Below are 54312 nucleotides of genomic sequence, written 5' to 3' on the forward strand. Positions count from 1 at the left end.
TGAGAGCAGCCGATCATAGGCCGCCAGCAAATCGCGCAGGTTGTCTTCACGGGTGACGCGGGACAAGGGAATGCCGGTGCCGGCGTGGCCGCGCAGGTCGAAGGTCAGGCACACGCAGCCTAAGCCCGCGATGCCTTTGGCGCGCTCCAGGTCGCGTTCCTGGCTGCCGCCCCAGCCGTGCACAAACAAAACGCCGGGGACTTTGGATTTTGGGCTCAGGAAGGTGCCGCTCATCTGTTCGTCGTCAATATCGATCGCAATGCTTTCGCTTCTAGCCGTCATAAGATTTAACCGTCACATACTTGAGAAGAAAGTCGCTGTTTTCGGCCGGGCCGCGATACACCTCAATAGCGTGCGCCGGCAGCGGTTGGTCCACATAGGTCTCTACCGAGGACACATGAATCGCCCGCAGGCCGGGGTTATTGATTAAGCTTTGCAGCGCCGCGACTTCCGCGCTGCTGGCCCCACCCATGCGCCAGGATTGTTCGAGCACGCCACTACGGCGTTGGCCGTCACTGTCCAGGCCTTGGGCAATGTCGTAATTGCGCCGCGAGGCATAGAAACCAGGGTAGGCCTCATCGGCGGCACTGTCGAAGACCTGGGCTTGTTGGATGGCTTCGCGCACATCGTCGGGCAAATCGAGCTCAAGCAGGTCTTCATAACCACCGGGCACCACCAGCAAGGTCGAGCCGCCGTAAACCTCTTCACCGTGCCCGTCCTGGGTGAGGTATTGCTCGCCGCAGTAGCTGATCACGTGATCGCCGATAAAGCTCTGGCCTACGCTATGGGTGGTGACGTCGTGCAGATCCTGCTCCAGCACTACGCCGTCGTTGAACAGCTGCGCCGCTTCGGGTCGCGCCAGTAAAGCCTCGAATGCGTCGAGGCTGTGGATAACATCCTGGCCGCGTCCGGCACAGGCATGCACCGGTTTCATGCGAATCGGCCCGCTGTAGAGCAAGCGCGTGGCGGCAGGCAATGCGTCTTCAAGGGCAAACACGCTGAGCCCGTCGAGAACAACCGTGCGCACACGCTCACAGAACGCTGGCGACCAGCCTTCAGGCGCCGTGGCGTCAGGACTTAGCAGGCCGTGGGTGATCGCTTTGGTACAGATGAATGCGTGATCGACATAACCGCCCCACAGGTCTTCCGGCCCTTTGATATTAAGCGGTCGCGCTTGAGCGGGGCCGACCAGGGTTTGGGTGGGTAACACATACAAGTCGAGACCGGCGTGTAACTGCGGGTCATAGCTGCCGCCGAATTTAAGCCCAAGGATCTGCGCCAGCCAGCGCGCGAGGGCGCGATTGGTTTCGACTTCATGCTGCGGCGCCCCTTCTCTTGTGGAGTGGGCGACTACGCGTTTTTTGCGTTGAATCGGGGTCATGCGTCCCCCTTGGCGATCCTGCCATGTGTGTGCAAGGACGGTTGCATGGATCACGCCAAGGCATAGCTGGGGAGGATGGCCGTTAAATCAAACAGTTACTGACACAGCGATGGCACAAAGCCTGTTTTATTCTGCACGACAGGGGTTTAAACGGACGGTGTTCTGCACGACGCCTCCATCAAAGCAGCTGCGTGGATGGCGACGGGCCAGCTAAGATGCAAGGCACTGCCAACCATCATAAGGACACCCATGGCCAAGCAAGCGCTCATCCTCATCGATATCCAGAACGATTACTTCCCCGAGGGCAAGTGGCCGCTCGATGGCGTGGAAGCCGCGGCGGACAAGGCCGCGCAGGTGCTGCAGGCGTTTCGCCAGGCGGGCAACGCCGTTGTCCATGTGCGCCATGAGTTCACCAGCGAAGACGCACCCTTCTTCACGCCAGGCTCCGAGGGCGCGCACCTGCATGCCAAGGTACTCAACGAGGGTAATGAGCCGGTGGTGCTCAAACACTTTGTGAACGCGTTTCGCGGGACAAACCTGCGCACCGTGCTGGAACAACGCGCCATCACTGACGTGGTGGTGGTCGGCAACATGAGCCATATGTGCATCGACGCCGTGGTGCGGGCTGCGGCAGACCTGGGCTACCAGGTCACGCTGATTCATGACGCCTGCGCGACCCGCGACCAGGTATTCAATGGCCAGGTGATTGCGGCGGCGCAGGTGCATGGCGCTTATATGGCATCGCTGGCCTTTGGGTACGCCAGCGTGGTGTCGACGGATGAATACTTGAAGGCGCAAGCGGCGGCGCAATGACCACCGCTTGTTTGCGGCCCTCAGCGGGTTGCGATGATGAACAGACGCGGAAAAGGCAGTAATACAGTGCCGTCAGCCAGGGCCGGGTAAGCCTGGGTAATACGCGCCTGGTATTGCTGTAGGAATGCGGCTTTTTCGCTATCGGTCAACGGTGCAAGAAACGGCCGCAACGCAGAAGCCTTGAACCACTCCACCACCGCCCCGTGATCGGCCAGCGGGTGTTGATAGGTGGTGCGCCACACGTCGACGGTGCTGCAATGTTTGCTCAGCAGCTCGTAGTAGTAACTCGCGGTGTGCCGCTCATTGTGTTTGACCGCACCAATCTTGGCCGCCCACGGGCCATCTGCCGCCACTTCGCGGGCCAGCCGGTGGGCAGGTTCGTCGAGGTTGTCCGGGGTTTGTACGGCGAGGGTGCCGCCAGGTGTCAGCTGGTCGAGCAGATGCGGATAAAGCGTGGCGTGGTCAGGTAGCCATTGCAGGGACGCGTTGGCGAGGATCACATCGAACTTCTGGCCTGGGTTCCAGGCGGCGATGTCTGCCAGCTCGAAATTCAGTTGCGGCAGGCGCTTGCGGGCGTCGACCAGCATGTCGTCGGAGCTGTCCATGCCCGTAACGTGCGCCTGCGGGAAACGCTCGGCCAACACTTCAGTGGAATTGCCAGGGCCGCACCCCAGGTCGACGGCGCTACGCACATCGGTATTGGGAATGGCCGCGACCAAGTCACGGACCGGGCGGGTGCGTTGCTGTTCAAACATCGTGTATTGCTTGGCAGACCAGGTCATCGCGGCTTTCCTTCTTTGTTAGCGGTGACCACAGCCTAAGTCTTGTGAGCCATGAGAACAAATGCCAGGATTGGCAAACTCCCATACCTTGAAAGTATCCTTATGTTGGAGCTTCGCCAGCTTAAAGCCTTCGTGGCTATTGCCGAGGAAGGCTACATCACTCGCGCTGCGGAACGCCTGGGCATGCAACAACCACCCTTGACGCGCTTGCTGCAGAGTCTTGAAACGCAATTGGGTGTGGTGTTGATGGAGCGCCTGCCCCGCGGCGTGCGCCCAACCACTGCCGGCCTCGCGTTGCTGGACGAGGCGCGTGACATCCTGGCGCGGGCCGAGGGTGTGGCCGACGTGGTGCGCCGTGCCGCCCGGGGTGAACGGGGCCGACTCGCTATCGGCTTTACCAGCTCGGCGGCGTTGCACCCGTTTGTGCCCAGCGTGCTGCGGCGGTTTCGCGAGGCCTTTGTGGGGGGCTCGGTGGTACTGGAAGAAGCGGGAACCGGCGAACTGCTGGACGCGCTGGTGCAGGAAAAACTGGATGCCGCGTTTATCCGCTCACCGCTCAGTGGCACGCAACAGTTGCAGGACGAACCGATCCTGGTGGAGCCGATGCTGCTGGCGCTGCCGACCGATCATCCCTTGGCACTCGATGCGGGGCAGCCGTTACCCTTGGCAGCATTGGCTGATGAGGCTTTTGTGCTCTATCGCCGGCGCGTGGGGCTGGGTTTGTATGACGCCATTCTGGTGGCCTGCCGTGAAGCGGGGTTCAGCCCGCAAGTGGTGCAGGAGGCGCCACGCATGACGGCGACCTTGAGTCTTGTGGCTGCGGGGCTTGGCGTCTCCATCGTGCCCGCCTCCATGCAGCGGCTGCGCGGCGATGGCATTATTTATCGCGAGCTGATCGAGTGCCAGAGCCTGGTGGCGCCGTTGCATTTGGCCACGCGTATTGGCGACAGCTCAGCGGTATTGCGCAGGTTCAAGGAGATGGTGGTCACAGCGGCCGCGACAGAGGCTTGATCACAGGCATTAAAAAACCCCCGAGACTTTCGCCTGCGGGGGTTTTGCACGTTCCGGGCCTGGGACCTTAGAATGGGGGTACCGATAAAAGCTTTTAACAGATTGATCAGCAAAGACTTTTCCTGAACTTATCGCGTTTTAGACCCAATTTTGTAAAGAAAACCTAGGAGAAATCAAGATGATAGATCGGCGTGAGAAACTGTAAACCTACCATTTTCTCCCTCTGTAAAGATTGAGACTTAGACGCCAAACACGAAAATTGCCTGAAAAAGGCACTGATAAAACTTACTCGTAAAGCTTCGTGTAAAGCAGCAGTACGGCCATATGGCGGCAAAATGAGGGCCATTGAGGAGACAGCCAAACGGTGTCATCATCTGGCCATCAATCGGACAGGGATTTCTACGATGACGCCTTTCGGATCAACCGACTTTCAAGCCATTAGCGATGCGCGCTTCAATGGCTGAGCCTGCTCTTCTCTGCCGCCATACCGGGCAGCAGATACCCTATCAAATTAACCAGGGGTTGGTTCCCACCTATGTGCTCCAGTTACAGGAGCAGTGGGAGGCCGAGAAAACCAAGATCGTGCGGCAGCTCTTGGCTGACTTCCCAGCGGCTGCTGCCGACCGGGATTTATTCTTTCAGCAGCTACCAAGCTATGGCCTATCGGATATCGGATGGCGGTGGCTCGACAAAGCCATGGTTTTAAACACCGACGAGTATCACTGGTTTTTTCTCAGTGCCCAAGGACGCATCCAAGCGACTTGTGTGATCTACCATCCGAAGGAAAGCCGGATGGATGGTGAACGAATTTTCTATGTCGATTACGTAGCATCAGCGTACTGGAATCGAGATCGTCCGAATTATGTGAAGCAGTTTGGGAGCGTCAGCCGGATCCTGATAGCCCACGCTGCGCGCTTTGCAATGAATTCCCTAGGCTACCGACCAGGGTTCTGTCTGCATTCGCTTCCGACAGCCGAAGGCTACTACCGATTCCTCGGAATGGTTGAGTACGAAGCGGACGCCGACAAGGAAAACCTTCGCTACTTTGAGGCTCCCGCTCACGTTGCTGGGAAATTAGCTGGGGAGGCGCATCATGTCTGATGTCCCAAATGGCATCCCAGAAGATTTCGAGGTCTACCCATCCTCGCGGGCCGCTGCGGAGGACTTCACGGCAGCGCTCACAAGTCTGCGGCAAGCGTTGAAGCCAGCCGATGCTAAATCGCATGCACGACCTGGCGAAGCGTATGAAGACTTCATCATCCGGCTTGCCCTCAACGCGACCAGCAGTAATGCCGTGCTCTATCGAAAGAATGACTCCGCTGAAGAAACCAAGATCCAAGCTTGGTTGTCGCTGATCAGCGAGAAATCTAAGATCGCCGTCTTGAGCCGAGTCATCCCTCGGTTCCAAGGTTTGAGCTTAGAGCAGCTTCGTGAAATCGCGCTTATCAGTATGGAACCTGACCGCATCACCACTCTTATCGATCACTTAGCCAGCGTTTATGGGGTTCTCTTGGTGGTGGAGCCTGGTTTCAAGTCTATGAAGATGGACGGTTGTACATTCAAACTCTCGGGAGGTACACCGGTTGTGGGAATAGCGATTCGATACAATCGCTATGACAATTTCTGGTTCACGCTTATGCATGAGTTGGCCCATGTTCATAAGCACTATGACTACCTAGATAGTCCTATCCTGGATGACCTGGAAGAGGATGCCGACTCTGATCGGGAGGTCGAGGCAAACATCATTGCTAAAGACAGCCTGATTTCCAGGCAGTATTGGCGGATGGCTTGGAATGTTAGGGCTGAAAAAAGACAGTTACTGGATCTCTGTGGTAAAGCAGAAATTCACCCGGCTATCATGGCGGGTATGATTCGCCATCAGTCCAGAAACTATAAACTTTACCCTGAGCTGCATCACAGCATGGACGTTAAACGTGCTTTCGGGTTCGCCAATGATTAAGTATGTTCCATTTCTGAAGTTCAAGCAGAACGAAATTCAAGGCGTAGGAGTGCTCGATGATGCGATTCGTAATCAGATCGCACCAATGTACGACATTCCTCGCTCTCAGAAAGTAATGACTGAGACGGAGATTCTTGAACGTCTTAGAATTGCGGATAAGACTCTAAAGGCCACGCAGAAGGAAACGGTAGCCTACAAGTTTTTTGTCGACAATTTTGATGTCGATGACAGCATCGATTTGGGCGGTGTTCCCCAATATCGCACTATCCTGAATAAACTTTCACATTACCCAATCATGCCTGTTCTCGCTTTTGATCGTCATGCGGATCATAACCTAGCTGCCCTCGATTTCATTAAGTCACGGCCAAATTCTGAGGTTGGGATTCGGCTACAGATGGTGGACATTGATAGCTATAACCTTACGAAAAGCAACCTGCAGGCCCTGTGGGTTGACTTGTCCGCTGCCAAGCCTCAGTCAGTGATTTTGCTAATTGATTTGCGCATCATCGATGACCCTATTCATGCCAAGAAAAAAGTAGAAAAGTTCCTAGCTGGGTTCCAAAAAGATTTTCAGGTGACTGCTGTTGTCGTGAGTGGCTCAGTCGTTCCGGCCTCAATTGCGGGATTGGTCAAAACCAACGCTGAAGCTCATATAGATCGTGAGGAGTACAAGCTCTGGCGAGCTCTTAATTCGACCCCTGAATTCGACAAGGTTTTGTTTGGAGATTACGGAATAATTAGTCCGGAATATTCTGATCTGGATATCGAACCAGAACTGATAAGCGGCATGGCGGCCCCTAAGGTGTTCTATACCTACCACGAAAAATTCTTTATTGTTCGGGGAAGGCGGTTCAAAACTCACAAATACAGCCAATACTTTGATATCTCGGATAACATTGTTAGACAGGCTTTCTTCAGGCTTCCAGGGGACTCGTATGGGGAGCAATACATACATGACCGTAGCTTCAAGGCTGCGGTACGAGCGCCCAAAACGGGCAACCCTGGTACGTGGATCAAATGCTCAACGGCTGCTCACATCACATTCGTTGTCAATAATATTTGAACGCCTTTCCACGAGGGCGCTTTGGATTCCTGCCAAGGCGTCGTCGCGGCTCAGCTGAAAACTGATCTGCTCTGCAATCGTATCTCGGTTGAACGACTTTTTGAAAATAACCCTTGGATGTGCAGTTGCCAGGGCTGTCAGTTCTGCCTTCCAAAGCATAAGAAGTGCATCTTTCTTAGAGAACATGGGGTTGCTACCCGCTTTGCGGAGATAGCGTAAGGTTGTTCGGTCTTTTCCAGGTGCGGCGAGAATCACCCCCCAGTAGGTTGGAATTCTCTCCATCGCAAATCTAATATGATTTTCAGTGGTTACTAAGGTCAACTTAGGGAACGACCGAGAGTAAAATTCCGATTGCAATAAAACGCGTCGAACGTTGTCAGTTTCGCCTTTTATCTCGTAGCAATGCATTTGGCGGTAGCACGCAACCACATCAGCAATAGCATTACCATTATCTATGGTGAGCTCTTCGAGCACCCGAGCAGGTCTTGGCGACCGCTTCATCAGATGGTCAACTAAAGCGCTTCGAATTTCTTTATCTCTGAGCACTCTGAGCTCCAGGCGGATGCAAACGCAAGATTTTAGCCTATGAGCTCCTCGGTTGGGAGTGTGATCAGTCTCGGTATTGCCCATTCCGACTGGCGACACCATGCGGATTGCAGGACGCTCTAGCAGTGTCGCCTGGATAAAGGACTTATCCAAATGAGTGAATCTCTAGGTCGTGCACGGTGGCCCGGGGTACGTGGTTACTCATTATGCGGGTTGGTGAGATGCCATGGTTTGGGCGTGCCCCTACCGGGGGCGGCTGTCGTAAACCAAGCCCACACGCAAGCGTTGGTCTTGGCGGTTGAAGGCTTACATCCGCACGTCACGCGCTCCGCTTATAGGCACTCGCGCAACAGGCCAAGCAAGCCCGACACGCGTCTGCCTACCCTCCACAGAGACCTGAATGAAGATCAGGGTTAGGGTCGCATCACCCACGCGTTTTCTTGCGATCTCGATACATTGCCAACCCTAAAAGCTCCTCGGAAAACTGTTTATGCACCCTCTCACGAATCGAGTCCTTACGGGTTTGCATTGCACTCGAAAGATGCTCGACCGTAAATTCATACTCCCCATAGCCTTGCGAGAGTTTTTGCATGGCATCCGAGATGGCAACAATCGAGCATGCCAACTGCCGACAACCTTCAGGGGATGCTGCATTCCACGCAAAACGCGGCGAATAGCGGAGCATGGTATGGCATGACACCAGCTTTTCTATCGCAGGCCGTAACGTCAATCTATCCTGCGAAAGCTCCAGTATCGGCTCTGGCGAGTACCAAAGCCATTCGTCCACAGTTTCACCCACCAGAGGATTGATGAGCGCCTGAAAAGACTCGTGAGGGCGCTTGAAAAGGATTTCAGAGGCGGTGTCTGAATCTGTGAAAATCCGCATCCCTTTGCCCATCGTCTCGTAGGTAGCAGCCCGTGTCACAGCATCGCCAACAATGAAGGCACCAATAGAATGATCGATTTTGTTAGGCTCGTGGACATCTCCAAATGCAAGCCCCCCGCGACATAATAAACCCGCCTCAATTGCTTCGTGCATCAAGAAGCGTCCCGCATCCGTTACCGCGCATATATCTTCTGACCAAAGAAATGCACAATCAGATAGTTGCGCCAGCTTCACCGCCTTAAACCGTCGGCCTGTTCGCATCAATGCCTTTCGAAAGGCCAACAAAATCTGCGCAGCGAGCAGTTGATGTGGAAATTTTCCTCCAGGCTTAATTTTCCATGGCATGTATTCTGACTCGGTCAGCTTGAGCCTCCCTCGAGTAAGGGCGCTGAATCCGAGCATATCTACAAACAGCACCGCTCCCTGAAAACTACGCATACATTCTTTCCTGCATTCTTGTGTTTTTGATAATTTGAGCGACCGATCTGGCGCAACATCACGCTCCAAGGCGGGCCTCAAATACTCTGGTTGGTCAAAACCCCAATGCTAGCCACTCCTCGAGCTAGACGTCTTCTGAAGTAGCCTAGGATTAACGTCAACCAACAGTTTTTTTGGATGTCATCTCCTATTTCCCTCCGCCGAATACAGGAACACGATGGACTCTTATTTGAATGCGACGCTGGGCACGTTCTTCACCCCACGTATGGAAATCAGGCTATTCGACAAAGCAGAGAAATTTGCTGGGGACACTGCCACGAACGGCAGCGTGCTCACGTATTTTCATGAACACGTCCACTACTTCCAAACGCTATTCACTGGCTATGGACACATCCAGTGGAGCAGCTATCGACAAGCCACGGGATTCACTCACAGGATGTGGGAAAAGCTGCGCCAAGCCATGGGTGCACCAAGAATGCCCTTGTCTAACTGCAACACCCGACCGGACATCCACCAGTACGCCCAGTTTCTTGGACAGGTCTTTGCAGAGCAGAATAAGCTCAGCCAAGCTCGTTTCGTTAGCATCCCTGGCATCAAGACTTTAGATGCTCTCAAGCTGGTACTCATCAAAGAGCCATGGCAAATCAATCCTGTAATTGAATCAGCGAACGGCCAGCGAGAGCTCTGCACGAAGGATATTTTGGAAGGTCACGCGTTTTTTCTAGAACGTTCCTTCGCGGAAAATCTGCTCTCATTTCCTGAAGCCGCCGCTTGGGTCAGAGAAGGGATACCTGACGTCTACACTGCTGCTTACGACTGGTTCATTACGGAGTGCGGGCAGAACACCAGGAGTCTTTTCCCAGTCATCTGCGATCTATCACTGCAGATCAGCTGGAAACCCGTGAGTCCAACCACAGCTCATGAATGGCAAGCATCTAACCCTTCGTGGCGATTTTATCTGCTTACCAAGGCACTAGCTGCTGCGCCGGAAATCGCCGCCGAAATGAACAGCGATTGGAGTAAAAGCTACCTAGCAATCTGTGATCGGCTGCTGCACGCATGTAATTTCATAGGTCTCAGCCAAATTCTGGCAGAACGGCTTCAAGCGCTCTTGGATCTCGAGCAGTCCCCTGGATTATCCCCAATGCAGCACATCATGAAGAGGGCAATGGAGCAGAGGGTTCAGCAGCCCTGGATATCGGTGAACCCGATACAAAACACTGCAGAGCTCGAGATGCTATTTAATGAGTTCCGCATACCCGCAGTATTGGTCGAAGGGCGGTACCAATCTCAATCAACCCTTGACGACGCTGTCGTTACCGAATTGATAGGCGAGCTCCACTTCCAAGCGTTCATGGATCAATTGCTCGGCAACCCATCTTCATTCGCACGCAACACTAACAGCCTTGAATGTGGATTCGCGAAGTATGGGGTACACAATGGCTGTCCTCACCAGGTTAGTGGCGAATGCATCGGACGCTTTGATCCGAAAGAAGGGCTACCTATGCCCATGCTCATCGATGAACATGGAAATATCGATGGGTGTACTTTTGGTGCGTTCTTCAAATTCTCTGGCATGAACGTAGAGGATCTGGTCGTTGATTACGATGCAAAATTCTTGAAATGATTTCCTCCATCTCCAATGGCAGATAACCATCATCTGCACGCCCCTCGGTGACACATGAAATCAACATCTGCTTGTGAACATTGAGTATCTGCAAGGACTTTTGCCACCAGGTCACCGTCCGGCCAAGTCACATTTCGGCGCCAGAGGTCAACGACACGCATAGGGGGCAGGATAAAACCGCAAAAGACAGACAGCAGCGCGGGTCAGAACAGGACGGAGCAGGGTGCACCGTCCCATAGCCCTCCTCTCCGGATATGCGAAACACTGACCCAAGTGCCAGTGATCCGCATCGCCTTCACACCCAGATGACCCTGCCCTCTCGCAGCCAAAAATGCGACTTACAGCCATTTTTTAGCCACACTGATGGGTGCAGCGTTGGCCGTCCTAAGAAATCGGTACTGCATGTCCACCTTGGCGTCACATCTTGCGGCAGTGATAGCTCTATCGTCCGACCACAACCGCATGGACATCTGAACCCAACGCACCAATCCTCCGAGCCATCCTGAACTAGAGTTAGGGTGCGAAAAGGCAACCGGCTAGGCAGGACATCGCCCTGAACCACCTGTAATTTCCTAGCGGGCAGCAGGCCGTCGATCCAGCGATACAGAGTTCTTTTTACGGCTTTGAGCATCACACACCACCTGCCAAGTCAGCGATCCCGAGCAGCGGCTCAGCGGCGCCAAGCGCAAGCCCTGGATCTGAGGTCTTCGGAAAGTCATTTTCAGCGGTGAACTCCTGCTCCGCTTCTCTGAACTTAATCAAGGTTCGCGCGTAGTTGCAGTTTGGCTCTTCACGCATTGGAAATGCTCTGGCCAAAAACTCCATCACGCATGAAGATGCCGCGAGCATGTTCAGGGAAATCACAGCGGGAGCTTCCTCATGGAACCCTCGAATGTACCCATGCTGAAGCTGCTGCTGATAGGCGTCAGGATTCGCAGCCAGAAGACTCTCGGCGCGAAGCGATTCACCGGTGTAGACCTCACGATCAGAGAGAGATGATCCACCAGGCTGCACGTAATCTATACGGCCATAAACTCCTGCGATCATCACTCCCAACTCATCTTTCATCGTAGGAATGAGCACGCCAACATCAAGGAGCGGGATGAGAAAACGGCTAGCGATTCGATCAGCGATCATCCTGGCGTATCGCGTGTCCACACAGCAGAAGAGAATGTCCGCATCAGCAGCCGCTAATACTGCCTCACGAGTCCCAATCGATTTTGCAATCGGGCGGGCCACTCCTTTACCCCGCACACGTTCGATGGAGCTCGCGAACATCTCCACCTTGAATACCGAGGAGGCCGCATCCTCCAGGGTGCTGTTGAGTATCCGGTTGAGATTGCGCTCCTCAACGCGATCATGGTCAATCAAGATGATCTCGCCAAAGCCCAAACGGGTAACTTGCTCGGCCACAACTGAGCCCGTGCCAGAGACCCCGATGACGGCCACACTCAGCTTCGCCAACGCCTGAGTCATTTCAGAAGTGAATGCCATCGGCGCTCCAGATCTATCGTCCAGGACTGCATGGCCTTCGACTCCGTCGAAATACAACCGTATGTCGTCACCGATTACTGAGACCAGCCGTACATTGGTAGGGCGTTGCGAATCATCGTACGTACGAGCCACCACCCTGCCGTCTGGGATCATGACACCTGAGCCATGGATGACCTCCACTCCAGCGTACAGCGATCGCATGGTGATTTGATCGCTTTCATCATCCAGTTCTGAAAAGCCCAAGAAGCCGCCTGGGTGAGAATGGACGAGCATGATTGAAGATTGAGTTTCCTCACTCTGCGCTATAGCAAGTTCAAGGTACTCGCCAGGCCAATTCAGAAAATCCTTCTCCCTGACGCACGCTCCATGGGGTACCGGGATCACAGATTTAGCGAGCAACTTGGTGCGTTCACCTTCGTGTCGCGTGCAGATGAGGATGGCCGCTGCTTCCAAACCGTCCCCCGGGAACAGATGTTCCCGGAGTACGGAGTGCAGGGCTTCGGTCATTACGAGCGTCGCCCCAGTTTTCATTGACCAACCTCCTTGTGAAGGCAGCCTTCGACCAGAGCCAGTTGCGAAATGATGTTATCGGCATGCGGATTCCACGGGACAGTTGTCCGGTGACGTGACCACCCCTGGAAGCCCAAACCATCGATCTGAGCCGTCAGTTGCACGTTGGGAGGGAGCACACCTGTGGCCAGCGACACATGGGGGTACAAGTAGAAGCTGTCCAACGGCTCGACCGGGTAACCTGCCAGGACTTGAATTGCCAGCTGGACATATTGGTGGTTGTAGCCCGTCGGCAGTTCATAGTCGTGGATCACCAAATAACGCAGACCATCTGTGCCGATGCAGGTTTCCCAGCGCAAGCCAAGCTGGTCAAGGTACACCGTGTCAGCTGGCAGCAAGTTGAAAACACGACGGGCCGCTGTTGCGACTTCACCGTTCCCAACATCCTTAGGAGTGAACCGCAGCTTCTCAATGCCCGGAGTGCTGAGGTCAACAATCGCGTCCATGCTAGTCAGTTCGGAATGATGCCCTGCAGCCGTGAGGGTAATCTTCCAATGCTGGGAGACATCCAGCCCAGCGCGCAAAGCAGCTTCACGAACACTGATCTGTGGCTTGTCGAACTCCAAGGTACGACCTTGGATCTTGAGCTTCCAGATTGCCTTACGGATGACAAAGCGCTCAATGCCCTCCTCACCCAGGTTGATAACGTCAGCGTCTGCGATTTCACGATCAGCTTCTTCTAGCTGCTGCACTAAGCGCATGTTCTCAGCAATCTGTGCCAGCTTCCGCACTGTGTGGCCATTGATGATCTTGCACGGCCATTCGTAACGCTGACCATCGACCGCGAAGAAGTAAGAGCGATCGGATTCGACCACGATGAAGCGGCGCGACGTTGCAGCCAAATCCACAAGCTCGTCCGGGCGAACATCTTCGAAAGCCCCGGATGGAAGTGCCTGAAGAATCGTAGGCATCTGATCGGGGAGAAACCCTCCTGCACGGGCAATCTGTGTACCGATCGGCGTCTCGTCGTTGAGGGGAACTGGTTTGAATTCGAGATCCAAACCAGCGATGAAAATATGATTCTGAGTAAATTCGTTCATACGTATCTCCACACGCCTTTTCTCAGGCGTGAACAGGTGCCCTGACGGGCGTCATGAGTGCGTCAGAGCATCGAGTAGCCTTGACTACCCGACGGCGCATGAAGATACTGAATTTGTGCTTGCATTCTTCATGCACTCGCTGGGGCGCAATTGCAGTTGCGTTTCCCAGCACCTCCGACTCGGTTATCGGTTAGGTTCTTTCTTCGCTAGTCCATTCGTTCCCCCCTTGTTCCCCCTTCCGTCGTAGCGTCTCCGCTCATCCGGGCGTTAAGCCTATTCTCATTGTCATACGGTCAAGCTGACCGATTACACGCTTTGGCTTGCCTAAACATAGAGCTCAATCCAACAATATTGCTAAGCTCTACATCCCTTCCCACCGAACGCTGGCATATCAGGCCACCGAACGACGACCTCACTGTGCGCCTGATCAAGACACCCTGTCAACAGGGTTTTTTTCGTTCGGTACAGTGGTACACTCACCGAACGACTTAGGAGGTGATTACGGTGGCATCAAGCCTTGGAATGAAAATCGGCGCCAGGAGGCGAGAGCTCGGCATATCATTGGAGCGACTTGCGGAGCTATCGGACTCCAGTAAAAGCTACCTGTGGGAGCTCGAGAACCGAGACAAACCTAATCCGTCAATGGACAAGGTGAACAAGATTGCACTCGCGTTGAATCTCGCGCCTGAAACACTGCTCGGAAGCGCAACAGAAACTTCCCAAGATGTGGAAACCGACAGCGCTTTCTTTAGGAAATATCAAGCGCTTGACGAAGGTGACAAGAAGCGCCTTCGAAAAATCGTGGACGATTGGTGGGAAGACTGACGATGCAAAAGAACCCGAAGAATGAAGCAAACAAAATCACGAAGGTTCTACGTACTGCTGGATTCGACCAGTTCCCGATCAAGGTTAGGGAGGTTGCACTCGAGTACTCGAAAGCTGTGTGCCCTGAAGCACCTATTTCGGCTATCAAGCCGGTACCTATCCCTAGCTTTGAAGGCATGCTCAAAAAAAACCCCAAGGGGGACAAATGGATCATTGGCGTCAACGAAGATGTGGCGTCATCGGGGCGGATTAACTTCACGATCGCTCATGAGTTCGCTCACTACATTCTTCATCGCGATTTGCAGCAGGATTTCCAATGCGCCCCCAAGGACATGCACACCTGGGATGCACTTGGGAAGAAAATTGAAGCAGAGGCAGACGTATTCGCCTCCTATCTCCTCATGCCCGCTGACGACTTCCGTAGCCAAGTGTCCGGTCATGAGCTTTCCATAGATTTGCTCAGACATTGTGCGGATCGATATGACGTATCTCTCACCGCTGCAGCCCTCAAGTGGCGGGAGATTGCTCCTGGGCGAGTAGTCGTACTTGCCGCCAAGGATGGGTTCCTTGATTGGTCATCTTCGAATGATCGGGCATTCAAAAGCGGAGCCTACTTAGCTACCTCGAAGCACCTCATCGAAGTGCCAGCGGCATCGGTGCTCAAACGCTCAATTCGATCAGCATCGGGAGATAAGGCGCGAATTGATGCGCGAGCTTGGTTCCCGAAAGAGCCCGAAGGGATGGAAATCATAGAACACGCATTTGTGATAGAGGGGGATGGGTACAACTACACCTTGGGAATCTTGACTCTACCCGTGCGGGATCGCGAGGCGGATGACGAAGAAGATTTACTGGCCCCTCTGAGCGGAGAACCTACATTTCGCTGATACTGGCATGCCATTTCCTAGACACAGAGCATGGCCGTGCTAACCTGAAAAATCGATTACCTGAATCGAGCGGTCGGTTCGCAAAGGCGAAAGCCTCAGGTTGCTTCACCTCCTCCTCGCACGCATTTCGACGATAGTCAGCGGGCAGCCGACACCCTGACGCTTTGGAGAAGTGCTATGCGCGTTCCAATTCATCCAGACGATCTAAACCCGAAGTACGGCTTCAAACGCATCGCTAAAAAACTGCAGCGAGAGTGGCCTGGATTCAGCCCTATCCAACTTTCCTTCGCTCGTGAGATTCTTTCCAAAGGATTGGGCTACCGTGATTACTACGATGTAGTGCAGTCATCAAAAAAATGGCAACCCCAAGCTGTCCCCTCCTTCAAAGAAGAGGTGAACGTTGCCCTCATGTCGGCGATTTCAGCTGCGATTCGGGTAGATAACACGTTCGTGACGCCCCACTCAAATCTCCTGGCTCTCGTGCGGTCTCTACCTCTGCATACGTTAGTAGCTCTGAGAGGTGATCAATCGGACAAAGCTGGTGATTATCCACTTCTCGAAACATCAAATCCTTACTTCAATATTTCATTGAGCGTTGCTTTCGTTGCTACCAACATTGGTTTTTGCAGTCATACTTTCCATGGCGAACCTGATGAAAATCATTGGAGCTGCGGCATTTGCCCAAACTACATCGTGCCGCCTAGTGGGCCTCACATGGATAGACCCACTTCCCCCTGATTGCCGGATTCGCTGCGTGCCCTTCCCTGCTCGCCGGTCTGCAGCACTTCAATGTCAGAAAGTGGCACAAAGGCCTATACGACGATCAGCCGAAAAGTTTTAAGCAAACAGTAGAGTCGTTGGGCTTAGTTTGGCAGGGTACCTATCACCGAGGGATAGTCGATGCTAGGAATGTCGCGTCCATCATTAAGGAGATGCTCGGCTGATTCTTTGAGCCGGGCCTTGCCCGAAGGAGCGATGTTAACCTGCCAAAGAGACGCTGCCTAACAACGTAGCTGACATCCCCTGCATCGTTACTACCTCTCCCGGTCAGATTGCCAGAGACGGAAAGGGCAAAAGAAACGGGGAGTACACCAGCGCTCTCCTCCAGCACATTGGCGCGCCAGACTGCACCATCGAGGCCATGTTCAAGCGGGTACGCAACACGCTCAGCGTGGCAACCGGCGGAAAGCAGATTTCTTGGGAACACACCTCGCTAGCATCAGATTTTTACTTCAATCGCAGCGTCGGATCCCGGATTGACGAATACAGCACTACCGCCCTTAAGGATGCATTGTTTGAATACGATGCCTATAGGCCATCGCATGACGTTACCCACCATGCCGATCTTTTTCATTTCACGTTCCTCGAGCAGCCGGTTGTCGTTGTTAGAAATCTTCCCTATGCGGCCTGCGATTACTCACTTGCACGCCAATCAATGGGGAGTGGCAAACGTGCATCCATGGGTCGATTCTAATTCCGCTGCCTTGCGAAGTTGATTAGTAAAATGTCAACATGCCTTCGAATTATTAGAAACCTGAGGCGGACGACCCGCACAGATTCCCCGACTGAATTCGAGTGCCTGCGGTGCTTCCAGATCTGGTTTCCCTGGCTCTTTTCCTGAGGACTGTCGATAGCGGCAGCCTTTCCAAGGCCGCCGAGCAGTCCCATATCGCCCTTTCCGCAGCCAGCAGACGAATTGCTCTGCTCGAAAGCGATCTAGACGTGAAACTGTTGGATCGCGGTCAGCGAGGGGTCACCCCTACCCCGGCAGGACTTGCGCTTGCAGCACATGCCCGTCGGCTGCTGAGCGAAGCGGAACGCCTCAAAACCAACCTCTCTGACTACGCGCGGGGTGTGAAAGGGATCGTGCGCCTTTACGCCAATACCTCCACACTGACTCAGTACCTACCAAGTGAGATCGCCACTTTCTCTTCGTCCTTCCCCAACATCAGGGTTGAAGTGACCGAGCGACTGAGCAGCGACATCATCCAAGCGATATCGGAAGGGCTGGCCGACATCGGGGTCGTGTTCACCACTGAAATCCAACGCAGCGGGCTGAGATTCCTACCCTACAAGGTCGACCACCTAGTTGCCGTCATGCCGCAACATGCTGCCCTGGGCCTGCGTCGGTTGAGCCTCTCCGACCTGGTTGACTCAGACCTTGTGGTTTTGGAGAGCAACACCGCGATGCTCAAGCTTCTGGAGGAGGCGGCAGAGGCCGAGGGCAAGAAGCTTCGATTACGCGTGCAGGTGAAGAGCTTCGAAGCGATCTGCAAGATGATCGAGGCAGGTCTGGGCATCGGCATCCTCCCCAAGATCGCCGCCGAAGCCTTCGCTCAGGAGCTGAACCTTCGGCTTGTGCCGCTCGGCGATGCCTGGGCCATCCGGCAGATGTACGTCTGCTGCCGGGATGAGGAGCTACCGGTTTCAGTGCAGAAGATGCTAGACCATTTGCTGGCCGATATCGGTTAATGCCTTGGTATGAGGTCGACCAGCGAGGTGCTTTCGACTAACAGGTGTATGCACCTGTATCTGACCGTCATCCCAGGAATCCTTCGCCAGTAGAAACAGAGCAAGGCTTTGGTAACGAACGAGTAGATTACGAGAGCCGTCCTCAATAGATTTCGATAAAACATGAGCCCATGGAAATGATAAGTAAGATCGAAGTAGATGACCACGTGATCAGCCTAAATCTTGCCACTGAAGGCACACCTAATATTTTTGACGTCGACTCAATATCGCTAATTATCGGCAACAATGGCTCGGGCAAAACATCTATCTTCAGGAAAATAATCAGAAAGTTTCTACCCTCAGCAAATAGAGACCATTACTCCAGCGAGATCCACCTCGACAACGGAAAAAGCTTGTCGTTTGCAGAAATGCGCAGCAAGTGGGGAGTAATTTATTACGCCCCAGTACAGTCAGGCCGCCGCCCTCATGCAACTAGAAATTTCGTAGACATATCACCAAAATGGGGCGAATCACTCTCAGCATTTGACTTACGCCATCACACAGATATTCTCGCAGAATTCGATATCTCCCCCAAAGTATATGCTGTAAGCAGAATCAATGTGAGGGATGTATGCAAATCCCTCGTGGACGTTCTGATGGTGCAAAATTACCCTAATGAAGAGAATATCCCTTTTGCACTTATGGATATGTTTCCCGACTTATTTAACCTTCTCGACGAAAGTCGCTCAGTTAAATTGGTCGCTGCATTAGAGTCCGTCAGCCCAATCGAGTCAATGGAGGCCGAGGAGCAACGCCAGCTAGAAAAAGAAAAATTGAAAAAGAAGATTATTGAAGATTCCGCAAGCTTGCTTTACCGCCGACTTAAGTCGCAGGCGACAAGCGAACACAATCTATTTGCCCTACTTGCGGTAATCAACCATCTGCTCAAAGACATCCGGAGAAATAAAAAGGTCATACGTTTTATAATTTTTGATGCCATTGAATTACGTGACCAGTGGTTCCTGGGTGCTCAACCCCCAAGGACAGCAGAGTGTTTGAGCGACATAGAATCCCTTGAATTCTTCATGAAACAACGCTCTGCCGATACCAAACTTGGCAGTCAGTCGTATTCGGAAATCGCCCTAGAGCCTTATGAAGACTCATCCATTCTGAAACCGTCAAATCTTGAGCGTTTCTTCGATGTCGGCTTCCAAAATATGAGCTCCGGGCAATTTGCTGTCATCGCACAACTTGCACTCATTTCAGAGACAATTTCATCATATTCAAAAAAAGGGTTGAAGAAAATTCTACTCTTGATTGATGAAGGGGATGCCTTCTTGCATTTAGAATGGCAGCGCAAGTACATAGAGCAACTAAATCGAATGTTATCAAACTTAAAATACCGAGAAGGAATTTCATCTCTCCAATTGATCATTGCCACCCACTCACCACTACTCGCAACTGATATTCCTAAGCAATTCGTTTGCCGAATGGAATCTCTTGGTGAGACTGATGCACCCAGCGCATTTGCAGCCCCATTACACACATTGCTTACTCAGTCATTCGGAGCTAAGACCATTGGAGAGTTTGCGTCTGAAAAAATCAAGTCGGCAGTCGAATCGATAAAATCAGGTCACGCGAGCGAAATTGACAAATTCGTAATTGAAAGCATTGATAACCCCATCATAAAGGCTGAAGTAGACCATATTGCAAGTCGCCACCGAGGTGAAAATTGATAGCTGCCATACGAGACAACTGGAAAGCAGCAGAAAAAGACCACGAGAAATACCTCAATAAAATCATCCAAGACTTTATTGACGCCCAACATAAAGAGTGCGGCCCAAGAAAACCGGCGTTTTACTTTGTATGCAACACGAGAGAACTCATAACTTCTTCCAAGCTTTCAGACCTTCTAAAAAGCATGGAAATCCTGGAATCCTACTCTAAAGAACTAGGTGATCGAAAAGCACTTCTCATAAAAGATCTTGAGCAAATATTTAATTACGACAAGTTTATCAGCAAATATGGACAATGGAATGCCTACGCGCTATGCAAGAAATCCAAGACAAGAATCTGCCCATATTGCAACCATGCTTATGCGTTCACCATAAAAACCAAGGGAGGATCATTCCGGCCTACGCTAGATCACTTTTTCTATAAAGATGAATACCCGCATCTTGCATTAACCTTATACAATCTCGTTCCGAGCTGCTCAAGCTGCAACTCCAGCTTGAAAGGGAAGAAAGACTTCTTCAAAAACCCTCATCTGAATCCGCTATTTGACGACGAACAAATTAAATTCCAACTCGTCAGTTCCGGAAACCCTGCTGGCCTTTCTGATGCAATAACTGGTGATGACAATGGTGTAAAAATTGTCGCGCGCGCCCCGGATGAGTGTGAAAAATCCCAGAACTCTCTTAAGACATTCATAGTAAATGAGCGCTATGACATCCTGTTAATGGAAGCCGTTGATTTCTTTATTGCAAAAAGAAATCTCGAAGAAGCCAAAATAAACACCCAGCTCGGACTTTCATTTAATGAGTCTGAACTATTGAGATTTGATCGAGCCAACCACAACAAATATCTGCTAGGGAAGATGTTTGCCGATATCTATGATTCATTTTGAGATATCGCTATACGAGAGTTCCCGCTCACTGCCCACGCAGGATGCACGATGCACGATGCACGATGCACGATTGCACCTTACATGGGCAGCTGTCAAAACGTAGTCAGTCAGGCGTGACAAGTACCACATCCCTCAAATTTCATGCCGTACGGATACATTGGCAATTGTTCCTCCCTAAATCCTGAATCCACCTACAAGACGCTGAAGCCGGATAGCCTCTTCATCCAGCGCTGCGCAAGCTGCCAACGATGACTTCGCATTCTCGATGTTCTTGCCGTTCAGATCGCTGATCTGATTGATGTCTTGGTTCAGCGTGTCTACCCTGCATTCTCAGACATAAGGATGATGTTGGGCCCACGCTTACATAGGCGCTTGCAGACTGGCTCGCAGTTCAAAGCTGCAATCACGATATGGCCATGCTCAGCAGTGATTGAGCGATCCACCACAGCCAGATCACCATCGAAGATGCCAGCACCTTCCATACTGCGGCCTTCGATTCGCACCAGGTAGATATGCGGCGCGCGAATGCCCAAGATCTCATCAAGGGAGATGTGTTATTCAAGATGGTCAGCTGCCGGCGATGGAAAGCCTGCTGGCACCTTGAACGAATAGAAGGGAAGCTGAACTCCCCCTTCGACCAGAGGGCCGAGGATGGTGGCGCTCATGAGATATGCCTTAACGAAACTGTATATGCATACAGCCAACATCGAAGCGTGCTTGCGGTCAATCTTGTGTGAAGAAAATTATGACTGATGGATTCGTTGGGAACGAAATCTGGCAGTTGGCCTATACGAAAGACAGCCAAACCCAAAAGCGGCGACTCGGACACGCCTACGAATCTAGGGGTGATTCACTCAATGTCAACAGTTCCCGTTTGGGCCAGGCAATCCAACTTTTAGCTCATCAGCCAAAAAATTGTTGGTAGTATCTGAGTGGTGGCACTAAGCCACAAATTTCGATTTTTGGCGACAATCACGGAAGGGATCTCTACATGGCGATCAATGTTTTTTGGGATAACTCGAACATCTGGTTAGTAGGTCGTCGAGTCTGTGAGAAGAGAGAGCCAGGAAATGAGGGCGCATTCCGTATTCATTTTGCGAATCTCTTCTCTCACGTTGTTGGTGGACGAGATGTTGAATACGCGTTCGTTGGCGGCTCTCTTCCACCAAACAATGATGAGCTATGGGGGCGATTTGAAAAACTTGGCGCCAAGGTGGATACACAACAGCGTGGTGCATTGACTGGTGCGGAGGTGGCTGTAGATCAATCCATACATTTGGCAATGCTGGAGAGAATTACGGACTCAGAAGAGCCTGGGACGATGGTTTTACTCACTGGTGATGGGAATGGATTCATGGAAGGAAAAGGTTTTATAAAGCAGTTAGAGCGTGCAGTTAAGAAGGACTGGAAAATAGAGGTTGTAAGCTGGGATATTGGATGCAATCGTCATTTAAGAGAGTTTGCTCAGAATAACGGCACATACGTCTCGCTTGAGCCCGCATACTTAAATGTCACATTCATAAATAATGTTCGATACGCGGCAAAATTGTAAGCTTTAGCTGGACGGGCTAGAAGGTTAATATTACATCAAGACTTGCTAGGGGGCACGCTATAATGCCCCCAATCTTAAGCCATAGATCCTGCACACTTTAGATAGGATGATATAACTGACCACGTCATTTCGCAACATAGGAGAAACTTATGCTATACAAATATCTGCCTCCGGAACGAATTGATGTAATTCAAAATCTAGCGATAAGATTTACACAACTGCTCTCATTGAACGATCCATTTGAGCATAGCTTGATGATTGGATCACATGAATATGCGTTGGATGAGGTGGCTAGTAGTGACGAAGTTAAATTTGTATCGCTCTCAAGAAATCATACAAACCTTTTGATGTGGTCACATTACGCAGCATCCCACAAAGGCTTTTGTGTAGGTTTCAAAAAGAGAGACCCCTATTTTATCAGCGCTTTAAGTGTACGTTATCGACGATACCGTAGCAGTTTCAATGGCGTAAATTATAGTGCAGGAATGGCAAACGCGATTACTAAACACATTGCCCTAGAGAAAGCTATTGATTGGGCGTACGAGGAAGAGGAAAGACTTTTTCTGGATAATGTTCATTCGAAACCATTTGAAATCGGAAGTGACCCATGGGGGCGCCGTATTACTCTGAACCCCTACCCCGCCCAAAGCATTGCGGTAATTTATATAGGCTTAAGAGCCGACGAGAGCTTAATTAGGGAGCTTATTACTGCTCTTCGCAAACACAACCTAAATATTGATATTTTTAAAGCGAACCGAAACTGGAACGAGTTCGGCATTACTTTTAAGAGTATAGATCAAGAAATTTATTAATTCACCCAAAATATCCATGTTACAAAGAGTTATGAAACGCCCAAGAACAGTGCCACATTGCTGGAGGCAAGCTGATTTGCACAGGCACGTTTGAGGCATTAACAGCCACGCGACCGACGTTACCTTCCGGCATTTTTTCCGCGCCGACTGACCGGTTCTAATTGGTTATCGGTCAATCCCCATGCTGCGATCCTCCCAGCTTCTCTTGGCCAAAGGCCGTCACAGATCCAGAATCAGCTTAAATAACACGTTCTGGGTGCTTTGGCTGATAGAAAAATTCTTCATTTTGTTCCTGAAGAGCAAGATACCGCTCTACATCAGCACACTCGTGCGGTGTATATATAGTATTAGAATTGCCAACCGCCCCCATCAACACATGACCTACTATATTATCAATAAAATCGTGAGAAACCTTAAATACCTTAATTTTATTTTTGGTGGCGATATTGAGATTTTCGGGATTAGCGCTATATATCACCAAATCGGAATTATAAAACTCTCTTTTCCGGACTGAGAAACCAAAGGCCAAATTGTGAGAAAATGGAAGGTATATAATTTCACCTTCTATAGACCTGGAAAAAACATTTGGGCCAATCACAAAAACCGGTCTCGACTCAACACTATCGAATGTATATCCCGTATGATAAATTCCCTCTATATAAATACCTCCAAACAAATGCTCCCTTAGCACACTCAAAGACTTCGACAACACAGGAAGACCTTTAGACTCAGCCAAAATAAATAGAACAAATAAAACCTTACAAACCTGACCCTTATCTGAAGATGAGTTTACCGCTCTAACAACCTTCTCAGACAACTCCCTACCATATAGCTTCAAAACATCGTCAGGCATCCCACTTATAGCAGACTTTACTTCGGAAAAATTATCTTCCAAACCCTTCATCAAACTCGAAAAAAAAAGCTCTTTGCCATCGTATTTATGCTGTGGATTGTGTAGATTCAGTATCATCTGGATAGTCATAAAGTTGACAACTGTTTCTAGACAGCTCCCTACCTCCTCGACACGTAACAACAAAGAAAAATCATGATCACGAATGAAGCGATTGAAAACTTCAGATGTTTTCAATTCATATTCGCTCAATTCTTGCTCAATATCAAAGAGCTCCCCGGTCTCTCCATCAACTAACGAAAAGCAGCTTTTTGCCACACCTACAGATGCAATTGGTAATGGGAACTCCTTGACCACATTTTGTTTATTTTCGTCGAGATAAACTGTGTGACACCACACTCTTTTCTTTCCTTTCTCCGCTTGAGCAGTGTCATCACTTCTAAAATTCCTTAACACCCACTGAGGCATTACATGCTGCTTTATAGTATGACCCATGCTCAATCACTTCCCTAAACATAGAAACAACGAAAATAAATTATACTTTATAAAAACCCAGTAAAATGCAAAACCCCAGTCAAATGCGTTTTCTGCTAACACGCTACCTTTGAGGTCAGGTTCGATGCAATAGCTGGTCAGAGTGAATGCAAACTGGCGAGTAACTTCCCATCAGTCGGGCAATCGTTTCTTCGCGTAAGCGTCCAGCCTTACTGCGCAGTATATTCAATCGATAAATACATTAGCGGCATATCCAGCAGCACCAAGCGATTTAGTTAGCGCATGATAGCCTCATTCTGAGAATCCACCTTGAGCACAACCAGCGAACCCAACGATTTCCACGCGATGATCAACGCACCAAAATTTTCGGACGACCCGGTCGGCGTCAAATGAAAGCGATGGCAGCTCAACGCTGAAGGCATCTACAAAAGCACATCCAAAGAGGCGTTGCTTGAAGCCGAAGGCTACATTCATGGCCTTGTGGACGCCGGGCATTTGTCCGCGAGAGACACTGACCGCGACTAACTCATTTTGAGCATCGTCCAACGGCGGCGCGATTTTCTTAAGAAGCTGCTGAGCGAGTACGGTTACTGAGCCAAGGCGAGCTGTGCACTCGCCCCGCAGCAAAGTGAGCATCACAGGACAAAGGTTGTGTGAAGCGCTCCACGTTACTGGTTCGGAGCGCTTCTCAACATAACCGTAAAAAGCCATAGCATGCGACTGTCAGTGGTCTGACGGATCGCGAGAAATGAGCTTGTCCTGAACCGACTTCCATTCTTCCATCGAAACCAGCACTGCAGTTCGACTCTCCCCCTTGATGAAAACGGGTTTTCGACCCGCGATTACTTGCTCCAAGAGCTCGTCAAAATCGTCGATTGCTCGAGTAACTGTCCATTCCTATCTGCCATGCAATCTGTTCTTTCACACGATCAAGAATGGCGTAGTCCATCTACCAGGGTACGATCGGACGATTGGAGAAGCTTGCGAAAGGTACCTCTGCCGAAGCCTCGATTGAAGCTCGCGATGACGTAATGACCATCCTCGGTATTGAGCACCCAGAAACGCCCTTCTTTCCACCCTTATTGGATCTCGCCTGTCACTAAAATCGAACCATCGGTTCTGTACGGATTCTCTTTTTCAGAATGGTCGAACGAGATGCCCACGCACCGATCGTTCATGATCGCAGCATCGCTGATGAAAGCCGTGATCGGCACCGAGTATTTGCGAAGACTTGCTCGCACCAAACGACTCAATTGAAAGTCGCTCACTGCTTTGCTGTGAAACTCGACCTCGATTACTTCAGGCATTCGATCAAAGCTCCGGCACTGTGGAATTTTTTGGCATGGCTTACCCGGCTTTCATGGAAAAGGCCGCAGAAAGACTCGCGTCTTTCCGCAGGCCGGATCCTAGGAGGAGGTACACCGTATTCTTGGTTTCAAACATGCAGCCTTCGGTGAATGAAACGCCAAAGTTACTGCGTACCCACATGGACGGTTGGAAGCGGCCTGCACTGTCCAGAACTATCTCGTGGGCGAGTAGCGCCATGGAAAGTAAACCGAGCCTGGTGAGCTTTTCCTTTTCATCGGGTGTCACGGTGAGGTCGATCAGGATCCACTCCTTCACCACGCAAAACGCTTTCCCTGGGAACGTCTTCGCTGCCACAGCGATTAGGTCTTCTTGGGTGCTATTCCAGCCAGTAACTTCTTCACCGGCGCCGTAAAGCAGCCTAGAAATCTCTTCTAAGGTAGCCATGTAATTCCCTCTAATTCAATTGAGGTGCAGGCCGCATCGAAAGCGTTGCCGCCCTACGTCATTACGAAGCGAAATTCACTTCGCTGAGATTCATCGCTGAAGATCGATCCTCAAATCTCAACCAAAAAATTCGGATCGAAGCCTGTAATCTGCTTCGGGTAACCGCGCGGGTTGGAAACTACTCGGCACCCATTCTTGGAAAAATCTGCCGCTACGTGTGTATGTCCGTAGATCCAAAGGTCAGCTTTTTCCAAAAGCTCGGGCCAGTGGTTCGCATAAGCCGCAACGAGGTGTCCGGGATGATCGTTACCCACATGATCTAATGCCGGCGCGTGGTGCGTGACTACCACCGTTTTGCCGTCAAAGGGCTTATCCAGTTCCCGCGCTAACCATTGATAAGCAGTCTTGTATCTAGTGATCAGGTCGTCCGGACGTAAGCGCCGGTAATTCTCGTCAGCTCGAATCACCCTGAAATCATTCATCCACTCCCACGCGATGCGTTTTGCCGCAACGACATCTCCGGTTGATGAGTAATCTGTCCACGCAGTTGTGACCAAAAACCGGGTTTTATCAAGAATCAGCGTTTCGTTCTCGAGCACATGCACGTGAGGAGCTGCCGCCTCTTTCATTTTTCGCAGCGTGTGATCAATGTGACCACCGTAAAACTCATGGTTGCCACACACATAAATCACGGGGCACTGGAATGTGTCGTTTGCCCAGTTCACGCCGCGAGATTTGATATCAATGTCGCCGGCGAGAATGACTACGTCCGCATCGCTTGGTGCGGGCTCGAACCGAGCGAACCCGAGGTGCAGATCTGAAAAAATTTGGATCTTCATGGATTAACCATCCGGTGCCGTTGTCGTGGCAGGGTTCACTTGTCTCTATCAGAGCGTTACTGTGGTCGGGGTCTGATAGTTGGTGCTATGGAAATGCTTCCCGGCGGCAGTCGTGGCGTCGTAAATCATTCGAATATTGCTGAGCAAGCCTGCGTCGGTCACACCGGGAGAGCTGCTGTAGATTGCTCCGCTATCGACTTTATGAAGAAGTACGCACTCACCGTCTCCGTCGTAGCCAACGATCGCACTGATCAACTTTTCCATACGCTCTAAAGAACTCCCATTCATGCAAGGGGGAGTCACAACCTGAACCACCTCAATCTTGTGCTCTGGGCTCCGCTGCGAGAGTAGGTGTGTCAGCATCGAAGGGTCTGATGGCATCAATTTTTTGAACCGAGCCCTTGCTCCTTCACAAATGCGAAAGCGAACGTGATACCAGAAATCCTCGGGGTCTCGCTCGATCATCCGCCACGCCGTGCGGCCAGGCCCAGGGAAGCCCGGTAAGCCGACCATACAAGCCTCATCTGAAATAAACATGATGCTGATTTCCTCGTTTGCGGTGCTGCAGTTCGAAAGGCGGCGTGCCAAGTTCGCAAGCAACCTACCTCAGCGATAATTCCTATAAATTGACAAATCGGGACTAAACCCCTGCTGACGACGGAGCCCATCCATCGGCTCGAGTGCAGTGCGGCCGTAGCCACTCACCTGCAATTCACAATGACGCACTATATTGCATGGATAGGAATTGATCAATGTGGCCTTATTCTTCCCTTTACGGGAAGCACCCATGCCTTCGCGAACAACGCTGGCAGCGATCCTACGCTCGATCAGAACTGCACGAGGGCTGTCTCAAGAGCAACTAGGTGGCGCAGTGGAAGCGCGGCATTTGCACAATGTCGAGCACGCGAAGACCAACATCACACTCGACATGCTCGAGCGCATCAGCGCGCGACTGGATGTCGACCCCATTGCTTTATTGGCGATGGCATCCATTTACGAGCGCCAAGAATCTCTCACTTCGTTCAATGCCCGTCTGCTGGCAGAGATGAAAAAGCTTGAAGCGCTAGGGGTTCTCTCTGGTTTACCGAGCCATTTTGAAGGCGGTGATTTAGTAACAGGTAAAGCCGGCAAGCGACCGATACCGGTAGAGAGAATTCAGGCCGTGCTTGCCTGCAAAGCTGAAGGAATGACGCAGAAGCAGACCTCTTTGGAACTAGGGATGGCTGCTTCAACCGTTCATAAAATTTGGCATTCCGGCTCGGGAGCCGCGTGAGCAGCGTTTGTAGCGACTATCTCTACCGGTGACATGATGACCACGAGGAGGCAAGACAAGACGCAGCCTTCGTGCACTGCTGCGAACGCTTGGTCTCTAACACATTGCGGCAACAGAAAACATCCGATGGGATGATGATTTTTTGCCCCTTAGTTCATAAAGCCTTTAAGTATCAGCAAATCTATCAAAGTTTCTCATACATCAATTAGACCTATGACTTGCCACAGGTGGAATATCCTGATCAAAATCTTCTAACAGCCGTCGAACTTCCTTTTCAGACAACGGCGGGGAGCCGATTGGCACAGGCCTATCAACATTAAACATCTGAATTCCCTGCTGACGAATATGATAAGCAATGCAGTACCATCTCCGTCGCCATAAAACTTGCTGATTCTCGAGAACTGCAATTTTTTTTCGTAGGGATTCAATTTCCTCGGCTAACTCCACGCTCACACCGCAGACCGGTGCCGGACTACTCTCAACCTGCCGAGCGTCGGCCAACCGATCCTTTGCAGATCGATAAGCAGCCTTAATTTTAGGGTGAGCATTCAATGCTTGGCGGGTGAATTTAGAGAACGCTTCAACATCTTGCCATCGGATCACATTCTCGTCAGAGCGGTAACTCTCAAGAAACCTTACGATAGCAACAACATCACCCTCTGTCATTTTCCTATAGGACATAAAGCTATCTCTTCGGTTAAATTACCTACCCAACCGGGACAAAAGGAACCACCGGATAAAACGCAGTCTCCGCATAGGCCTTGCAAGCATCATTAAATCTTTCACGACACTTCAAGTATAGTTCATACCCTTTGCCCACGCCCTCAATCAGCTTAGGTACGACATGCTTGTCGAACTCACCTGAATTTATATAAACGTAAAGATCATTTAACTCAGTTCCTGGAACGAGTTCATCAGCCCGATCCAGAATATTGTAAATTTTCAAACACAAGTGTTTGCTCCAGCTCGAATCTGTACCCTCGGAAAGCGGAAATATGCTCTCCCCCATTTCTAATTGGAGGAGGTGCTGCGCTGCTTGACGCAGCAGTTCCTCATAAAGCTGAGAAGGTTCGGCAGGCTGTTTTGGCCACCCCAAAAGGTGGCATCCGCTATTACAGTCCAAATGCCGGTCACACGGGCCAGATTCCCATGCATGAAAGCACATACCCGTGCCCAAGTCGTGAACAGCCCGGACTTTTGAAGCCAAAAAGGCCTCTCTTTTATCCTGAGGTAATCTCATGACGCGCTCGGCGAGCACCCCTCCAACACGGCCAAGCATAATTTCTTCTCGGATCTTCAATGCCTTCATTTCGGGCGAAGTGTGCTGATACGCCTTTGTATCATTTGGGTTTTTTCGGCCAAAGTATTCCGTCTGCATGAGCTCTGGCAATCCCCCCTTGTCCAAAGCGTCATTCATGGTATGGCGGAAGTCATGAGAGGTAAATTTCTGATCAATACGATTAGACGCATACTCAATGCAAAGCGGCTCCAAATGCAGCAAAAACTTATCAAAGGAGGCCGCCGTTACTGTATCGGCAATCTGGCGTATGTAATGCCCCGAGGATGTGCCGAGCCATTTAAGCAGCAACATGTCTTTTATAAAGTAATTGCGGCCACCCGCCATATACAGCGGCTGCGTCATACGCGCCTTATAGTGTTCTCGACAATAGCGTTCGACGTCCTGACGAAACAGAAAGCCGTTTTTCTTAACCACACCAGGGATCGCCAAATCCCACTTGATCATCCCTCGTGTACCGAACCAACCGCTTGGGGAAAGCACGCTAGGAGGCAAGCCCATCTCGAGCAGCCGCTTCTTATAGAGCGGTTCGTCATCTGCTGTCCTATCCAAAAACCTGAGGTCAGGGCCTTGAGTTCTGCACATCTCTTCCGCACATGCATAGAGTTCGGCGCTGGTATCATTCAATTCGAGCAAAACCGCTTCAACCAAAGGCACAACTTCAGTCATCACCGGCATTGAAGTCAATTCATACTGCCGACTGCCCTGAGCAGCTTTGAGCTTGAGGTAGGAAAAATAGTACCCAGAAACTCTTTTCTCCAGCCTCTGTTTAGGCAGCAGCGTGATTTCGCTTAATCGCCGTCCCAGAGACACGAGCAGCGTTATGATCAACAAATACACTCGGTATTTATGGTCTCGGGGAACCTGTTTGAATAATTCCCCAAGCACCTTGAAAGTCGGCTCTGCCACAATGCGTGACGACTGTTCGGTGAGTAATGTAGGATCATCCAATCGACGACCAGAACGTCCGCCATAGCCGGAGGGCCTGGATCGACCGTCGTAGATGTAGCCCTTGAGATCGACGTAACAGAGCCCCGACTCGCTGCATCGACGTGCAAACTCACTGACTATGTTATGCCGTTTATAGCGTTCCTGCGCCGACGCGATATCCTGGTCGAGTGACTGACACGCTTGATTGAGGATCGCCGGAGTTAACTGCTCCACTCCCCGGTTCCTCGCGGCGGCTTGAATGTAGCCGATGGTCGCCACAAAGGTGCGATGTGAGGAAACCGACTTATGCTGCTCGCGCTCACGCTGGATGAAAAGAGCCCGTGCAACGTCCGCCCACCCGCCCTGTAGCGGCTGAGCCCCCAAGGACTGGGGTAAGCTGAAATTAAGCGTGACGCTTTCAATATGCTTACCCGTCAAGGCGAACAAGGTGGGACACAGAGTCCATACCACCTTCTCCCACTCATGATTGACGCCCAGGCTGGCGATCCTCGCTCGCGATTTGGAAACGAGCACTTTTAGGTTTGATACCGGATCCGACCGGTCGACTGCAAGCAGGGCACCTCTGTGGCGGCGCTTGTAGGATTTCGAGCGTTTCATCACAGCCCCCCTTGGCACATGCGGACTACTTGGCCCACAGCCAATATCACATCGACACGATGTACTCCCAGCGTTTGCGACTCAGGCCGCTCATTATGCTGGCGGATCAAGACGTCCAAGATATGCTCATGGATGTCAGATAAATAAGGCCTGAACTTGGGGCAGAGGTAGCAAGAAAATGGCGGGTGTTTGTGACACAGGTCGTCCAAGCCACAGCCTCCCAACGCCGCCACATCGCCCGGCTGGGAATGCTGGTCGGTGACAATCAGTTGGTCACACGCCACCGGGTAATTAAGCGGAATAGCTCCCCCACCTTGGTACAAGTGAACAAACCTTGAATAGACGAGCACTCCGGCTTTATCCAACGCATATCGCATGCTATCCAATATGTCGTAATAGACCTGAACGTGCTGAAGGTCAGTGTGGTCTAGACGATGTGCCAACTCCTTCCGCGACATTCCCATGGCGGCATATTGGGTTCCGACGGTGTAGCGGAACCGTCTTGCCGTGAGGATCATTCGCCCCTGGGTGAGAGGTGATTCCAGCCCCATACGTTTTGCGAAATCACGCAGAAGCTTCGCATAATGCGCAGTGTAGATATGATATGCCGACTCATAATCGCCCGTTTGAAGTCGCAGATGATTCGGCTCTAAGCGCCGAAACAAAGGTCGCGCGCACGGGATTAGCTTGCCATTCACCTCAACCAGGCTGTCGAACGCTTCGTTCTGTTCGATCAACGCCCTGATATGCTGGCCGGTTTCGTCATCGAGGGATTCAACGATGAAATCTGAGCGAGCCGACCTGAAGCCTTTTTTTATCCGAGGAAGCTTAACCGCCCATTCGGGTTCCTCCGGATCATCTACAAGATCAAAGACATCCTCTTCTCGTAGCGCGATGTAATTCGCGGGATTGCGCCCATAGGTCTTGGAAATAGCCACCGCAGCACGCTGCTGGTAATGTTCGAACTCTTGGCCGACATCCCTCCGCAAAGCGTCAACAATCAGCGACACCTCTAGATGTGGATGAAGTGGCCCCTGTTCCGGGTCTTGTGAGCGAACCGCCTCGCCTTTTGGCCCGCCTGGTATTTTCATGCAATCGAGCTCACTTGCGTACAGCTCGCAGAAACCCAGTTCGGGATAGTTTTCCGCCGCCCAGATGTACCAGCGAATGGGACGGTAAGCGCGCCAGAGTTTGCGCTCCTCCTTCAACCGTAAAACCAAGATCTCAAACTGCTCAATCAGTGCAGGCTTCAACAACTCCGGATCCACGCAGCTAAATGATTTCGTGAAGAAATCTCGGTGGCCCAGCACTGCATGAATTTCAATTACGCTATTGTAAGAGTTTATTGACGAGGTCACTTGAGCCACATGGATCATATACTTGATCACAACCCATTGAAGAATAGGCGAGCCATAATTTCGGATATTTACATTACCGTACAAGTTTTCGCACGGAAGGTGCCATTTATCTCCGATAAGCTTTGCTAGCCGCCCCTCCCGTGTCACAAATTCCTCGGGAATTTCAGCCCAATCATTATCAGCGACTAACTGTTCGAGGTGAGGTGACGCGCTAAAAAAGGACATCGGGCGCATTCCTATTGCTGGCCACCTGAGACTGGAAGCGCTGCAGGGCTTCTGTTCCTGCGGCACCATAGTCGATATAATCATCCTGAGACTTGGGCGAAGAATCTCCTCGTAGGTACATCAAGATCTGCTCAATCTCGGCCTCCTCCTTTCCTTGACGACGCAACTCTTTGTGCACCAAATCAGTGAAGGTATAACGCAGAGAATGGGGTGTGAGATGACTCGGAAGTTTGTCGGGGAAGCGCGTTCTAAGATCCTTGAATAGTTGGCGAAGTCTATCCGACGACAGTGGCTCACCTTCGTCACTCAGAAAAACAAAACCACTGTCATTACTGCGGCCATGCGCGATGAACCATTGCCGCTCATTCATAATATAGTCGTCAAGCATCATGGCGAGACGCGGAGAGTCAAGCGCCAGTATCCTGCCTTTACGCTTTACTCTTGGCGGTCTACGACGATGGTCAACGGGGCTCATACCTCGCCGTGTTACATGAATCGAAGTAATCGCACCGAACTTGATGTCTTGGATACGCAAACTCAATAACTCACCTGTCCGCACCCCCAAGAACACCAACAAACAAACCATCAAGAAATTGCGAAGTCTGCCACGGCTGTCTCTTCCGAATAGCACCGTCCCTTCAGGGTCAAGTGCGTCCTGAAGAAACTGCGCTTGGTCTAATGTCAGGTGTTTATGGTAAGAGCGGTTACCTTCAGGTGACTGCATCGAGTCGAGCAACATCCTGACCAACTTATCCTTCATATCACTCAGCCGTTTCCGCTGAGCCTCAGAAGTACCCGGATCGGCAATCAATTCTTCAATATACCAAGCCATGTGTTTGCTTGCGGTACTGATGCGCTTATTGGCAGTGTCAGGGCCAACCGCCAACTTTACGACAACTGGCACAGTTGAGGGCCGACGAAGTCGCTCGACCAGGCTGGTTATCTCAGCTTCAGTAAATTGCCGCCCAGACCGCAGGCGCTCATAAAGATCAATTCTCCTAACTCTCGCCCAGTCATGAACAACTAACAGTTCCTGCATGTTGCGTGATTGCGTGGCGAAGGCGCGTTGGCGGCGTGACAACATCCAGTCACAGGCCTCAGGTACTGGCAAGTCTTGATCGTCCAAGAGCATGGGCAACCGATCACCAGTGGGAAAGATCACTTGTTCTACGCGCATGACCTACCTCCGAATCCTTTACATTCGGTTTAGCGCGTTTCCTTTGCTTGTCAAAAACCGTTTATCCGGTTTTCAAAGCCGTGCTTTACAGTCACAAAAAGAAAGCCCTCAGGTTTCTTTACAAACCTAAGGGCTTCCTATTTTAAATCTTAGTAGAAACAGCTAGTTATACAAAATGCTTTACATAACTAGGTTTTATCCGGGCTAGAACGGGATATCGTCATCAAAGCTGTCGAAATCCGGAGCCGGCTGTGGCGCGGCCTGCTGTGGAGGCGGTGCCTGGCGCGACTGTTGCGGAGCCGACTGCTGCGGGCGCGGAGCCTGCTGGCGTGGGGTCGGAGCGGACTGCTGGTAGTTATTGCCCCCGCCCTGTTGGTCGCCCTGCTGTGGACGGCCGCCCAGCAGTTGCATGGTGCCTTGCATGTCCACCACGATTTCGGTGGTGTAACGCTTGATGCCGTCTTTTTCCCACTCGCGGGTTTGCAGTTTGCCTTCGATGTAGACCTGCGAACCTTTGCGCAGGTATTCACCGGCGATTTCTGCCACCTTGCCGAACATCGACACACGGTGCCATTCGGTTTTCTCGACCTTCTGGCCAGTCTGCTTGTCGGTCCACTGTTCGCTGGTCGCCAGACTCAAGTTGGTCACGGCGTTACCGTTAGGCAAGTAGCGAACTTCGGGATCCTGGCCGCATGTACCGACCAATATGACTTTGTTAACCCCACGGGCCATAACGTTCTCCTAGGCTGGGCGCGCTGTCGGCACTGGGTTGACCAGTTGCTCGAGCGTCGCGCGATCCAATAATTCGGTGTCTAATTTGATGTAGATGGCGGCTTCTTCTGCAATAACCACGGCATCTGTAACCCCGGTAACGGCCTTGAGGCGCTCAACCAGACCGGCTTCGCGGATCGCTTCTGGCGATAACGGCAAACGCAGGCTCGTCACATAGGGAGGTTCGCGCATGGTAACAGCAAAGGCCAACCAAAGTGCAGCCAGCCCGGCGCATCCGAGGAACACAACCGACAAACCGCCATGCTGGAACATCCAGCCGCCCATGATGCCGCCAAGCGCGGAGCCGAGGAACTGGCTGGTGGAATACACCCCCATCGCCGTGCCCTTGCCACCGGCCGGTGAAACTTTGCTGATCAGCGAAGGCAGCGAAGCCTCCAGCAGGTTGAACGCGGTGAAGAACACCACCGTGCCGATTACCAGTGCCCGCAGGCTGTCGCCGAACTTCCAGAAGAATAGCTCAGTGAGCATCAGCGTCGCGACGGCGCCGAGCAAAACTCGTTTCATTTTGCGTTTCTTCTCGCCATAGATGATGAACGGGATCATGGCGAAGAACGAAATCAGCAGTGCGGTGAGGTACACCCACCAGTGCTGTTCCTTGGGCAAACCGGCTTTTTCGACCAGGGCCAAGGGCAAAGCAACGAAGCTGCACATCAGCATTGCGTGCAACACGAAGATACCTAAATCCAGGCGCAGCAGGTCCGGGTGCTTGAGCGTCGGCAACAATGCCTTGCGTGCGACGCCGGACTCACGGTGCTGCAAGGTGCCGGTGGAGCGCGGCACCATGAAGGCCACGATCACGATGCCGAACAACGCCATGCCGCCGGTGGCGAGGAACAGCCCGTGCAAACCGAAGGCACGGGTCAGCAAGGGGCCGACGACCATCGCAACGGCGAATGAAAGGCCGATGGTCATGCCGATCATGGCCATGGCCTTGGTGCGGTGTTGTTCGCGGGTCAAGTCCGAGAGCAGCGCCATCACCGCTGCGGAAATCGCCCCGGCGCCCTGTAGGACGCGCCCGGCAATCACCCCCCAAATAGAATCGGACTGGGCCGCGAGCACGCTGCCGAGGGCGAACACGATCAGCCCCAGGTAGATGATGGGACGACGGCCGATACGGTCGGAAATGATCCCGAACGGGATCTGAAAAAGCGCCTGGGTCAGGCCATAGGCGCCAATCGCCAGGCCGATCAGTGCGGGGGTCGCTCCTGCGAGATCCATTCCATAGGTCGCCAGCACCGGCAACACCATAAACATGCCTAGCATACGGAACGCGAACACCAGGGCCAGACCGCTTGCTGCTCGGGTCTCGCCGCTACTCATGCGTTCGCTGTGGGGATCGTGCATGGAAAAACCTCGTGTGAACCGGCGGCGATTCTACCAGTCCCATCGATTGAGAGGGTATATGCGGCGCTTTGCCGCGCAGCTTTCATGTAAGGCTGCACCCGGCACTTTGGCAGTGTATATTCATCCAGTCTTTAGCCGTATACTCCTGCATTATTTACGCCCGCCGTGCGAGGCCATCTTGGACAAGATCCTGATTCGTGGGGCTAGAACCCACAACCTGAAGAACATCGACCTGACCCTGCCCCGGGACAAACTGATCGTCATCACCGGCTTGTCCGGCTCGGGCAAATCGTCACTGGCGTTTGACACGCTGTATGCCGAGGGCCAGCGCCGCTATGTGGAATCGCTGTCGGCCTATGCGCGACAGTTCCTGTCAATGATGGAAAAACCCGACGTCGACACCATTGAAGGCCTGTCGCCGGCGATTTCCATCGAACAGAAGTCGACCTCCCATAACCCGCGTTCCACCGTGGGCACCATCACTGAAATCTACGACTACCTGCGCCTGCTGTATGCGCGCGTAGGTATTCCACGTTGCCCGGACCACGACATTCCGCTGGAAGCCCAGACCGTCAGCCAGATGGTCGACCTGGTGCTGGCCCAGCCGGAAGGCGCCAAGCTGATGCTGCTGGCGCCGGTGATTCGCGAGCGCAAGGGTGAGCACCTGTCGGTGTTCGAAGAGCTGCGTGCCCAGGGCTTTGTGCGGGCGCGCATCAACGGCAAGCTGTATGAGCTGGACGAAGCGCCGAAGCTCGACAAGCAGAAGAAGCATTCGATTGATGTGGTCGTCGACCGCTTCAAGGTACGCGCCGACTTGCAGCAGCGTTTGGCGGAATCGTTCGAGACCGCGCTGAAGCTGGCCGATGGTATTGCCCTGGTCGCACCGATGGATGACGAACCGGGCGAAGAGATCATCTTCTCCGCACGTTTTGCCTGCCCGATCTGCGGCCATGCGATCAGCGAGCTGGAACCCAAGCTGTTTTCCTTCAACAACCCGGCCGGGGCCTGCCCGACGTGCGATGGCCTGGGGGTGAAGCAGTTCTTCGACATCAAGCGCCTGGTCAACGGTGACCTGACCTTGGCGGAAGGTGCCATACGCGGCTGGGACAGGCGCAACGTCTATTACTTCCAGATGCTGGGGTCGCTGGCGTCGCACTATAAATTCAGCCTGGAAGTGCCGTTCAACCAACTGCCAGCCGAGCAGCAGAAAGTCATCCTGCACGGTAGCGGCTCGCAGAATGTCGATTTCAAATACCTGAACGACCGCGGCGATATCGTCAAACGCTCACACCCGTTCGAGGGCATCGTGCCCAACCTGGAGCGGCGCTACCGCGAGACCGAATCGGCGAGCGTACGCGAAGAGCTGGCGAAATTCCTCAGCACCCAGCCCTGCCCGGATTGCCGTGGCACGCGCCTGCGTCGTGAGGCGCGGCACGTATGGGTAGGCGAGAAGACGTTGCCGGCAGTAACCAACCTGCCGATCGGCGATGCCTGTGAATACTTCGGTGTACTCAAGCTGACCGGCCGCCGTGGGGAAATTGCCGACAAGATTCTCAAGGAAATTCGCGAGCGCTTGCAGTTCCTGGTCAACGTCGGCCTGGACTACCTGTCGCTGGATCGCAGCGCGGATACCTTGTCCGGTGGTGAGGCCCAGCGGATTCGCCTGGCCAGCCAGATTGGTGCCGGTCTGGTGGGCGTTCTGTACATCCTCGACGAGCCGTCGATCGGCCTGCACCAACGTGACAATGATCGCCTGTTGGGTACGCTGAAACACCTGCGCGATATCGGCAACACGGTGATCGTGGTTGAGCACGACGAAGACGCGATTCGCCTGGCCGATTATGTGGTCGACATTGGTCCTGGTGCGGGTGTGCATGGCGGGCATATTGTCGCCGAGGGCACGCCTGCCGAAGTGATGGCTCACCCGGACTCGTTGACCGGCAAGTACCTGTCCGGTCGCGTGAAAATCGAAGTGCCAGCCAAGCGCACGCCGCGTAACAAAAAAATGGCGCTGCACCTCAAGGGCGCGCGCGGAAATAACCTGCGCAATGTCGACCTGGAGATTCCGCTGGGCTTGCTGACCTGCGTGACCGGTGTTTCCGGCTCGGGCAAATCGACGCTGATCAACAACACGCTGTTCCCACTGAGCGCCACCGCCCTGAACGGTGCGACTACCCTGGAAGCGGCTGCACACGACAGCATCAAGGGCCTGGAGCACTTGGACAAGGTGGTCGATATCGACCAAAGCCCGATTGGCCGCACACCCCGCTCGAACCCTGCGACCTATACCGGGTTGTTCACGCCGATACGCGAACTGTTTGCCGGCGTGCCAGAGTCGCGCTCACGGGGCTATGGGCCTGGCCGGTTCTCGTTCAACGTCAAGGGTGGCCGCTGCGAAGCTTGCCAGGGCGATGGCCTGATCAAAGTGGAAATGCACTTCCTGCCGGACATCTACGTGCCGTGCGATGTGTGCAAGAGCAAGCGCTACAACCGCGAAACCCTGGAGATCAAGTACAAGGGCAAGAGCATCCACGAAACCCTCGAGATGACCATCGAGGAAGCGCGGGTGTTCTTCGACGCAGTTCCAGCATTGGCGCGCAAGCTGCAGACGTTGATGGATGTGGGCCTGTCGTACATCAAGCTGGGGCAGTCAGCGACCACGCTGTCGGGTGGCGAGGCGCAACGGGTGAAGTTGTCTCGTGAGCTGTCCAAACGCGACACGGGCAAGACCCTGTATATCCTCGATGAGCCAACCACGGGCCTGCACTTCGCGGACATTCAGCAATTGCTCGACGTTTTGCACCGCTTGCGCGACCACGGCAACACGGTGGTAGTCATCGAACACAACCTGGATGTGATCAAAACGGCCGACTGGCTGGTGGACCTCGGACCGGAAGGCGGTTCCAAGGGTGGCCAGATCATTGCGGTGGGCACGCCGGAGCAGGTCTCCGAGATGCCACAGTCGCATACTGGTTACTACTTGAAGCCACTGCTGGCACGCGACAGAGCCTGATTTATCGGGCTCATGAAAAAGCCCCTGTCACTTTGCGGTGACAGGGGCTTTTTTGCAGCCGCAAATCAGAACTGCGATTGCAGGTAATTCTCCAGACCGACCAACTTGATCAGCCCCAACTGCTTTTCAAGCCAGTAGGTGTGATCTTCTTCGGTGTCATTCAACTGCACGCGCAGAATTTCGCGAGTGACATAGTCGTTGTGCTGTTCACAGAGCTCGATGCCCTTGCAGAGCGCGGCACGCACCTTGTACTCGAGACGAAGGTCGGCAGCGAGCATGTCAGGTACCGTGGTGCCCACGTCCAGGTCGTCGGGACGCATGCGCGGCGTGCCTTCGAGCATCAGGATACGGCGCATCAGCGCGTCGGCGTGCTGTGCCTCTTCTTCCATTTCGTGGTTGATACGCTCGTAGAGCTCGGTAAAGCCCCAGTCTTCGTACATACGCGAATGGATGAAATATTGGTCACGAGCTGCCAGTTCGCCCGTCAGCAACGTGTTGAGGTAATCGATTACGTCGGGGTGACCTTGCATCGCCCTACATCTCCCTGCTTGAAAGTCTGTAGTTTGAACCATGCTGACTCGAAGGTCACGGGACAAACGGCAGAAAAGCGAAGATATTCAGAGAAAAGCAGCGAAAATAACGCAAAAACCGCCCGAATGAGGGCGGTTCTGCTTCTCGTTTAGAGTCAGCTAAGCGTTACGCCCAATGCAGCTGCAATGCCCTGGCCGTAAGCTGGGTCAGCCTTGAAAAAGTGCTGAAGCTGGCGCTGAACCACATCACTGCTGACGCCAGCCATCGCGCCGGCGATGTTGTTAATCAGCAGCGCTTTCTGAGCGTCGTCTTGCAGGCGGAACAACGCACCGGCATGGCTGTAGTAGTCCGTGTCTTCACGTTGATCATAACGGTCAGCAGCACCGTTCAGCGCCAGAGGCGGCTCAGCGTACTGTGGCGCCTGCTTTGGTGTATCCGCCACGCTGTTGGGCTCATAGTTAGGAGACGCACCACCGTAACCAAAGGACATGGAACCATCGCGCTGGTTGTTATTGACCGGACTCAATGGGGAGTTGATCGGCAACTGCTGATGGTTGGTGCCAACGCGATAGCGGTGGGCGTCCGCATAAGCGAAAACACGGCCTTGAAGCATACGGTCTGGCGACAGACCAACACCCGGAACCATATTGCTTGGGCCGAAGCATGCCTGCTCGACTTCAGCAAAGTAATTCACTGGATTACGGTTCAGCTCCAGCTCACCCACCTCGATCAACGGAAACTCCTGCTGCGACCAGGTCTTAGTCACGTCGAACGGGTTTTCATAGTGAGCAGCGGCCTGAGCCTCGGTCATAATCTGGATGTTGACGCTCCACTTCGGAAAGTCACCGCGCTCAATCGCATCAAACAGGTCACGCTGCGCGTAATCAGGATCGGTACCGGCGATACGTGTCGCCTCCTCGGGTGTCAGGTTTTTGATCCCTTGCTTGGTTTTATAGTGCCACTTGACCCAATGGCGCTCGCCTTTAGCGTTGATAAGGCTGTAGGTATGGCTCCCGAAGCCGTGCATGTGACGATAGCCGTCTGGAGTGCCACGATCCGAGAACAGAATGGTGATCTGGTGCAGCGCCTCTGGGGACAATGACCAGAAGTCCCAGACCATCTGTGCACTTTTGAGGTTGGTTTGCGGCAACCGTTTCTGGGTGTGGATAAAATCTGGAAACTTGAGCGGGTCGCGAATGAAGAACACCGGGGTGTTGTTACCAACGATGTCCCAGTTACCTTCCTCGGTGTAAAACTTCAAGGCAAAGCCGCGCGGGTCACGCGCAGTATCTGCCGAGCCACGCTCACCACCCACCGTGGAAAAACGCAGAAACGTTGGAGTCTGCTTGCCTACGGACTCAAACAGCTTGGCGCGGGTGTATTGGGTAATATCCCGAGTGACGGTAAACGTACCGTGTGCACCTGAGCCTTTGGCGTGCACACGACGCTCAGGAATGTTCTCACGGTTGAAGTGCGCAAGCTTCTCGATGAGATGAAAATCATCGAGGAGCAGTGGCCCACGCGAGCCGGCAGTGCGGGAGTTCTGGTTATCTGCGACGGGAGCGCCGCTGGCGGTGGTCAGAATTGTACTCATGCTCAATCTTCCTCAGGTCAGGCTTAGAACTGCCGGCTAATCGGCTGGAGGGAGTATTGACCATCAAGATGACACCATCAAATGCATTAAATCATGGACTTTGATAGAAAATAACTAATAACCCGTCAGGGCGAATAGAGTTTGGATTAATAAGGGAACCGGCAGCGACTTGAGGAATATAGACGACTTTCCTATCGCCCACAAAAAACCGGGCACTAGGCCCGGTTCTTCGTTGCAGCGTGTCGTCTTACTCGGCGCTTACAGCTTCGCCGGCAGTAGCACGATCAACCAACTCGACATACGCCATAGGCGCGTTGTCGCCAGTGCGGAAGCCGCACTTAAGGATGCGCAGGTAGCCACCCTCACGGGTAGCGTAACGCTTGCCCAGGTCGTTGAAGAGCTTACCAACAATAGCTTTCGAACGAGTACGGTCGAAAACCAAACGGCGGTTAGCCAGGCTGTCTGTCTTGGCCAAAGTGATCAGCGGCTCAGCAACGCGACGCAGTTCTTTAGCTTTCGGCAGGGTAGTTTTGATCAGCTCGTGCTCGAACAGCGACACCGCCATGTTTTGAAACATGGCCTTGCGGTGCGAGCTGGTACGGCTCAGGTGACGACCACTTTTACGATGACGCATGGTTCATTCCTTACCAAACTCACGTTCGGTGATTACGACGATCAGGCAGTCGCCTTGTCGTCCTTCTTAAGACTTGCAGGCGGCCAGTTGTCGAGGCGCATGCCGAGGGACAGACCGCGGGAGGCCAGAACGTCCTTGATTTCAGTCAAGGATTTCTTGCCCAGGTTCGGAGTCTTCAACAGTTCTACTTCGGTACGCTGAATCAGGTCGCCGATGTAGTAAATGTTTTCCGCCTTAAGGCAGTTAGCCGAACGTACAGTCAGTTCCAGATCGTCAACCGGGCGAAGCAGGATCGGATCGATCTCGTCTTCCTGCTCGATTACCACTGGTTCGCTGTCACCTTTGAGGTCGACGAACGCAGCCAACTGCTGTTGCAGAATGGTTGCAGCGCGGCGGATAGCCTCTTCAGGATCCAGAGTACCGTTGGTTTCCAGATCAATAACCAGCTTGTCCAGGTTAGTACGCTGCTCGACACGGGCGTTTTCCACCACGTATGCGATACGGCGAACCGGGCTGAACGAAGAGTCAAGCTGCAAGCGACCAATGCTGCGGCTTTCGTCTTCATCGCTCTGACGCGAGTCGGCCGGTTCATAACCACGACCACGAGCTACAGTGAGCTTCATGTTCAGGGCGCCGTTAGACGCCAGGTTAGCGATTACGTGATCGGGATTAACGATCTCGACATCATGATCCAGCTGAATATCGGCAGCGGTAACCACCCCCGAACCCTTCTTCGACAAGGTCAGCGTAACTTCGTCACGGCCGTGCAGCTTGATAGCCAGACCTTTAAGGTTCAACAGGATTTCAATTACGTCTTCCTGTACACCTTCGATGGCGCTGTACTCGTGGAGCACACCGTCAATCTCGGCCTCGACTACTGCACAGCCGGGCATTGAGGACAACAGGATGCGGCGCAGCGCGTTGCCCAGGGTGTGGCCAAAACCACGCTCGAGAGGCTCGAGAGTGATCTTGGCGCGGGTTGGACTGACAACCTGCACATCAATGTGGCGGGGTGTCAGGAACTCATTTACCGAAATCTGCATGGATGCACCTATTTTCTAGCCCTTACTTGGAGTAGAGCTCGACAATCAGGCTTTCGTTGATGTCGGCGGACAGATCACTGCGAGCAGGAACGTTCTTGAAAACGCCCGACTTCTTCTCAGTGTCTACTTCTACCCATTCTACGCGGCCACGTTGGGCACACAGATCGAGAGCTTGGACAATGCGAAGTTGGTTTTTTGCTTTCTCGCGAATCGCGACCACGTCACCAGCACGAACCTGGTAGGACGGAACGTTAACGGTTTGGCCGTTTACGCTGACGGATTTGTGCGATACCAGCTGACGGGATTCGGCACGAGTCGAACCAAAGCCCATACGGTATACAACGTTGTCCAGACGGCATTCGAGCAGTTGCAGCAGGTTTTCACCGGTTGCACCTTTCTTGCCAGCAGCTTCTTTGTAGTAGCCGCTGAACTGACGCTCGAGAACGCCGTAAATACGACGGACCTTCTGCTTTTCACGCAGTTGGGTGCCGTAATCGGACTGGCGACCGCGGCGTTGGCCGTGGATACCAGGTGCTGCTTCAATGTTGCACTTCGATTCGATCGCGCGCACGCCGCTCTTCAAGAAGAGATCGGTGCCTTCGCGACGAGCGAGTTTGCATTTTGGACCAATGTAACGAGCCATTCTTTACAATCTCCTGGATTACACGCGGCGCTTCTTCGGCGGACGGCACCCGTTGTGCGGGATTGGCGTCACGTCGGTGATGCTGGCGATCTTATAGCCACAGCCGTTCAAAGCACGGACAGCAGACTCACGACCTGGACCTGGACCTTTGACGTTAACGTCGAGGTTTTTCAGGCCGTATTCCAGCGCAGCTTGACCAGCACGTTCAGCAGCTACTTGAGCAGCAAACGGGGTGGACTTGCGGGAACCGCGGAAACCCGAACCACCAGAGGTAGCCCAAGACAGCGCGTTACCTTGACGGTCGGTGATGGTCACGATGGTGTTGTTAAAAGATGCATGGATGTGGGCGATGCCATCAACCACTGTCTTTTTAACTTTTTTACGAGGACGAGCAGCAGGTTTTGCCATGATAATTTTCCTGTCGATTCGCGTGGGCGATTACTTGCGGATCGGCTTACGCGGACCTTTACGGGTACGCGCGTTAGTCTTGGTACGCTGACCGCGTACTGGAAGACCACGACGATGACGCAGACCACGGTAGCAACCGAGGTCCATCAAACGCTTGATTTTCATGTTGATTTCGCGACGCAGGTCACCTTCAGTGGTGAACTTCGCCACTTCGCCACGCAACAGCTCAATCTGCTCGTCGCTCAGATCTTTGATCTTTGCGGCTGGGTTTACCCCAGTGTCTGCGCAAATTTTCTGCGCAGTAGTGCGACCAACACCATAGATGTAGGTCAGCGAGATAACAGTGTGCTTGTTATCTGGAATGTTAACGCCTGCAATACGGGCCATTCAGTGGGACTCCAATTGACAGCTACCTACGCCCCGGAAGCCAAGAAATAGGGCGCGAGATAATATCGCTGTAATAACAAATAATCAACCCGGCAGCGCACTAGCTGCCGGGCTTCAAGCGGATCACACTCAGCCTTGGCGCTGTTTGTGACGCGGTTCCGCGCTGCAAATTACTCGAACAACACCTTCGCGGCGAATAATCTTGCAGTTACGGCACAGCTTTTTCACCGATGCACGAACTTTCATCACCAACTCCTCGAACCTTATGGGGTACTCAGCGCAACATGCCGCTGCCGTAGCCCTTCAGGTTGGCTTTCTTCATCAGGGATTCGTACTGGTGCGAAACGAGGTGCGATTGTACTTGGGACATGAAGTCCATCACAACCACGACCACGATCAGCAACGAGGTCCCGCCAAGGTAGAACGGAACGTTTGCTGCAACCACCAGGAACTGGGGAAGCAAGCACACGGCCGTCATATATAGAGCACCGAACAGGGTCAAACGAGTCAGAACGCCATCAATGTAGCGTGCCGACTGCTCACCTGGACGGATACCCGGAATAAAGGCACCGGACTTCTTCAGGTTTTCCGCTACGTCTTTCGGATTGAACATCAACGCCGTATAGAAGAAGCAGAAGAAAATAATCCCTGCACTAAACAGCAGAATATTCAACGGCTGACCAGGAGCGATCGACTGAGAGAGGTCCTGCAGCCAGCCCATATTTTCAGACTGACCAAACCAGGTACCCAACGAAGCCGGAAACAGCAAAATGCTGCTCGCGAAAATTGCCGGAATAACACCGGCCATATTCACTTTCAGCGGCAAGTGGCTGGTCTGCGCAGCAAAGACCTTACGGCCCTGCTGACGCTTGGCGTAGTGAACAGCAATACGACGCTGGCCACGCTCAATGAACACCACAAAACCGATAATCGCTACTGCCAGCACACCGATGGCAACCAGGGCGAAGATATTGATATCACCCTGACGTGCAGACTCGAAAGACTGCCCGATTGCTCTCGGAAGACCGGCGACGATACCTGCGAAAATCAACATCGAGATACCGTTGCCAACACCACGCTCAGTAATCTGCTCACCCAGCCACATCATGAACATCGCGCCAGCCACAAACGTGGATACCGCGACGAAATAGAAGCCAAAGTCACCAGTGAACGCAACGCCCTGCCCCGCCAGGCCAACGGACATGCCGATAGCTTGAACCAGGGCGAGAACGACAGTGCCGTAGCGGGTGTACTGGCTAATCTTGCGACGGCCAGCTTCACCTTCCTTCTTCAACTGCTCCAGCTGCGGGCTCACGGCGGTCATCAACTGCATGATGATCGATGCCGAAATGTACGGCATGATCCCCAATGCAAAGATGCTCATCCGTTCCAGCGCGCCGCCGGAAAACATGTTGAACAAGCTAAGAATGGTCCCCTCATTCTGTCGAAACAGGTCTGCGAGTCGGTCCGGGTTGATACCTGGAACCGGGATGTGTGCGCCTATTCGGTAGACGATAATCGCCAGGAACAGAAAACGCAGACGAGCCCAAAGTTCAGACATACCGCCTTTGCCGAGCGCTGAGAGAGCACCTTGCTTAGCCATTTATTCCTCGAACTTGCCGCCAGCTGCTTCGATAGCCGAACGCGCACCTTTGGTGGCGCCGATTCCCTTGCCGATAGTGACAGCGCGAGTCACTTCACCGGACAACATGATTTTCACACGTTGTACGTTGACGTTGATCACGTTGGCATCTTTCAGGGTCTGCACAGTAACGATGTCGCCTTCCACTTTAGCCAGCTCGGACAGACGCACTTCTGCGCGATCCATGGCTTTCAGGGATACGAAACCGAACTTAGGCAGGCGACGATGCAGCGGCTGTTGACCGCCTTCAAAGCCAGGAGCAATGGTGCCACCGGAGCGGGAGGTTTGACCTTTGTGGCCACGGCCACCAGTCTTACCCAAACCGCTACCGATACCACGGCCCGGACGATGCTTTTCGCGACGGGAACCCGGCGCTGGACTCAGATCATTGAGTTTCATCGATTAACCCTCTACACGCAGCATGTAGTAAGCCTTGTTGATCATCCCGCGATTCTCGGGAGTATCCTGGACTTCTACAGTGTGACCGATGCGACGCAGACCCAAACCTTTAACACACAGTTTGTGGTTAGGGATGCGGCCGGTCATGCTTTTGATCAGCGTTACTTTAACGGTAGCCATGATCAGAAGATCTCCTTGACAGTCAGACCACGCTTGGCAGCGATGGACTCAGGAGATTGCATAGCTTTCAAACCCTTGAAAGTGGCGTGAACCACGTTTACCGGGTTAGTCGAGCCGTAGCACTTGGCCAGAACGTTCTGAACGCCAGCAACCTCGAGGACAGCACGCATAGCGCCGCCAGCGATGATACCGGTACCTTCAGAAGCAGGCTGCATGTACACCTTCGAAGCGCCGTGAGCGGACTTCATTGCGTACTGCAGCGTGGTGCCGTTCAGATCAACTTGGATCATGTTGCGACGAGCAGCTTCCATTGCCTTCTGGATCGCGGCAGGCACTTCACGTGACTTGCCACGGCCGAAGCCAACACGCCCTTTACCATCACCTACCACGGTCAACGCGGTGAAAGTGAAGATACGGCCGCCTTTAACGGTTTTGGCTACGCGGTTAACTTGAACCAGCTTCTCAATGTAGCCTTCGTCGCGCTTTTGGTCGTTATTTGACATAACTTAGAACTCCAGCCCAGCTTCACGAGCAGCATCAGCCAGCGCTTTCACGCGACCGTGGTACTTGAAGCCAGAGCGGTCGAAAGCCACTTGCGAGACGCCCACGGCCTTAGCACGTGTAGCGACCAGCTGGCCAACCTTTGTGGCCGCGTCGATGTTGCCGGTGGCACCATCACGCAGTTCTTTATCCAAAGTCGAGGCGCTGGCCAGGACTTTGTTGCCGTCGGCCGAGATGACCTGGGCGTAGATGTGCTGCGACGAGCGGTACACGCAGAGACGCACGACTTCGAGTTCGTGCATTTTCAGGCGTGCTTTGCGAGCGCGACGCAGTCGAGTAACTTTTTTGTCGGTCATTTGCTATGCCCTACTTCTTCTTGGCTTCTTTACGACGGACGACTTCGTCCGCGTAGCGCACACCTTTGCCTTTGTACGGCTCTGGTGGACGGAAGTCGCGGATCTCAGCGGCCACCTGACCTACCAGCTGCTTATCAATACCCTTGATCAGGATATCGGTTTGGCTAGGGGTCTCAGCGGTGATGCCTTCCGGCAGTTCGTAATCCACTGGGTGCGAGAAGCCAAGGGCCAGGTTCAAAACCGTGCCTTTTGCTTGCGCTTTGTAACCAACACCGACCAGCTGGAGCTTACGCTCGAAGCCTTGGCTTACGCCTTGGACCATGTTGTTTACCAACGCACGCGTGGTACCGGCCATTGCGCGAGTTTGTTGATCGCCATTGCGAGCAGCGAAACGCAGCTCACCAGCTTCTTCAACGATCTCAACGGACGAATGGATGTTCAGTTCAAGAGTGCCCTTGGCACCCTTCACCGAAAGCTGTTGGCCTGCGAATTTTACTTCGACACCGGCTGGCAGCTTAACGGGGTTCTTAGCGACGCGAGACATGCTTATCCCCCCTTAGAACACAGTGCAAAGAACTTCGCCGCCGACACCGGCAGCGCGCGCAGCACGATCCGTCATCACACCTTTGTTGGTGGAGACGATAGACACGCCCAGACCGCCACGAACTTTCGGCAGATCTTCAGCGGACTTGTACTGACGCAGGCCTGGACGGCTAACGCGCTTCACTTCTTCAATGACCGAACGGCCTTCGAAGTACTTCAGCTCGATGGACAGCAGTGGCTTGGTTTCGCTGCTGATCTGATAACCCGCAATGTAGCCTTCGTCTTTCAGGACTTTGGCAACAGCTACCTTCAACTTGGAAGATGGCATGCTTACGACGGACTTTTCAGCCATCTGGGCATTACGGATACGAGTTAGCATGTCCGCTAACGGGTCCTGCATACTCATGGGCTAGACGCTCCTAATACAAAAAAATTAGCCTTGCGGCTACATATGTCGCCGAGAATCTCCGGCCATAAAAAACACGGGCTCAGGCGAGCCGCGTATTTTAGACATACTCCGGAAATGAAACAAGCCCCAAAAGGGGCTTGATCCAGATTCAAGGTCACCGGCGGTCAGTATCTTGCGATTCTGCCCACCTGGACGTTGAAAGTACTTACCAGCTGGCTTTAACCAGACCTGGTACGTCACCACGCATTGCCGCTTCACGCAGTTTGTTACGGCCGAGGCCGAACTTGCGGTAAACGCCGTGTGGACGACCGGTCAGGCGGCAGCGGTTACGCATGCGCGAAGCGCTTGCGTCACGTGGCTGCTTCTGCAGAGCAACTGTAGCTTCCCAGCGCGCTTCTGGACTTGCGCTCAGATCAACGATGATTGCTTTCAGTGCTGCACGCTTCTTGGCGTACTTGGCAACCGTGAGCTGACGCTTCAGCTCGCGGTTTTTCATGCTCATCTTGGCCATGGTCCTACTCCAATCAGTTGCGGAACGGGAATTTGAAAGCACGCAACAGGGCGCGACCTTCATCATCGTTCTTGGCAGTGGTGGTCAGGGTGATGTCCAGACCGCGAAGAGCATCGATCTTGTCGTAGTCGATTTCCGGGAAGATGATCTGCTCTTTCACGCCCATGCTGTAGTTACCACGACCATCGAAGGACTTGGCATTCAGGCCGCGGAAGTCGCGAACCCGAGGCAGGGAGATCGACAGCAGACGATCCAGGAATTCATACATACGCTCACGGCGCAGAGTCACTTTGACGCCGATCGGCCAACCTTCACGGACTTTAAAGCCAGCGATGGATTTCCGAGCGTAAGTCACAACGACTTTTTGACCGGTGATCTTTTCCAGGTCAGCAACAGCGTGCTCGATGACTTTTTTGTCACCGACCGCTTCGCCCAGACCCATGTTCAGGGTGATTTTGGTAACGCGTGGAACTTCCATCACGTTCGAAAGCTTAAGTTCTTCCTTAAGTTTCGGTGCGATTTCTTTCCAGTAAATCTCTTTTAGTCGTGCCATGGTCTTCTACCTAGCAGTGTTCAAGCATCAACCGCTTTTTGGGTCGACTTGAAGACACGAATTTTCTTGCCGTCTTCTACTTTGAAACCAACGCGGTCAGCCTTGTTGGTTTCGCCGTTGAAAATGGCGACGTTAGAAGCGTCCAGTGGAGCTTCTTTTTCGACGATACCGCCTTGTACGCCCGACATCGGGTTAGGCTTGGTATGACGCTTAACCAGGTTCAGACCGCCGATAACCAGACGGTTATTAGCGAGAACCTTAAGCACCTTACCGCGCTTACCTTTGTCTTTGCCGGCGATCACGATGATCTCGTCGTCACGACGAATCTTTTGCATGTCGGATCTCCTTACAGCACTTCTGGGGCGAGCGAGACGATCTTCATGAACTTCTCAGTACGAAGTTCACGGGTCACTGGCCCAAAGATACGGGTGCCGATCGGCTCTTGCTTGTTGTTCAGAAGAACAGCAGCGTTGCCATCAAAGCGGATAATGGAGCCATCAGCACGGCGTACGCCGTGACGAGTGCGGACTACAACAGCAGTCATCACTTGGCCTTTTTTCACTTTACCGCGAGGAATTGCTTCCTTCACGGTAACTTTGATGATGTCACCGATACCAGCGTAACGACGATGGGAGCCACCCAGCACCTTGATGCACATAACACGGCGAGCGCCGCTGTTATCGGCCACATCGAGCATGGATTGAGTCTGAATCATATAATTTCTCCGACCCCTAGTCCTTAGACTTCCACAGCGCGTTCGAGAACATCAACCAGTGCCCAAGACTTGGTCTTGGCCAGCGGACGAGTTTCACGAATAGTGACTTTGTCGCCGATGTGGCACTGGTTGGTTTCGTCGTGCGCGTGCAGCTTAGTCGAACGCTTAACATATTTACCGTAGATCGGGTGCTTAACGCGACGCTCGATCAGTACGGTGATGGTTTTGTCCATCTTGTCGCTGACAACACGGCCAGTCAGCGTACGGACAGTCTTTTCGGCTTCAGCCATGATCACTTACCTGCCTGCTGGTTGAGCACAGTCTTCACGCGAGCGATGTCACGCTTAACTTGCGAGAGCAGATGAGACTGCCCCAACTGGCCAGTTGCTTTCTGCATACGCAGATTGAACTGGTCGCGCAGCAGGCCGAGCAGTTGCTCGTTCAGCTGCTGTGCGGATTTTTCACGAAGTTCATTCGCTTTCATCACATCACCGTCCGTTTAACAAAGGCGGTGGCGAGCGGCAGCTTTGCAGCCGCCAGGGCAAAAGCCTCACGCGCCAGCTCTTCAGTTACACCCTCGATTTCATACAGGACTTTGCCTGGCTGAATCTGGGCTACCCAGTATTCCACGTTACCCTTACCTTTACCCATCCGAACCTCGAGAGGCTTTTTGGAGATCGGCTTGTCCGGGAATACACGGATCCAGATCTTGCCGCCACGTTTTACGTGACGGGTCAGTGCACGACGCGCTGACTCGATCTGACGAGCGGTGAGACGACCACGAGCTACAGACTTCAGCGCGAACTCGCCGAAGCTGACTTTGCTACCGCGCTGAGCCAGACCACGGTTGTGGCCTGTCATCTGCTTGCGGAACTTCGTACGCTTAGGTTGCAACATTTGGCGTACCCCTTACTTAGCAGCTTTTTTACGAGGCGCTGGTGCTTGTGGTTTCAGTTCTTCTTGGCGACCACCAATTACTTCGCCCTTGAAGATCCAAACCTTTACACCGATCACACCGTAAGTGGTGTGAGCTTCGTAGTTGGCATAGTCGATGTCGGCACGCAGGGTGTGCAGTGGCACACGACCTTCGCGATACCATTCAGTACGTGCGATTTCAGCACCGCCGAGACGACCGCTCACTTGGATTTTGATGCCTTTGGCACCAATGCGCATGGCGTTCTGTACAGCGCGCTTCATAGCGCGACGGAACATTACACGACGCTCCAGCTGCTGAGCTACGCTCTGCGCAACCAGCATACCGTCGAGCTCCGGCTTACGGATCTCTTCGATATTGATGTGCACAGGCACACCCATTTGCTTGGTCAGGTCCTGACGCAGTTTCTCAACATCTTCACCTTTCTTCCCGATAACGATACCTGGACGAGCGGTGTGGATGGTGATACGTGCAGTTTGTGCCGGACGATGGATATCGATACGGCTTACGGACGCGCTTTTTAGTTTGTCTTGGAGATACTCACGCACCTTCAGATCAGCGAACAAATAGTCCGCATAAGTCCGACCGTCTGCGTACCAGACGGAGGTGTGCTCCTTGACGATTCCCAGGCGAATGCCAATGGGATGTACTTTCTGACCCATCTCTTCGACTCCGTTACTTGTCAGCAACCTTGACAGTGATATGGCAAGACCGCTTGACGATGCGATCAGCACGGCCTTTGGCACGTGGCATGATGCGCTTCAGCGAACGCCCTTCGTTGACGAAAACGGTGCTGACCTTCAGGTCATCAACGTCTGCGCCTTCGTTATGCTCGGCGTTGGCTACGGCCGACTCCAGCACTTTCTTCATGATCTCGGCGGCTTTCTTACTGCTGAAAGCCAACAGGTTGAGCGCTTCGCCCACCTTCTTCCCGCGGATCTGGTCGGCGACCAAGCGGGCTTTCTGGGCGGAGATTCGAGCGCCCGACAACTTAGCGGCTACTTCCATTTCCTAACCCCTTAACGCTTGGCTTTCTTGTCTGCCACGTGCCCACGATAAGTGCGGGTACCGGCAAACTCGCCCAGTTTGTGGCCGACCATGTCTTCGTTAACGAGAACTGGGACGTGTTGGCGACCGTTGTGTACTGCGATGGTCAGACCGACCATTTGTGGCAGGATCATCGAACGACGCGACCAGGTCTTAACTGGTTTGCGATCGTTCTTTTCCGCCGCCACTTCGATCTTCTTCAGTAGGTGAAGATCAATAAAAGGACCTTTTTTCAGAGAACGTGGCACTGTCGTATCCCTCTATTTACTTGCGACGACGGACGATCATTTTGTCGGTACGCTTATTACCACGAGTCTTCGCGCCCTTAGTCGGGAAGCCCCATGGCGATACCGGATGACGACCACCAGAGGTACGACCTTCACCACCACCGTGTGGGTGGTCAACCGGGTTCATGGCAACACCACGAACGGTTGGGCGAACGCCACGCCAGCGTTTGGCACCAGCTTTACCCAGCGAACGCAGGCTGTGCTCGGAGTTCGAGACTTCGCCCAAGGTCGCGCGGCATTCAGCCAGCACTTTACGCATCTCACCAGAACGCAGACGCAGGGTCACGTAGACACCTTCACGAGCGATCAGCTGAGCCGAAGCACCAGCGGAACGAGCGATTTGCGCGCCTTTACCTGGCTTCAATTCGATGCCGTGTACGGTGCTACCAACTGGAATGTTACGCAGTTGCAGAGCGTTGCCCGGCTTGATCGGTGCCAAAGCACCTGCGATCAGCTGGTCACCAGCACTCACGCCTTTAGGGGCGATGATGTAGCGACGCTCGCCATCTGCGTACAGCAGCAGAGCGATGTGAGCAGTACGGTTTGGATCGTATTCGATACGCTCGACAGTGGCAGAGATGCCATCTTTGTCGTTGCGACGGAAATCGACCAGACGATAATGCTGCTTATGGCCACCACCGATGTGACGAGTGGTAATACGACCATTGTTGTTACGACCACCAGTCTTCGATTTTTTCTCGAGCAGCGGTGCGTGAGGAGCGCCTTTATGCAGCTCCTGGTTGACCACCTTGACCACAAAACGGCGGCCAGGGGAAGTCGGTTTGCATTTAACGATTGCCATGATGCACCCCTTCCTTACTCAGCACTGCTGCTGAAATCGAGATCTTGGCCTGGCTGAAGGGAGATAACTGCCTTCTTCCAGTCATTACGCTTGCCCAGACCGCGAGCAGTGCGCTTGCTCTTACCCAGAACATTCAGGGTAGTAACACGCTCTACTTTCACGCTGAACAGGCTTTCGACGGCCTTCTTGATTTCCAGCTTGGTTGCGTCAGTTGCAACCTTGAAAACGAACTGGCCTTTCTTGTCAGCCAGAACCGTAGCCTTTTCGGAAACGTGCGGGCCAAGCAGAACTTTAAATACGCGTTCCTGGTTCATCCCAGCAGCTCCTCGAATTTCTTCACGGCCGACACGGTGATCAACACCTTGTCGTATGCGATCAGACTAACTGGATCGGAACCTTGCACGTCACGTACATCAACGTGTGGCAGGTTGCGAGCAGCCAGGTACAGGTTCTGATCAACAGCTTCCGACACGATCAAAACGTCGGTCAGGCTCATGTTGTTCAGTTTGCCCAGCAGATCTTTGGTTTTTGGACTTTCAACAGCGAAGTCTTGAACCACGACCAGACGATCAGTACGCACGAGTTCAGCAAGGATGGAGCGCAGTGCTGCGCGATACATCTTCTTGTTGAGCTTCTGAGTGTGATCCTGTGGACGAGCTGCGAAAGTGGTACCGCCGCCACGCCAGATTGGGCTACGGATAGTACCGGCACGAGCACGGCCAGTACCTTTCTGACGCCAAGGGCGCTTACCGCCACCACGTACGTCGGAACGGGTCTTTTGCTGCTTGCTACCTTGACGGCCGCCGGCCATGTAGGCCACGACTGCTTGGTGAACCAGCGTCTCGTTGAATTCGCCGCCAAATGTCAGTTCGGAAACTTCGATCGCTTGAGCGTCATTTACATTTAATTGCATGTCAGCTTCCCCTTAACCGCGAGCCTTGGCCGCTGGACGTACAACCAGGTTGCCGCCAGTAGCGCCAGGAACAGCACCCTTGACCAACAACAGATTGCGTTCAGCGTCGACGCGCACTACTTCGAGGGACTGCACGGTCACGCGCTCAGCGCCCATATGACCGGACATTTTTTTGCCCTTGAATACACGACCAGGAGTCTGGCACTGGCCAATAGAGCCCGGGACGCGGTGGGAAACGGAGTTACCGTGAGTGTTGTCTTGGCCACGGAAATTCCAACGCTTGATCGTACCCTGGAAGCCTTTACCCTTGGACTGACCGGTTACATCAACCAGTTGACCAGCGGCGAAGATTTCAGCGTTGATCAGATCGCCAGCCTGGTAGTCGCCGTCTTCGAGACGGAACTCCATAACAGTGCGACCAGCTGCAACGTTTGCTTTAGCGAAGTGACCTGCTTGAGCAGCAGTCACGCGCGAAGCACGACGCTCGCCGACAGTGACTTGCACTGCACGATAGCCATCGGTTTCTTCAGTTTTGAACTGGGTGACGCGATTC

General features: G+C 53.0%; 66 protein-coding genes and 2 pseudogenes (2 of these 68 cut by a window edge). 17 read left to right on the forward strand and 51 right to left on the reverse strand.

All coding sequences use genetic code 11. From position 1 onward, the window contains the following. Positions 1-282, reverse strand: partial view of a S9 family peptidase gene (locus tag HX790_RS17145; protein ID WP_017135976.1) — the beginning only. It extends 474 nt beyond the left edge of the window; only the first 282 of its 756 coding nucleotides appear in the window; its start codon is at positions 280-282; the stop codon falls past the left edge of the window. Further along, a complete protein-coding gene (locus HX790_RS17150; RefSeq protein ID WP_176991813.1) occupies positions 272-1381 on the reverse strand; it encodes a DUF3182 family protein in 1110 nt (369 codons plus the stop codon). Before HX790_RS17150 ends, HX790_RS17145 begins: the two co-directional genes overlap by 11 nt. Before the next feature lie 249 nt (positions 1382-1630). Between HX790_RS17150 and HX790_RS17155 the strand changes: the two genes are divergently transcribed. After that, positions 1631-2194 carry a cysteine hydrolase family protein gene (locus HX790_RS17155; protein ID WP_099547544.1) on the forward strand — a complete coding sequence of 188 codons (564 nt, stop codon included), beginning with the start codon at positions 1631-1633 and terminating at the stop codon, positions 2192-2194. Positions 2195-2214: 20 nt separating this feature from the next. Here the strand turns inward: HX790_RS17155 and tam are convergent, their stop codons facing one another. Further along, positions 2215-2976: a trans-aconitate 2-methyltransferase gene (gene tam / locus HX790_RS17160; protein ID WP_017135973.1), complete on the reverse strand. Its 762-nt coding sequence runs from the start codon at positions 2974-2976 to the stop codon at positions 2215-2217. A 102-nt stretch (positions 2977-3078) separates the two neighbouring features. Here tam and HX790_RS17165 point away from each other — a divergent pair, with 102 nt between their 5' ends. The 4 genes from HX790_RS17165 (at position 3079) to HX790_RS17180 (ending at position 7010) form a co-directional block, all read left to right on the forward strand. Beyond that, the gene (locus HX790_RS17165) at positions 3079-3987 is read left to right on the forward strand and encodes a LysR family transcriptional regulator (RefSeq protein WP_176991814.1); all 909 of its coding nucleotides are present in this window, start codon (positions 3079-3081) and stop codon (positions 3985-3987) included. Positions 3988-4443: 456 nt separating this feature from the next. After that, the gene (locus HX790_RS17170; RefSeq protein ID WP_256349317.1) at positions 4444-5088 is read left to right on the forward strand and encodes a hypothetical protein; all 645 of its coding nucleotides are present in this window, start codon (positions 4444-4446) and stop codon (positions 5086-5088) included. Continuing rightward, on the forward strand, positions 5081-5947 hold the full coding sequence (locus HX790_RS17175; protein WP_176991816.1) for an ImmA/IrrE family metallo-endopeptidase: 867 nt from the start codon (positions 5081-5083) through the stop codon (positions 5945-5947). The genes HX790_RS17170 and HX790_RS17175 overlap by 8 nt, the downstream gene beginning before the upstream one ends. Next, positions 5922-7010 (forward strand): hypothetical protein, encoded by a 1089-nt coding sequence (locus HX790_RS17180; RefSeq protein WP_369683593.1) that lies wholly within the window; start codon positions 5922-5924, stop codon positions 7008-7010. The genes HX790_RS17175 and HX790_RS17180 overlap by 26 nt, the downstream gene beginning before the upstream one ends. Here the strand turns inward: HX790_RS17180 and HX790_RS17185 are convergent. Continuing rightward, positions 6969-7556: a sce7726 family protein gene (locus HX790_RS17185; RefSeq protein WP_160042024.1), complete on the reverse strand. Its 588-nt coding sequence runs from the start codon at positions 7554-7556 to the stop codon at positions 6969-6971. The genes HX790_RS17180 and HX790_RS17185 overlap by 42 nt on opposite strands. Positions 7557-7980: 424 nt before the next feature. Next, a complete protein-coding gene (locus tag HX790_RS17190; RefSeq protein WP_176991817.1) occupies positions 7981-8880 on the reverse strand; it encodes a hypothetical protein in 900 nt (299 codons plus the stop codon). A gap of 217 nt (positions 8881-9097) precedes the next feature. Here HX790_RS17190 and HX790_RS17195 point away from each other — a divergent pair, with 217 nt between their 5' ends. Further along, entirely contained in the window at positions 9098-10507 is a 1410-nt protein-coding gene (locus tag HX790_RS17195) for a hypothetical protein (RefSeq protein ID WP_256349318.1), read from the forward strand. Positions 10508-10802: 295 nt separating this feature from the next. On the opposite strand, the gene HX790_RS29600 is transcribed toward HX790_RS17195, so the two are convergent. The 3 genes from HX790_RS29600 to HX790_RS17205 are packed head-to-tail and all read right to left on the reverse strand — an operon-like array spanning position 10803 to position 13611. Beyond that, positions 10803-11138, reverse strand: coding sequence for a DUF6527 family protein (locus tag HX790_RS29600; protein WP_232966840.1), 336 nt, complete (start codon positions 11136-11138; stop codon positions 10803-10805). After that, positions 11138-12508 (reverse strand): ThiF family adenylyltransferase, encoded by a 1371-nt coding sequence (locus HX790_RS17200; protein WP_256349319.1) that lies wholly within the window; start codon positions 12506-12508, stop codon positions 11138-11140. The genes HX790_RS29600 and HX790_RS17200 overlap by 1 nt, the downstream gene beginning before the upstream one ends. A gap of 20 nt (positions 12509-12528) precedes the next feature. Then, complete coding sequence (locus tag HX790_RS17205; protein WP_176991819.1) at positions 12529-13611, reverse strand: multiubiquitin domain-containing protein; 1083 nt, start codon at positions 13609-13611, stop codon at positions 12529-12531. 504 nt (positions 13612-14115) lie between these two features. Between HX790_RS17205 and HX790_RS17210 the strand changes: the two genes are divergently transcribed. The 7 genes from HX790_RS17210 to HX790_RS17240 all read left to right on the forward strand — a co-directional run bounded on the left by HX790_RS17210 (position 14116) and on the right by HX790_RS17240 (position 20400). Further along, positions 14116-14436 carry a helix-turn-helix domain-containing protein gene (locus HX790_RS17210; RefSeq protein ID WP_332874467.1) on the forward strand — a complete coding sequence of 107 codons (321 nt, stop codon included), beginning with the start codon at positions 14116-14118 and terminating at the stop codon, positions 14434-14436. 2 nt (positions 14437-14438) lie between these two features. Further along, the gene (locus tag HX790_RS17215) at positions 14439-15323 is read left to right on the forward strand and encodes an ImmA/IrrE family metallo-endopeptidase (protein WP_176991820.1); all 885 of its coding nucleotides are present in this window, start codon (positions 14439-14441) and stop codon (positions 15321-15323) included. Between the two features lie 177 nt (positions 15324-15500). Further along, positions 15501-16061 (forward strand): hypothetical protein, encoded by a 561-nt coding sequence (locus tag HX790_RS17220; RefSeq protein ID WP_160042036.1) that lies wholly within the window; start codon positions 15501-15503, stop codon positions 16059-16061. Between the two features lie 280 nt (positions 16062-16341). After that, entirely contained in the window at positions 16342-16797 is a 456-nt protein-coding gene (locus HX790_RS17225; protein ID WP_369683594.1) for a caspase family protein, read from the forward strand. A 110-nt stretch (positions 16798-16907) separates the two neighbouring features. After that, complete coding sequence (locus tag HX790_RS17230) at positions 16908-17795, forward strand: LysR family transcriptional regulator (protein WP_176991821.1); 888 nt, start codon at positions 16908-16910, stop codon at positions 17793-17795. A 176-nt stretch (positions 17796-17971) separates the two neighbouring features. Further along, positions 17972-19510 carry an AAA family ATPase gene (locus tag HX790_RS17235; protein WP_176991822.1) on the forward strand — a complete coding sequence of 513 codons (1539 nt, stop codon included), beginning with the start codon at positions 17972-17974 and terminating at the stop codon, positions 19508-19510. After that, complete coding sequence (locus tag HX790_RS17240) at positions 19507-20400, forward strand: hypothetical protein (RefSeq protein ID WP_176991823.1); 894 nt, start codon at positions 19507-19509, stop codon at positions 20398-20400. The genes HX790_RS17235 and HX790_RS17240 overlap by 4 nt, the downstream gene beginning before the upstream one ends. Before the next feature lie 326 nt (positions 20401-20726). On the opposite strand, the pseudogene HX790_RS17245 reads toward HX790_RS17240, so the two are convergent. Further along, positions 20727-21065, reverse strand: a pseudogene (locus HX790_RS17245) (LexA family protein); the annotation flags it as partial. A gap of 326 nt (positions 21066-21391) precedes the next feature. Here HX790_RS17245 and HX790_RS17250 point away from each other — a divergent pair. Beyond that, the gene (locus HX790_RS17250) at positions 21392-21952 is read left to right on the forward strand and encodes an NYN domain-containing protein (RefSeq protein WP_176991824.1); all 561 of its coding nucleotides are present in this window, start codon (positions 21392-21394) and stop codon (positions 21950-21952) included. Positions 21953-22101: 149 nt separating this feature from the next. Next, positions 22102-22764 (forward strand): DUF2971 domain-containing protein, encoded by a 663-nt coding sequence (locus HX790_RS17255; protein WP_176991825.1) that lies wholly within the window; start codon positions 22102-22104, stop codon positions 22762-22764. Between the two features lie 238 nt (positions 22765-23002). On the opposite strand, the gene HX790_RS17260 is transcribed toward HX790_RS17255, so the two are convergent. From HX790_RS17260 to HX790_RS17290, 7 genes and pseudogenes are all read right to left on the reverse strand, one after another. Beyond that, positions 23003-24109 (reverse strand): hypothetical protein, encoded by a 1107-nt coding sequence (locus tag HX790_RS17260; RefSeq protein ID WP_176991826.1) that lies wholly within the window; start codon positions 24107-24109, stop codon positions 23003-23005. A 291-nt stretch (positions 24110-24400) separates the two neighbouring features. Continuing rightward, positions 24401-24820: a hypothetical protein gene (locus tag HX790_RS17265; RefSeq protein WP_176991827.1), complete on the reverse strand. Its 420-nt coding sequence runs from the start codon at positions 24818-24820 to the stop codon at positions 24401-24403. Between the two features lie 12 nt (positions 24821-24832). Continuing rightward, positions 24833-24991 (reverse strand): annotated as a pseudogene (locus tag HX790_RS29885) (hypothetical protein); the annotation flags it as partial. 197 nt (positions 24992-25188) lie between these two features. Continuing rightward, positions 25189-25416, reverse strand: coding sequence for a hypothetical protein (locus HX790_RS17275; RefSeq protein WP_176991829.1), 228 nt, complete (start codon positions 25414-25416; stop codon positions 25189-25191). A 40-nt stretch (positions 25417-25456) separates the two neighbouring features. Beyond that, a complete protein-coding gene (locus HX790_RS17280; RefSeq protein ID WP_176991830.1) occupies positions 25457-25861 on the reverse strand; it encodes a hypothetical protein in 405 nt (134 codons plus the stop codon). A gap of 110 nt (positions 25862-25971) precedes the next feature. Beyond that, positions 25972-26700, reverse strand: a complete 729-nt coding sequence (locus HX790_RS17285) for a metallophosphoesterase family protein (RefSeq protein ID WP_176991831.1) — start codon at positions 26698-26700, stop codon at positions 25972-25974. A 48-nt stretch (positions 26701-26748) separates the two neighbouring features. Next, positions 26749-27237: a hypothetical protein gene (locus HX790_RS17290; protein ID WP_176991832.1), complete on the reverse strand. Its 489-nt coding sequence runs from the start codon at positions 27235-27237 to the stop codon at positions 26749-26751. Between the two features lie 250 nt (positions 27238-27487). Here HX790_RS17290 and HX790_RS17295 point away from each other — a divergent pair, with 250 nt between their 5' ends. Then, complete coding sequence (locus tag HX790_RS17295; protein WP_176991833.1) at positions 27488-27973, forward strand: helix-turn-helix domain-containing protein; 486 nt, start codon at positions 27488-27490, stop codon at positions 27971-27973. 201 nt (positions 27974-28174) lie between these two features. Here the strand turns inward: HX790_RS17295 and HX790_RS17300 are convergent, their stop codons facing one another. The 6 genes from HX790_RS17300 to HX790_RS17325 all read right to left on the reverse strand — a co-directional run bounded on the left by HX790_RS17300 (position 28175) and on the right by HX790_RS17325 (position 35714). After that, entirely contained in the window at positions 28175-28654 is a 480-nt protein-coding gene (locus HX790_RS17300; protein ID WP_176991834.1) for a protein kinase, read from the reverse strand. 25 nt (positions 28655-28679) lie between these two features. Continuing rightward, positions 28680-30818, reverse strand: a complete 2139-nt coding sequence (locus tag HX790_RS17305) for a hypothetical protein (protein WP_176991835.1) — start codon at positions 30816-30818, stop codon at positions 28680-28682. Beyond that, positions 30818-32401 (reverse strand): hypothetical protein, encoded by a 1584-nt coding sequence (locus HX790_RS17310; RefSeq protein ID WP_176991836.1) that lies wholly within the window; start codon positions 32399-32401, stop codon positions 30818-30820. Before HX790_RS17310 ends, HX790_RS17305 begins: the two co-directional genes overlap by 1 nt. Beyond that, positions 32388-33578, reverse strand: coding sequence for a site-specific integrase (locus tag HX790_RS17315; RefSeq protein ID WP_176991837.1), 1191 nt, complete (start codon positions 33576-33578; stop codon positions 32388-32390). The genes HX790_RS17310 and HX790_RS17315 overlap by 14 nt, the downstream gene beginning before the upstream one ends. A 204-nt stretch (positions 33579-33782) precedes the next feature. Beyond that, a complete protein-coding gene (locus tag HX790_RS17320; protein ID WP_017135971.1) occupies positions 33783-34310 on the reverse strand; it encodes a single-stranded DNA-binding protein in 528 nt (175 codons plus the stop codon). A 9-nt stretch (positions 34311-34319) separates the two neighbouring features. Beyond that, entirely contained in the window at positions 34320-35714 is a 1395-nt protein-coding gene (locus tag HX790_RS17325) for an MFS transporter (protein WP_138449355.1), read from the reverse strand. A 178-nt stretch (positions 35715-35892) separates the two neighbouring features. Between HX790_RS17325 and uvrA the strand changes: the two genes are divergently transcribed. Beyond that, a complete protein-coding gene (uvrA, locus tag HX790_RS17330) occupies positions 35893-38727 on the forward strand; it encodes an excinuclease ABC subunit UvrA (RefSeq protein ID WP_026013597.1) in 2835 nt (944 codons plus the stop codon). A 65-nt stretch (positions 38728-38792) separates the two neighbouring features. Here the strand turns inward: uvrA and bfr are convergent, their stop codons facing one another. From bfr to rplC, 29 genes are all read right to left on the reverse strand, one after another. Beyond that, on the reverse strand, positions 38793-39257 hold the full coding sequence (gene bfr, locus HX790_RS17335; RefSeq protein ID WP_015886133.1) for a bacterioferritin: 465 nt from the start codon (positions 39255-39257) through the stop codon (positions 38793-38795). Positions 39258-39412: 155 nt separating this feature from the next. Continuing rightward, the gene (locus tag HX790_RS17340) at positions 39413-40852 is read right to left on the reverse strand and encodes a catalase (protein WP_370589369.1); all 1440 of its coding nucleotides are present in this window, start codon (positions 40850-40852) and stop codon (positions 39413-39415) included. Positions 40853-41099: 247 nt separating this feature from the next. After that, positions 41100-41486 carry a 50S ribosomal protein L17 gene (gene rplQ / locus HX790_RS17345; RefSeq protein ID WP_017135967.1) on the reverse strand — a complete coding sequence of 129 codons (387 nt, stop codon included), beginning with the start codon at positions 41484-41486 and terminating at the stop codon, positions 41100-41102. Positions 41487-41527: 41 nt separating this feature from the next. Further along, positions 41528-42529 (reverse strand): DNA-directed RNA polymerase subunit alpha, encoded by a 1002-nt coding sequence (gene rpoA / locus HX790_RS17350; RefSeq protein WP_003176403.1) that lies wholly within the window; start codon positions 42527-42529, stop codon positions 41528-41530. 22 nt (positions 42530-42551) lie between these two features. After that, on the reverse strand, positions 42552-43172 hold the full coding sequence (gene rpsD, locus HX790_RS17355) for a 30S ribosomal protein S4 (RefSeq protein ID WP_003210056.1): 621 nt from the start codon (positions 43170-43172) through the stop codon (positions 42552-42554). An 18-nt stretch (positions 43173-43190) separates the two neighbouring features. Continuing rightward, a complete protein-coding gene (rpsK, locus tag HX790_RS17360) occupies positions 43191-43580 on the reverse strand; it encodes a 30S ribosomal protein S11 (protein WP_002555466.1) in 390 nt (129 codons plus the stop codon). A gap of 30 nt (positions 43581-43610) precedes the next feature. Further along, a complete protein-coding gene (gene rpsM / locus HX790_RS17365; protein ID WP_003210063.1) occupies positions 43611-43967 on the reverse strand; it encodes a 30S ribosomal protein S13 in 357 nt (118 codons plus the stop codon). Positions 43968-44096: 129 nt separating this feature from the next. Next, positions 44097-44213 carry a 50S ribosomal protein L36 gene (gene rpmJ, locus HX790_RS17370; RefSeq protein WP_002555468.1) on the reverse strand — a complete coding sequence of 39 codons (117 nt, stop codon included), beginning with the start codon at positions 44211-44213 and terminating at the stop codon, positions 44097-44099. A 28-nt stretch (positions 44214-44241) separates the two neighbouring features. Beyond that, entirely contained in the window at positions 44242-45570 is a 1329-nt protein-coding gene (gene secY, locus HX790_RS17375) for a preprotein translocase subunit SecY (RefSeq protein WP_017135965.1), read from the reverse strand. Continuing rightward, entirely contained in the window at positions 45571-46008 is a 438-nt protein-coding gene (gene rplO / locus HX790_RS17380; RefSeq protein ID WP_003176407.1) for a 50S ribosomal protein L15, read from the reverse strand. It abuts the gene before it with no gap. A gap of 3 nt (positions 46009-46011) precedes the next feature. Then, complete coding sequence (gene rpmD, locus HX790_RS17385) at positions 46012-46188, reverse strand: 50S ribosomal protein L30 (protein WP_003176408.1); 177 nt, start codon at positions 46186-46188, stop codon at positions 46012-46014. 2 nt (positions 46189-46190) lie between these two features. Then, a complete protein-coding gene (gene rpsE / locus HX790_RS17390) occupies positions 46191-46691 on the reverse strand; it encodes a 30S ribosomal protein S5 (protein WP_003176409.1) in 501 nt (166 codons plus the stop codon). Between the two features lie 3 nt (positions 46692-46694). Beyond that, positions 46695-47045, reverse strand: coding sequence for a 50S ribosomal protein L18 (rplR, locus tag HX790_RS17395; protein WP_017135964.1), 351 nt, complete (start codon positions 47043-47045; stop codon positions 46695-46697). Positions 47046-47055: 10 nt separating this feature from the next. Continuing rightward, positions 47056-47589, reverse strand: coding sequence for a 50S ribosomal protein L6 (gene rplF, locus HX790_RS17400; RefSeq protein ID WP_003176412.1), 534 nt, complete (start codon positions 47587-47589; stop codon positions 47056-47058). A gap of 12 nt (positions 47590-47601) precedes the next feature. Then, positions 47602-47994, reverse strand: a complete 393-nt coding sequence (gene rpsH / locus HX790_RS17405) for a 30S ribosomal protein S8 (RefSeq protein WP_010566853.1) — start codon at positions 47992-47994, stop codon at positions 47602-47604. A gap of 208 nt (positions 47995-48202) precedes the next feature. Continuing rightward, positions 48203-48508 carry a 30S ribosomal protein S14 gene (gene rpsN / locus HX790_RS17410; RefSeq protein WP_104911011.1) on the reverse strand — a complete coding sequence of 102 codons (306 nt, stop codon included), beginning with the start codon at positions 48506-48508 and terminating at the stop codon, positions 48203-48205. Between the two features lie 13 nt (positions 48509-48521). After that, the gene (gene rplE / locus HX790_RS17415; RefSeq protein WP_003176415.1) at positions 48522-49061 is read right to left on the reverse strand and encodes a 50S ribosomal protein L5; all 540 of its coding nucleotides are present in this window, start codon (positions 49059-49061) and stop codon (positions 48522-48524) included. A 20-nt stretch (positions 49062-49081) separates the two neighbouring features. Beyond that, the gene (rplX, locus tag HX790_RS17420; RefSeq protein ID WP_003176416.1) at positions 49082-49396 is read right to left on the reverse strand and encodes a 50S ribosomal protein L24; all 315 of its coding nucleotides are present in this window, start codon (positions 49394-49396) and stop codon (positions 49082-49084) included. Positions 49397-49407: 11 nt separating this feature from the next. Then, the gene (gene rplN / locus HX790_RS17425; protein WP_002555479.1) at positions 49408-49776 is read right to left on the reverse strand and encodes a 50S ribosomal protein L14; all 369 of its coding nucleotides are present in this window, start codon (positions 49774-49776) and stop codon (positions 49408-49410) included. Positions 49777-49799: 23 nt separating this feature from the next. Continuing rightward, positions 49800-50066 (reverse strand): 30S ribosomal protein S17, encoded by a 267-nt coding sequence (gene rpsQ, locus HX790_RS17430; RefSeq protein WP_003176419.1) that lies wholly within the window; start codon positions 50064-50066, stop codon positions 49800-49802. Positions 50067-50068: 2 nt separating this feature from the next. After that, positions 50069-50260 (reverse strand): 50S ribosomal protein L29, encoded by a 192-nt coding sequence (gene rpmC / locus HX790_RS17435; protein ID WP_002555481.1) that lies wholly within the window; start codon positions 50258-50260, stop codon positions 50069-50071. Then, positions 50260-50673 carry a 50S ribosomal protein L16 gene (rplP, locus tag HX790_RS17440; RefSeq protein ID WP_003232424.1) on the reverse strand — a complete coding sequence of 138 codons (414 nt, stop codon included), beginning with the start codon at positions 50671-50673 and terminating at the stop codon, positions 50260-50262. The genes rpmC and rplP overlap by 1 nt, the downstream gene beginning before the upstream one ends. A 12-nt stretch (positions 50674-50685) precedes the next feature. After that, a complete protein-coding gene (rpsC, locus tag HX790_RS17445) occupies positions 50686-51372 on the reverse strand; it encodes a 30S ribosomal protein S3 (RefSeq protein WP_003176422.1) in 687 nt (228 codons plus the stop codon). Between the two features lie 13 nt (positions 51373-51385). Continuing rightward, positions 51386-51718 carry a 50S ribosomal protein L22 gene (rplV, locus tag HX790_RS17450; protein ID WP_003103908.1) on the reverse strand — a complete coding sequence of 111 codons (333 nt, stop codon included), beginning with the start codon at positions 51716-51718 and terminating at the stop codon, positions 51386-51388. Positions 51719-51729: 11 nt separating this feature from the next. Next, positions 51730-52005 (reverse strand): 30S ribosomal protein S19, encoded by a 276-nt coding sequence (gene rpsS, locus HX790_RS17455; protein ID WP_002555486.1) that lies wholly within the window; start codon positions 52003-52005, stop codon positions 51730-51732. Between the two features lie 16 nt (positions 52006-52021). Beyond that, positions 52022-52846, reverse strand: a complete 825-nt coding sequence (rplB, locus tag HX790_RS17460; RefSeq protein WP_003176423.1) for a 50S ribosomal protein L2 — start codon at positions 52844-52846, stop codon at positions 52022-52024. A gap of 14 nt (positions 52847-52860) precedes the next feature. Then, positions 52861-53160 (reverse strand): 50S ribosomal protein L23, encoded by a 300-nt coding sequence (gene rplW, locus HX790_RS17465; RefSeq protein ID WP_002555488.1) that lies wholly within the window; start codon positions 53158-53160, stop codon positions 52861-52863. Continuing rightward, positions 53157-53759 (reverse strand): 50S ribosomal protein L4, encoded by a 603-nt coding sequence (rplD, locus tag HX790_RS17470; protein WP_017135963.1) that lies wholly within the window; start codon positions 53757-53759, stop codon positions 53157-53159. Before rplD ends, rplW begins: the two co-directional genes overlap by 4 nt. Positions 53760-53771: 12 nt before the next feature. Then, positions 53772-54312: the 3' portion of a 50S ribosomal protein L3 gene (gene rplC / locus HX790_RS17475; RefSeq protein ID WP_003194649.1), read on the reverse strand. Its footprint extends 95 nt past the window's final position; only the last 541 of its 636 coding nucleotides appear in the window; its start codon lies off the right edge, out of view; it ends in the stop codon at positions 53772-53774.

This window comes from Pseudomonas sp. IPO3747, assembly GCF_013385245.1.
Classification (GTDB): Bacteria; Pseudomonadota; Gammaproteobacteria; order Pseudomonadales; family Pseudomonadaceae; genus Aquipseudomonas; species Aquipseudomonas edaphica.

Excerpts from the sequence above, each read along its gene's own strand:
- HX790_RS17150 (WP_176991813.1), bottom strand. The coding sequence starts at position 1,381 with ATGACCCCGATTCAACGCAAAAAACGCGTAGTCGCCCACTCCACAAGA.
- HX790_RS17155 (WP_099547544.1), top strand. The coding sequence starts at position 1,631 with ATGGCCAAGCAAGCGCTCATCCTCATCGATATCCAGAACGATTACTTC.
- tam (WP_017135973.1), bottom strand. The coding sequence starts at position 2,976 with ATGACCTGGTCTGCCAAGCAATACACGATGTTTGAACAGCAACGCACC.
- HX790_RS17165 (WP_176991814.1), top strand. The coding sequence starts at position 3,079 with ATGTTGGAGCTTCGCCAGCTTAAAGCCTTCGTGGCTATTGCCGAGGAA.
- HX790_RS17170 (WP_256349317.1), top strand. The coding sequence starts at position 4,444 with ATGGCTGAGCCTGCTCTTCTCTGCCGCCATACCGGGCAGCAGATACCC.
- HX790_RS17175 (WP_176991816.1), top strand. The coding sequence starts at position 5,081 with ATGTCTGATGTCCCAAATGGCATCCCAGAAGATTTCGAGGTCTACCCA.
- HX790_RS17190 (WP_176991817.1), bottom strand. The coding sequence starts at position 8,880 with ATGCGTAGTTTTCAGGGAGCGGTGCTGTTTGTAGATATGCTCGGATTC.
- HX790_RS17195 (WP_256349318.1), top strand. The coding sequence starts at position 9,098 with ATGGACTCTTATTTGAATGCGACGCTGGGCACGTTCTTCACCCCACGT.
- HX790_RS29600 (WP_232966840.1), bottom strand. The coding sequence starts at position 11,138 with ATGCTCAAAGCCGTAAAAAGAACTCTGTATCGCTGGATCGACGGCCTG.
- HX790_RS17200 (WP_256349319.1), bottom strand. The coding sequence starts at position 12,508 with ATGACCGAAGCCCTGCACTCCGTACTCCGGGAACATCTGTTCCCGGGG.
- HX790_RS17205 (WP_176991819.1), bottom strand. The coding sequence starts at position 13,611 with ATGAACGAATTTACTCAGAATCATATTTTCATCGCTGGTTTGGATCTC.
- HX790_RS17215 (WP_176991820.1), top strand. The coding sequence starts at position 14,439 with ATGCAAAAGAACCCGAAGAATGAAGCAAACAAAATCACGAAGGTTCTA.
- HX790_RS17220 (WP_160042036.1), top strand. The coding sequence starts at position 15,501 with ATGCGCGTTCCAATTCATCCAGACGATCTAAACCCGAAGTACGGCTTC.
- HX790_RS17235 (WP_176991822.1), top strand. The coding sequence starts at position 17,972 with ATGATAAGTAAGATCGAAGTAGATGACCACGTGATCAGCCTAAATCTT.
- HX790_RS17250 (WP_176991824.1), top strand. The coding sequence starts at position 21,392 with ATGGCGATCAATGTTTTTTGGGATAACTCGAACATCTGGTTAGTAGGT.
- HX790_RS17255 (WP_176991825.1), top strand. The coding sequence starts at position 22,102 with ATGCTATACAAATATCTGCCTCCGGAACGAATTGATGTAATTCAAAAT.
- HX790_RS17260 (WP_176991826.1), bottom strand. The coding sequence starts at position 24,109 with ATGGGTCATACTATAAAGCAGCATGTAATGCCTCAGTGGGTGTTAAGG.
- HX790_RS17265 (WP_176991827.1), bottom strand. The coding sequence starts at position 24,820 with ATGGCTTTTTACGGTTATGTTGAGAAGCGCTCCGAACCAGTAACGTGG.
- HX790_RS17275 (WP_176991829.1), bottom strand. The coding sequence starts at position 25,416 with ATGCCTGAAGTAATCGAGGTCGAGTTTCACAGCAAAGCAGTGAGCGAC.
- HX790_RS17280 (WP_176991830.1), bottom strand. The coding sequence starts at position 25,861 with ATGGCTACCTTAGAAGAGATTTCTAGGCTGCTTTACGGCGCCGGTGAA.
- HX790_RS17285 (WP_176991831.1), bottom strand. The coding sequence starts at position 26,700 with ATGAAGATCCAAATTTTTTCAGATCTGCACCTCGGGTTCGCTCGGTTC.
- HX790_RS17290 (WP_176991832.1), bottom strand. The coding sequence starts at position 27,237 with ATGTTTATTTCAGATGAGGCTTGTATGGTCGGCTTACCGGGCTTCCCT.
- HX790_RS17295 (WP_176991833.1), top strand. The coding sequence starts at position 27,488 with ATGCCTTCGCGAACAACGCTGGCAGCGATCCTACGCTCGATCAGAACT.
- HX790_RS17300 (WP_176991834.1), bottom strand. The coding sequence starts at position 28,654 with ATGTCCTATAGGAAAATGACAGAGGGTGATGTTGTTGCTATCGTAAGG.
- HX790_RS17305 (WP_176991835.1), bottom strand. The coding sequence starts at position 30,818 with ATGAAACGCTCGAAATCCTACAAGCGCCGCCACAGAGGTGCCCTGCTT.
- HX790_RS17310 (WP_176991836.1), bottom strand. The coding sequence starts at position 32,401 with ATGTCCTTTTTTAGCGCGTCACCTCACCTCGAACAGTTAGTCGCTGAT.
- HX790_RS17315 (WP_176991837.1), bottom strand. The coding sequence starts at position 33,578 with ATGCGCGTAGAACAAGTGATCTTTCCCACTGGTGATCGGTTGCCCATG.
- HX790_RS17320 (WP_017135971.1), bottom strand. The coding sequence starts at position 34,310 with ATGGCCCGTGGGGTTAACAAAGTCATATTGGTCGGTACATGCGGCCAG.
- HX790_RS17325 (WP_138449355.1), bottom strand. The coding sequence starts at position 35,714 with ATGCACGATCCCCACAGCGAACGCATGAGTAGCGGCGAGACCCGAGCA.
- bfr (WP_015886133.1), bottom strand. The coding sequence starts at position 39,257 with ATGCAAGGTCACCCCGACGTAATCGATTACCTCAACACGTTGCTGACG.
- HX790_RS17340 (WP_370589369.1), bottom strand. The coding sequence starts at position 40,852 with ATGAGTACAATTCTGACCACCGCCAGCGGCGCTCCCGTCGCAGATAAC.
- rplQ (WP_017135967.1), bottom strand. The coding sequence starts at position 41,486 with ATGCGTCATCGTAAAAGTGGTCGTCACCTGAGCCGTACCAGCTCGCAC.
- rpoA (WP_003176403.1), bottom strand. The coding sequence starts at position 42,529 with ATGCAGATTTCGGTAAATGAGTTCCTGACACCCCGCCACATTGATGTG.
- rpsD (WP_003210056.1), bottom strand. The coding sequence starts at position 43,172 with ATGGCTCGTTACATTGGTCCAAAATGCAAACTCGCTCGTCGCGAAGGC.
- rpsK (WP_002555466.1), bottom strand. The coding sequence starts at position 43,580 with ATGGCAAAACCTGCTGCTCGTCCTCGTAAAAAAGTTAAAAAGACAGTG.
- rpsM (WP_003210063.1), bottom strand. The coding sequence starts at position 43,967 with ATGGCCCGTATTGCAGGCGTTAACATTCCAGATAACAAGCACACTGTT.
- rpmJ (WP_002555468.1), bottom strand. The coding sequence starts at position 44,213 with ATGAAAGTTCGTGCATCGGTGAAAAAGCTGTGCCGTAACTGCAAGATT.
- secY (WP_017135965.1), bottom strand. The coding sequence starts at position 45,570 with ATGGCTAAGCAAGGTGCTCTCTCAGCGCTCGGCAAAGGCGGTATGTCT.
- rplO (WP_003176407.1), bottom strand. The coding sequence starts at position 46,008 with ATGAAACTCAATGATCTGAGTCCAGCGCCGGGTTCCCGTCGCGAAAAG.
- rpmD (WP_003176408.1), bottom strand. The coding sequence starts at position 46,188 with ATGGCTACCGTTAAAGTAACGCTGATCAAAAGCATGACCGGCCGCATC.
- rpsE (WP_003176409.1), bottom strand. The coding sequence starts at position 46,691 with ATGTCAAATAACGACCAAAAGCGCGACGAAGGCTACATTGAGAAGCTG.
- rplR (WP_017135964.1), bottom strand. The coding sequence starts at position 47,045 with ATGACCGACAAAAAAGTTACTCGACTGCGTCGCGCTCGCAAAGCACGC.
- rplF (WP_003176412.1), bottom strand. The coding sequence starts at position 47,589 with ATGTCTCGCGTCGCTAAGAACCCCGTTAAGCTGCCAGCCGGTGTCGAA.
- rpsH (WP_010566853.1), bottom strand. The coding sequence starts at position 47,994 with ATGAGTATGCAGGACCCGTTAGCGGACATGCTAACTCGTATCCGTAAT.
- rpsN (WP_104911011.1), bottom strand. The coding sequence starts at position 48,508 with ATGGCCAAGATGAGCATGAAAAACCGCGAGCTGAAGCGTCAGCTCACG.
- rplE (WP_003176415.1), bottom strand. The coding sequence starts at position 49,061 with ATGGCACGACTAAAAGAGATTTACTGGAAAGAAATCGCACCGAAACTT.
- rplX (WP_003176416.1), bottom strand. The coding sequence starts at position 49,396 with ATGCAAAAGATTCGTCGTGACGACGAGATCATCGTGATCGCCGGCAAA.
- rplN (WP_002555479.1), bottom strand. The coding sequence starts at position 49,776 with ATGATTCAGACTCAATCCATGCTCGATGTGGCCGATAACAGCGGCGCT.
- rpsQ (WP_003176419.1), bottom strand. The coding sequence starts at position 50,066 with ATGGCTGAAGCCGAAAAGACTGTCCGTACGCTGACTGGCCGTGTTGTC.
- rpmC (WP_002555481.1), bottom strand. The coding sequence starts at position 50,260 with ATGAAAGCGAATGAACTTCGTGAAAAATCCGCACAGCAGCTGAACGAG.
- rplP (WP_003232424.1), bottom strand. The coding sequence starts at position 50,673 with ATGTTGCAACCTAAGCGTACGAAGTTCCGCAAGCAGATGACAGGCCAC.
- rpsC (WP_003176422.1), bottom strand. The coding sequence starts at position 51,372 with ATGGGTCAGAAAGTACATCCCATTGGCATTCGCCTGGGAATCGTCAAG.
- rplV (WP_003103908.1), bottom strand. The coding sequence starts at position 51,718 with ATGGAAGTAGCCGCTAAGTTGTCGGGCGCTCGAATCTCCGCCCAGAAA.
- rplB (WP_003176423.1), bottom strand. The coding sequence starts at position 52,846 with ATGGCAATCGTTAAATGCAAACCGACTTCCCCTGGCCGCCGTTTTGTG.
- rplW (WP_002555488.1), bottom strand. The coding sequence starts at position 53,160 with ATGAACCAGGAACGCGTATTTAAAGTTCTGCTTGGCCCGCACGTTTCC.
- rplD (WP_017135963.1), bottom strand. The coding sequence starts at position 53,759 with ATGCAATTAAATGTAAATGACGCTCAAGCGATCGAAGTTTCCGAACTG.